Here is a 51,461-nt window from a genome sequence, read left to right as displayed (position 1 = left end):
CCGAGCGGATCGACGAAATTTATGAATACCTCAAAAGCCTCGACCTGCACCATCAGTTCAATCCGGCCTACACCCGCATGGTACCCGCGCACTATGTGGTGAAGCTTCAGGTGGTGGGCTGCCCCGATCCGAACCCCGATTACAGCCGCTACTTTGTGCCCGAGCGGGAAACCCTGCCTGCCGACCTCGATGAAATCGGGCGGGCGTATGTGGGGGCTATGGCCAATGAGTGTCATAAATGGTTGGAGTCCATCGATGAAAAAGAGCCGGTCGGCGTGTTGTTTTCGGGCGGCATCGACAGCGGCTCGGTTTTTCTGGTGCTGTACCACACCATGCTCAGGCTCGGGATGTCGCCGGCGCGGCTCAAAGCCTTCACGCTTTCAGTGGAAGACGGCCCCGATGCCCGGCAGGCACGCTCCTTCCTCAAAGCGCTGAAGCTGGACATGTTCCATGAAGTGCTGGAAGGCAGCCTGGCCGACCTCGACTACAAGGCGGCGATCCGCGTAATTGAGGACTACAAAATGCGGGATGTGGAAGCCGCAACCACAACCCTGGCGCTCTGCAAACTGCTGCGTGAGCGCTACCCCGACTGGAAATACCTGGCCGACGGCGACGGCGGCGACGAAAACCTCAAAGCCTACCCCATCGAAGAAAATCCCGAACTCACCATCCGCAGCGTGCTGGGTAACACCGTGCTGTATCATGAGGGTTGGGGCGTGGATAAAATCAAGCATTCGCTCACCTACAGCGGCGGTCAGAGCCGTGGAGCGGTCCGCACCTGGGCACCGGCACGGCATTTTGGCTTCACCGGCTTCAGCCCGTATGCGCTGCCTGATGTGATACAGGTTTCTGAGGGCATCCCCTTTATCGAGCTCACCAACTGGGAGCACGACCGGCTGTATCAGCTCAAAGGTGAAGTCGTGCGGCGGGGTGTGAAAGCTATAACCGGCATCGACATGCCGGTGAACCCCAAGCGCCGGATGCAGGAAGGCACCGTAGGCAGCGACCGTTTCGCGGATGTTTTCGCCGATAACGAAATGACCTACCGCCTCTACTTTCAGTCGCTCTATGCCAAATAACCGCGAAATTGTTGCGGCACGGCCGGAAAAGGTCAACGGACTCGACCCTTTCCGGCCGTATCATTTTCTGCACGAGCAGGAGCCCGGCCCTGACGGCCGCCTGCGCCGGGTCAACACCGTTTTCCTCACCAACCGGGAGTGCCCGTTTAAGTGCGTGTTCTGCGACCTTTGGAAGCACACCCTCGACGAACCCACGCCTGAAGGGGCCATCCCGGCGCAAATCCGGTACGCGCTGGATCGCTTGCCGGAAGCAGAGGTCCTCAAGCTGTACAACAACGGCAATTTTTTCGACCTCAAAGCCATCCCCCGATCGGACTACCCCGAAATCGCGGCGCTCTGCACCGGCTACGAGCGGGTGATTGCCGAAAATCATCCCAAAATTACAGGTCCGCAAATCGCGCAGTTTCAGGAGCTGCTTGATGCAGAGCTGGAAATAGCGATCGGCATCGAAAGCATTCATCCGGAAGTGCTGCCCCGGCTCAACAAGCAAATCAGCGGGGATGATATTGAGCACGCTGCCCGAAAACTGCGCGAAACCGGCATTTCACTGCGGGGCTTCATCCTGCTAAACCCGCCCTGGCTCACCGATCCGGCGGAAACCCGGCAGTCCTGCCTCGATACCATCCGCTTTGCCTTTGATGCGGGTTTCGAAACCGTGAGCATCATCCCCGTACGTACCGGCAACGGCTACATGGAAAAGCTCGAAGCAGATGGTGCCTACATCCCCCCGGACCTGCACATGCTTGAATCGGTCGTTCGGGAAGCCCTCAGCTGGCAGCGGGGGCGCGTTTTTGCGGACCTGTGGGATGTGCGGCCGTTTTGGCCGGGCAGCAGTGAAAGCTATGAGAAATGGGAGTCAGCCATGAACAAACTGAACCTGCATCAGCTGAATCAGGATTAAAAAAAACTAACTTCACCGCATCTTTTAATTATTTGTTTAAACAAGCTTATAGATACACACCTCTTTTAACAAACAGCTATTTCAGGTTTTAGGATATTGATTGCATTATCAATACACACATATTAAAATACTTTCCTCATCATTTTTTAGTTAGGGAAGATGAGACCTACTGTTCCAACTTTTGCAAAAATGCCGGCTCACGCGGAAATCATAATTGCGGGTGCAGGTTTTGGGGGCACATTACTTGCCCTCATCTTAAAAAAAATGGGTCATGATGTTTGGCTGCTCGAGCGCAGTTCGCATCCGCGCTTTGCCATTGGCGAAAGCTCAACGCCCATCGCCGACATGGTACTGCGCGACCTGGCCAAAACCTACGGCCTGAGCTGGCTTACGCCGCTTTCCCGCTACGGAAGCTGGAAGCAGGCTCACCCGGAGCTGCGTGTTGGTCTGAAGCGCGGTTTCAGCTACTACTTTCATCAGGCCGGGAAGCCCTTCACCGACGACCAAACGCACCGCAACAGCCTGCTTATAGCTGCAAGCAGCAGCGATGAAGCCTCCGACACGCAGTGGTACCGCCCGCATTTCGACGAATTTATCGTACAGCAGGCCGTTGCAGCGGGTGTACCATACTTCGACCGTACGGAAATCGTAAGGGCTGCTCAAAACGGTCCAAACGGCCAGTGGTACCTGAGCCTGAAAAACGGCAAGTCAACGCATGAGATCTCAGCCGGCTTCATCATTGATGCTACGGGATCCGAACAGCTTAGCAGCATGATGGGCGTGAAGCCTTCGGCCTATCGCTTTCAGACCAGCTCCGTGGCTTTTTACTCCCATTTCCGCGGGGTGCCCGAATGGAAAGCGCAGCTGGAACAAAGCGGCATCCCGACAAAAGCCTACCCATTTCACCCCGATCATGCAGCCCTGCATCACCTGCTCGATGAAGGCTGGTTGTGGATGCTTCGTTTCTCCGACGGACTCCTAAGCGCCGGTTTTATGCTCTCCTACGAAGATCAGAAGCAGCTCTGCCGAAGCAGTAATGAAAAACTTTGGCCGTACCTGCTGGGCCGCTACCCCTCTCTGAAAACCCTCTTCGGGGATGCCGTAATTGCTGACCCTCCCGCCGCCATGATCAAAAGCAAACCGCTGCAGCGGCTTACCGCAAGTGCCACCGGGCCCCGCAGTGCCGCACTGCCGCACTCAGCCGGATTTGTGGACCCCATGCACAGCACGGGTATCGCGATTACACTTGCTGCAGTAGAAAAGCTCGCGGCCATTTTCGCTGACACCAAACCCGGCCATCAGCCGGGGCACTACGTACTGGAAAGCTACAGCCTCAGCGTGATGCGCGAAATACAGCTCATCGACCTGCTTGTAGCAGGCTGCTACAAAACCCGGCGGCACCCCGATCTGTTCGAGGCCTGGCTAAGCTGCTACTTCTGCTGTTCCATTAGCTACGAGCAGGCCCGTCTGCGCGGTGAGCGGCCGGCTTCCTTCCTCAACGCCCTCCAGTCTCCGCTCACAGGCATGGTGCGGGCGGCCTGGGATGATTTACTTCGGCTCGAATCAGCCGGCTTCCCCGAAGATGAATCCCGCCGCTTCACCGAAACCATGCGCAATCGCATCAAACCCTGGAACATCGCCGGCCTGCTTACCCCCGGGCAGAAAATGTATGCGCACACGGCGGTGGAGATTACGTGATTTAGAATCGCAAATACACCATTAGATTGGCTCAATTTCCTTTCAACACTTTCCCAAACCGCTCAATTAGCCTATGTCTGGAGAACCGATAAGACTGACCTCGTTTATCCCGGTAAAATCCTTAGTGTTGAACGTCGCAATGTTCATTACCCCATGGGCAATCCCAATGGCAACAATCTCAAAATCATGTATTATTGCGCCTTTGGGACTGTATTTGCGAATTAACTCAGACAAAATCGTTGAAGAAGTTTTGTTCGGATATAGTACCTCCAAATTGTGTGTTATGTCCTCCAAAATATCTGAGGCTATATCAGTATTCAATCCATAACCTGAATTTTTGGTAGCTACAACCATAAACTCAGTAAGATTCTTTGAAGTAGTATATAGTTCATATTTTCCAGCTTCAAGGATATCCCTCGCATCTTGAAAAAATACTGATTTTTGATCAATTGCATAAATCAGTACATTCGTATCAATAAGAACCTTAATCATATGCAAGACTGCGAATATTTTTTCCGTCGAGTTTACCTTTTAAATCAAAAGAGGGTATCGTTTTTTTAACTGTAGATTTAGTCTTTATTTTCTCTATATACAGATACACTTTTTTAGCATCAGCCTCGGATAAAGTGTCAAGCTGATTTTTTATTTTTTCTTTAGTTTCCATACCAGCAAGATGGGTTTAAGTATTATCATTTTGACGAAGTAACCTGAGTATCATAAATCTCAAAGTATAAGTAGAAGGGTTGCGAAAAACTATATGACGATTTTCAAAAATAACTCTCTGAGCCTAAGAAGCAAAGTATAATCATCTTATGGGACTTCAGATTCTCGTTCAGTACCAAGTAAAGGTTCCGGGTTCCGACACCCCGCTTTTAAAACCGCTAAGTGGCACCATTCCTAAATTAGTAAACTTGAAGTTGAATTTTGTCCGCCTCACTCCACCCCAAAAATCAAAACCTCATCATCATAGCGCGCGGCTATCACGCGCAGACTTCCGTCTGAGGTGCGTACCACGCGCAGCTGCCGCAGCTGACCAAACACATCGAAGCCCGTAGCATCGGCGGGGTAAGCCAGCAGCTGATCGCGCTCCGCATCAAAGCGCAGCACCGTGCCCCGCAGCGCGTCGTAGGGACCCTGCTGCGGACGCACCTCGAACAGGTTTCCCCCCAGCAAAATCTCTGAGCGCCCGTCGCCCGTAAGGTCCGCCGCTGCCAGCCCGAACACCGGCCCGAACTGCGCCCGAAGCGGAAGCCGCTCCGCCCGGAAACCCGCCTCCCCTTCGTTTCGGAAAAGCACACTCCCCAGCTCCGCTGCCTCCAGCAAAATGGCCGCATCCAGCTGATCACGGGTAAAAATGTCGGTCACCTGCTGTCCGCCGAAGCTCGCATAATCCGGATACTTCGCCGCCAGTCCCGGCACCTCATCCAGCAGATCGTGCCGCAAAATAAGCGGAAACACCCCATCCGGCTGATTGATAGCCAGAATCTGATTCACAATTCCATCCTGCTCAAAATCGCCCACCCACATCCGCTGCGGGCGCTCCGGCGTGCCGCGCAGCAGGCTGTTGAGGCCGTGATTCCCGCCCACAATATCCAGGCGGCCGTTGCCGGTTACATCCGCCAGCAGCACGCTGTACCAGATGCCAGTGTACGCCTGCAGCCCCAGCTCGCCGCTGATGTCCGTCCAGGCCGCCCCGCGCCGCGCAAACACCCGCGGATGCATGTACTCGCCCACCACTACCAGCTCCGGCCTGCCGTCGCCGGTCACATCTCCGAGGGCCGCATCCGTCACCATGCCGATGGCCGTAAGCCCCGGCATCACATCCGCCGTCACGTCGCGGAACTGCCCGGTGCCGTCGCCCTCAAGCAGGTACGAATCGGCTGGTACGCCTATCGCAAAAGGCCGAAGCCGCGTGCCCACAAACAAATCGGCATGGCCATTGCCCGTAAAATCGGCAGACACGGCCACCGAGCCAGACACCGGCCGCGCGGGCAGCGGCAGCGGCTGACCGCTGTGCACCAGCTCACCGTTACCGCGGTTCAGGTAAAGCCGGTCGAGCAGCGCCGCCGAGGCCGAGCCATGGCTGTTCCCCCCGCTTACCACGTACAAATCCATCAGTCCGTTGCCTGTCGCATCAAAAAACAAACAGGCGATATCTTCGGAGCTTGCATGCGCCGAAAAATCCGTGCCCGAGGCCTCAAAACGCCCGTCGCCCCCCTGCAAAAAAAGCTGCCCGGCCTGATTTCGTGCCCCGCCCGCATACACATCATCCAGCCCGTTGCCGGTCACATCGCCCGTACACATCGCCGGCCCCTCCGTCGAGCGCATCTGATACAGCATCCGGTCCCGCTGAAAATCCGAGTAAGGATGCCGCAGATGCCTGAACGAAAGCCCGGTATTTTCCAGCTTTTCGAATTTTTTGGGGGGAACTTCGTGCGCATCACGGTCAACTATGGCAGGCCCCGGCAGCGGTTCCCCACGGCTTTCTCCTTGCTTTTGGGAGAGCGAAATCCGGGCCGGTACGTCGATATCCTGCATGCGGCTTGTCCGCCCGTCCGGCCAGCGTACTACGAGGGAGTCGATGCGGTTCAGCTCACCCAGCCCCACAAAAAAGCCAGGCTCCACGCTCGACTGAAACCCGCGCTGCAGGAAATGCTCCCGAAACCACTGCTGCCCCCCGCCCCACAGCTGAAGCTGCGCCCCGATGGCCTGCGTGTTGTGCCCCTCCCCTTCGAGATCAATCCGAAGCCAGCTTCGCTCCGGGTGCAGCTCATTCACGCGGTTGCGGTAAATCCGAGACGGCTGATTCACATTGCTGATTACCAGATCGAGGGCGCCGTTACCGTTCAGGTCGGCCCATGCCGCGCCGCTCGAAAAAGTCGGCTCCCCCAGCCCCCATGCCACGGTGATGTCCTCAAAATTAAGGCGGCCGTTGTTGGCAAACATCACATTGCGCACCTTCTGCGAGGGGATCATATCAATCAGCTGCTGAAAATCCACGCCCTCCTGCCGTATCACCGCCCGCATCGTTTCCTGATCAGAAATTTCACCCAGATAATCTACATTAGTGATGTCCTGCACCAGGCCGTTGGTTACCAGAATATCGTTGAAGCCATTGTGGTCGAAATCGGCCAGCAGCACCGCCCAGCTCCAGTCGGTCGCCTCCGTACCGGTAAGCCTGCTCACTTCCTTGTAATGCGTGCCGTTCTGATTCAGATGCAGCACATTCCGCGTAAACTGATGCCCGTAGCCCCATTCCACTTTTTCCCGGTAGCGGTCCCAGTCTTCGAAGAGCGTAACCGTTTTGATACGCTCATCCTTGAACGGCAGCATATCCGACACATAAATATCGGGCCAGCCGTTGTTGTTCAGGTCGGCGATATCGGAGCCCATGGAGGCTGCGCTCATGCTCCGGATCACGCGCTCATCCCCGCCAACTTCGGTAAAGGTGCCGTCGCCGTTGTTCATGTAAATGTAGTCGCGCTCGAAGAAATCGTTGGCCACAAAAATATCCGGCAGGCCGTTCCGGTTCAGGTCCGACACCGCAGCGCTCAGCGCAAAGCCGATGATGCTGCTCAGGATGCCGGCTTCCTCCGTTACATCCCTAAAAAAGCCGCCTTCATTACGAAACAGGCGGTCGCCGCCAGGAAAGTCCCGCTCGTAGCGCTGCAAGTTGCTCAGATCGAAAGAAGAAATGGCCTGATCTTCGTTATTTATCAGAAACATATCGGGCAGGCCGTCGCCGTCATAATCGAAGAAATAGGCCTGAATCCCAAAGCCGGGGTCGTCCAGACCGAATTCCGCCGCGCGCTCGGTAAAAGTTCCGTCGCCATTGTTGATGAACAGCTCATTTGTTGCATCATCGAGCTTGCCCGAGTTGGTCACATAAATATCGAGCAGCCCGTTCCCGTTGATATCAACCAGCGCCGCCGCTGTTGACCACCGCCGGGTTCCGGCAACGCCCGCTTCGTCGGTCACATCCACAAAGCGGTAATCCCCCTGATTAAAATACAGCCGGTTGGGCCCCATATTGCTGATGAAATAGATATCCGGCAAACCGTTTCCGCTGAGATCGCCCACGGCCACCCCTCCGCCGTCATAAAAATTGCGGTAGGTGTAAATATTGAAGTTTGACAAATATTCGAGTCGATTTTCAAAATCAATACCGGTCACTTCCGGCGACAGCCATTCAAAAAGCGGATCAGGGGCAACATCCGGCTCAGCCTGCCGGGAGCAGGCCATAAAAATACACAAGGCTGCTACCTTGAGGAGAAAAGAAACTGAAATAAGGTGTGACTTGGATAGCATAGAAAAGGGAGTAAGGTGTGAGGGTCAACAAACTAAATGGCGACTTTTTTGTGGCGGCTGAACACCCGTTTTGTGCGGTTAAAAGATTTCCATAAATATTCCTGGCACCGTCATACCGTATCATTTTAAAAGTTTTCTGTTTTCAGCATCAAACAAAACTTTCATTTGATGTATAGCTATCTGATTGAGTTTTAACAGACGCTCTTCCTGGGGAATTTGTTCCTGAATAAATACAGCATTCAGGTTTTCCATATTAGCAAGGCAAATCAACTCGTTCATGCTTGCATAATCACGCAAGTTTCCTTTTTTGTCCGGATTTTCTTCCCGCCATTGTCTTGCTGTTTTTCCAAATAGTGCCATATTCAGCACATCCGCTTCAGAGGCATACACGAGGGAAACCTGAGCGGGGCTTAGTACCTTTGGAATGAGATTGTGCTTTATGGCATCTGTGTGGATATGGTAGTTAAGTTTTGCAAGTTCGCGTTTTGCACTCCAGCCCAGCAGCTTTTGTTCTTCTTCTTTCAGACGCTGGAATTCGTTAATCAGATAAATTTGAAATTCGGGGCTGAGCCACATGGCAAAGTGAAAAGCAATGTCTTTATGGGCGTATGTGCCTCCATATCTTCCGGCCTTTACAATTAGCCCGGTGGCACGTGTTCTTTCAGCCCACTGACCAACTGACATAATAAACCGGTTCACACCGGCTTCCTGTTCAATTACCCCGAATTCGGTGTAATTAAAATCGGGGTTATTCAATTGTTCCCAAATGCCCAGATACTCCAGTGTATTTTTGTTGGTAATCCATTTTCCGATCAGACCGCTTCCTTCTTTGAAACCTGCCGTCATGTCGGTGAGCGACATATAGTCAAGCTCATTTTTTTTCATCACAGCAATCGCTGTCCCTTTTACATGGATGCTTTTTTTCTGTGCCATAACCACTTACCCCCCAGCCGTTGTCTCCGGCTTTACGGTGAGATCGCGAAAAACGACCCGAACCAACATATCATCACGGCGCCATACGGAAATCGCGCGATTGCCCCTCACGCTTACCCAGCCGGACCGATTCGCTTCAGGGATATAGAGCCAGTGGAAATCCTGCCCATAAACCTCCGAAAAGTATGCGGCAATATCTACCGCGAGTGAATCCGAAAACCGGTCCTGATTCCACGGTGCCCAGTCGCGATAGTGCAGATCCATCGGAATCCGGTAGATAAGCCCGTCTTCAAAATCCGGAAAAAACTCGATGTAAGCTTCGAAGGGGAGCCAGTCACTGTTTACATACTCCACCTTTGTAAGACCGCTGATGAGTCCCCGGCGGTTCATTTCCCAGCTTGAAGTCTGAAAATCCTGCCGGCTCATTCCGAAATAATATCCAAGAAACAGGCTGTCGTGCCGCTCACCTGACTGAAGCCCTTCCTCCACAAGCGATTCGAAAGTGACAGGCTTTGGTTCTGTGCACGCAGTAAAAGCGATCAGAAAAAAAAGCACACAACTAAAAAGAAAGCTGGTAACAGGTAGTTTTTGCATCAGATTAAGATCGAAATAAAGGTTTATAAATGCTAAGGGTAGGTAGTATCAGTGCGCCGGAAAAGCAGTGGTTTTTCGCCCCATCTTGTGATGAGCAAACCCGGGGCGGAAGTGTCATCACGGGCCGGAAACAGCCTTATCCCGCGGACTTCGCCCCCGGCTTCTACGCCGGCTTTGTGCGCGGGCAGGCTTTGGAGGCAGCCGCAGTCAGGTTCATAAAATAGAATGACCGGGCTAAGGGCATCATATTTCCCGGTTTGTGGCTTCACATCGAACAGGTTTCCGCCGAGCAGCAGTTCAGTACGGCCGCTGCCGGTAAAGTCGCCAGAGGCAATGCCGTAAACGGGACCAAGCTGTGCGGCTGCAGGAAGCGGAACGGCCTCAAAGCCGCTGCCGGTGTTTCGGAACCAGACCGAAGCAAGCATTTCCGCCTTATGGCGCAGCTGCCGGTCGTCGGGGACATCACGGAGTAGGGCCTCGAGATTTGCAGCCGCAAAGGCGGCGTGTGTCGGGTAGCGCTCCCGAAAACCCGGCGCCGCCTGCATGAATTCCGGGCGGAGCACGAGCGGGTAAAAGTTGCCGCCTGCATCCGGCATAGCGATGAGGTGATCGAGCAGTCCGTTGTTGTCGAGGTCCGTAACCACCATCTGCACCGGCCGCTCAGCAGAGGCACGGAACACGCTGTTAAGCCCGTGATTTCCGCCGATAATGTCAGGGCGGCCGTCGCCATCCAAATCTGCAATATAGAGGGATGTCCACCAGCCGGAAGTTTCATAAAGCCCCAGCTCAGCAGTGATTTCCGTGAAGCTGCTGCCGGTATTCTGAAATACACGCACCGGCATCCATTCGCCGGCGACGATCAGCTCGTGCTGCCCGTTTCCGGTGAGGTCAGCCCATTCCGCAGCTGTCACCATGCCGGCGGTGCGCAGCTGCGGCAGCCATGCTTCAGTAACATCCCGAAAGCGGCCATCACCTATATTTTCAAGCAGATAGGATGATGCAGCCATGCCGTAAGCAAAAAGCCGGTAGCGCGTACCCACGAACAAGTCGTTGCGGCCGTTTCCGGTAAAGTCATGAGCCTTTACAACCGAGCCTGATTCAAAGCGCGCTGACGACGGCAGCATTTGGTTAGTCAGCGCAAAATTTCCGGTGCCGTCGTTCAGGTAGAGGCGGTCCCGCAGTGCCGATGAGGTTGCCGAAAAAGAGGCGCCGCCGCTCACCACGTAAAGATCGTCTGCACCATTGCCGGTAGCATCAAAAAAGAGGCAGTCAGTATCCTCCGAGAGCTGATTTTGAGCGAACAGCTCCTGCTGCTCATTCCGAAAGGTGCCGTCGGTCTGCTCCGCAAGCAGGAGCCCGGGCTGATTACGTGCCCCGCCGAGATATACAACCAAGGGGCCATCCGGCGTCAGTTGCCCCGTACATGCGGCAATGCCTTCAGTTGAGCGCATTTTAAACAGCAGCTGCTCCCGCTCAAAATCATTGTAAGAAAACGGCTGATGGGGCTGCTCAAAATCTTCACCTGCTTTCACAGTTTCCCAGGTAGCGGAACCGGCAAGCACTGCCTGACCGGGCATACGGGCTTCGGCGGGTGCGGGCGGGTCGAGGCTGCTGCTATCTGACTGCCGCAACACGATGCGTGCAGGGAGCGTGACATCCCGCAGCCGGCTCGTGCGGCCGTCGGGCCAGCGCAACACAAGGGAATCAGCCCGTACCGCATCACCCGTGCCCACAAACAAACCCGGCTCTACCGACGACTGAAATCCCCGCTGAAGGGTATGCTCGCGGTACCAGTAATCATCCCCCGCATAAACATGCAACTGTGCCCCGAGGGCCTGCGTGTTGGGCGTATCACCCCTTAAATCAATCCGCAAAAACGTACGCTCCGGGTGCAGCTCGCGTACCCTGTTTCGGTAAATCATAGGAGGCCCGTTCACATTACTGACAACCAGATCCAGGGCCCCGTCACCGTTCAGATCGGCCCAGGCTGCGCCGGTCGAAAAGGCCGGGTGATTCAGCCCCCATTCACGACTTACTTCCTCAAAATTCAGATTGCCGGAATTGGAAAACATCATGTTGCTGACCGGCACCGAGCTCATATCGCCGAGCAGATTCAGGATTACATTCTCCTGACCGCTTCTGATCATTTCGCGGATGCGGGCGGGGTTTGCAACAAGTTCGATGTAATCCTGATCGAGCAGGTCGTTGTAAATGCCGTTGGCCACAAAAAGGTCGTTGAAGCCGTTCAGGCTGAAGTCTGCCATGAGCGTTGCCCAGCTCCATTCGGTGGCCTCGGTACCGGTGAAACGTCCGATCTCGGCAAAACGATCGCCGCCAAGATTGAGCTGCAGCGTATTTCGGGTGTATTTATGATGGAAACCGCGCTCCAAATTACGCAGGTATTCTTCCCGGGTTTCGATCGTCATTTTTGAGCGGAGGCGCTCCTGCCCGACCGGCCGCATATCCGTAACATAAATTTCGGGCCATCCGTCGTTGTTGAGGTCGGCAATGTCGGTACCCATTGAACTGTAGCTGATGGAAGGCAGCAGCTGTTCCAGACTCTCCGTGAAGGTACCGTCGCCGTTGTTGAGATAGAGGTAGTCCCGCTCGAAAAAATCGTTAGCTACGTACAGATCCGGCAGCCCGTTCCGGTTGATGTCAGCCGCGACCGCACTCAGGCCAAAGCCGATGGCACTGCTATAAATACCGGCTTCATTCGTAACATCCCGGAAAAAACCGCCCTCGTTGCGGTAAAGCTTAGAAGCCCCAAGCGGATCGGGAACCGAACGTGCTTCTGCTGTTACGCCCGCAAAGCTTTCAAGATTATGGAAGGAATTACTTACGAGATACAGATCGGGAAGGCCGTCGCCGTCGTAGTCAAAAAAAACAGCATGGGTTGAGAGCCCGGTATCGGCTATGCCCCACTCCGCGGCCTGCTCGGTGAAGGTGAGGTCGCCGTTATTGATGTAGAGCCGGTTCGGCCGCTTCTCCCCGCCTTCCGGTCCTGAGCGGGCTACAAAGATATCGAGGAGGCCGTTGCCGTTTACATCGGCAAAACTTACGCCGGTACTCCAGTAGCCGTCGGAAAGCAGCCCAGCCTGTTCGGTTACATCCTCAAACACAAAATCTCCGTGATTGAGGTAAAGACGATTGGAAACCATGTTTCCGGTGAAGAATAAATCAGGCAGCCCGTTGCCGGAAAGATCGCCCGCAGCTACCCCTCCTCCGTTATAAAAATTACGAAAGATGTACATGTTGAAATCTTCGGTAGGAAACAGCTGATTGTCAAAGCGAATGCCAACAGATTCGTTATCCATCTTCTCAAATAAAAAATCCGTCTCCGGAGCGCTTTGGCAGGCGTACCCGAGAAGCAGCAGGAGGCTCAGCAATAAACCGAAAAAACCTGGTCGTGTTTCCTTCATAACCTAAACAAAAAAAACCTTTGCGTAATCAGCATCAAAAGTGATTTCGCAGGATGAATAGTAGATTCAACTTTTAGCCATTATAACAAACCCTTCACAAAAAAGAGAAAGGAAACGCAGTAAAAAACCGCGCTTCCTTTCTGTGATTTTGAATTAACGGCAGCATCAAAAAAATGCTTCCGTCAGATATCCGGGGATTATTAGTATCCCGGGTTCTGAGTCAGGTTTGAGTTGGCCTGAATCTGATTGAACGGGATCGGGAATACGTTTCTGAAAGACTGAGAAACGCCTTTTTCCCACCATGAATCATTGAAACGGGTAGCACCTTCGTTACCTGCAAAACGAATCTGATCCTGACGTCTCCAGATTTCAGTGTAAAGCTCACGGCCACGCTCAGCGAGGAGGTTGTCGTCGTTGAGGGTGGAAAACGGAGCAACACCAGCACGCTCACGAATCATATTAACATTCATGAGGGCCTCTGAAGTCTTACCCTGACGGTACTGAGCTTCTGCGAGTGAGAGAATAGCATCAGCAAAACGGAAGACCGGGAAATCGTTAGCCAGGTCAGGCGTTGCACCGATTGCGTACTCAAACTTATTGAAGCGTGCACCCTGCTGACGGGAAAGTGCAGAAGTCATGCGAATGGCCTGAATCTCAGGTGTAAGCGTGAGATGGTGGCCCGGAGCGATCTCATTGTCGATCAGGGGGTTACCGCCAATGTCAAACTGGGGACCTGAAAGAAACCCCTGCCGGCGAACATCATCATCTTCGAACGACTCATAAAATGCAGCCAGCGTAGTGTACCCGTTCCAGGGCTGTTCCTGGAAGTTAAAGGTTTGCTGGTGTGCATAGTGAAGCGTCATCTGATGCATATTAAACCCTGGCAGGAAAACAGAGTCGTAAGGAATCGCAAAAATGGTTTCAGTTGAACCAGAGTTGTTGGTGGCAAAATTATCAAAGAAATTCGCCATCAGCGCAAACTGACCACTATCAACAACTTGGCTAAACTGCGCCTCAGCATCGGCCCATCGGGCTGTGCCGGTATAGACCTGCGCATTCAGATACAGCTTGCCAAGCAGAAAGTGTGCCGCATACTTATTGAAGCGACCGTAGCTGCCACGAGCATTGTCTGAAATCAGATTAACCGTAGCAAGAAGCTCGGATTCTACGAAATCAAATACCTGCTGACGGCCAGCCTGAAAATTAGGATTGTTGGCAGGCTGTGCGGGCGTATTCGCGAAGTCATCGATAATGGGCACATTGCCGAAATTATCGAGCAGGAAGTAGTAGTAAAATGCCCGCATTGCACGGAGCTCAGCGATAAAAGCTTCCGCAATTGTGGGATCAGCTGTTCCGGCTTCTACGGCACTTTCAAACTGGAAAATCAAGCGGTTGGTATTGCTCACGCCTGAGAACAGAAAGTTCCAGGAACCGTTTGTTGGTCCGTGCTCACTGTCAACAGTGTGCTGATGAGCCTGTACCCAGATACCGCCGTCATCCCAGTCAGCCCCTTTTACAGGGATAGCCGCTTCATCGGATGAGACGATATTAAGAGAAAACAGACCACCATGATTTTGCCATGCTGCAAGCGTCGTGTACGCATCACCAAGAGCCGCAATAAACTCTTCTTCCGTTTGGAAGAAGGTTTCGTCTGTGAGCTCACTTGGGATATTTTCAGTAAGGTCTGTACAGGCAAATCCAAACCAGACTGCCAGCAGGCTTATCGAAAATGTTTTGAGAAATGATGATTTATTCATAGTGATATAACTTCTTTATGATGTTTAGAATCCAAGACTTACGCCGAATACAAATGACCTTTGTGTAAACCACTGATCGCGGCGTTCAATTCCCGGTGCCAGCGGATTAGGTGCACCGGCACGACCGGCGTTGTCGGTGTTACCTGTGTCAGCAAAACGTACGTCAGGGTCGATACCGGAGTAACCCGTGAGCGTCAGCAGATTGTTGGCAGATGCGTAAACGCGAAGGCTTCTGAATACAGACTCAGGTGATGTAGCTACAGTGTATCCGATAGTTACATTCTCCAAACGGAAGAAGGAAGCATCTTCAACCTGGAAACTTGAGAACTGAGGCGACTCAATAAGCTCAGGGATATCAAGTGTGCTTCTCATTACATTACGTGACGTAATAAAGAAGGGGTTCCGGTGGAAAATATCGAAGCTGTTGACCATATCGTGGCCAAAAGCACCGCGCCAGAACATACTGAAATCCCAATTTTGGTAACGGACGTTGTTGGTCCAGCTGAGTTCAAAATCAGGCAGACCGTTTCCGATTACCTGACGGGAAGCATCACCAAGGGCGCGCATGCCGTCTGTATTCAGCTCTTCACCGTCTGGAGTTACGAACAGCCATTCGCCATTATCACCGATACGGGAGAATTTCCAGCCCCAGATATCACCAATTTTACGGCCTTCATCTACCCGAATCATCGGCGTATCATTCAGACCAGGCGCACCTACGTTAGCGATGGTCTGACGACCAGCAGCATAACGCTCAAGTGTAGAGGTGTTTGTCGCAAAGGTGATACCTGTTGTCCAGGTAAGATCTCTGCTACGGATTGCATCGTAACTAATGGCCGCTTCGAAACCGTTGTTGGAAACTTCAGCTGCGTTAATCCAGGTTGTTGGGGCCTGATTTGGCGGCACAGGTACGTTAATCTCCAGCAGGAGGTCATCGGTGCTGCTCAGGTAGAAGTCAAGAGAACCGCGCAGGCGGGATTCCATCATTGCGAAGTCAACTCCAACGTTGAGCTCGCGCTTTACTTCCCACTTAAGATCCGGGTTAGCGTTCGTAACCGGGCCGATAGACGGAACAAAATTACCATCAACCAGGAAAGCTGAACCGGAGCTGAAGCGCTGCTGAGAAAGACCGTTAAACGGCGCATCGGTACCGGTTTCACCGTAGCTTACGCGTGCCTTGAGCTGATCTATTCCCTGAATAGAAATCAGGTTTGTTATTTCAAGACCCCCGCTTACAGCAAAGAAGGTACCCCATTTGTTGTCAACACCAAATCGGGAAGAACCCTCACGGCGTACTGCAGCAGAAAGGAAGTAGGTATCATTAATTACAAAATTGGTACGACCGAAGAAACCAATCAAACGGTTTTCATTGCGGAATGTACGAACTGTACCTTCACCACGACCAAATTCACGGGCTTCAAAAATGTTGTTCCAGCCGAAGCTGTCATTGATGAAATCACCGCCTTCAGCAAAGAACAGGTCATCCTGAAAATCCTGCCATGAATAACCACCGGTGGCTTCAAAACGAACGTTACCGAATGAACGGTCGAAGTTCAGAACACCCTCAAAAAGGTCATTTCTTGAATCAAACGACTCGCGGATTGCAAGACCATTACGACCAGCACCGCGGAAAAGGGCTGTTTTTTCATAGTACTCGCCATACAAACGGCTGAATGACTGACGGGCATAGAAAACAGAACCTGAAAGGCCCGGAATGTAATCATCAAACATGTACTCAGCACGGAAGCCAACATTCATTCTGGAAGATTCGGCTTCGAGAGTTGACTGCTCGTTGATAGCTACCGGATTAAAGTAGTCAAAGAAAGTCTGCTGGAAATAGGAACCGTTTGAATTCCGCACAGGTGCTGTTGGATTGAAGAGCGCTGCATAGCGGAAAACTTCGCCAAGACCGATCTTCTCATCACGATCTGTAATAGCAACAGTAGTATTCAGACGCAGACGGTCATTCAAAGCACGATGCGTCAGATTGAGGCGGGTGTTCAGTTGCTGCCTGCCTGAGCCAATCTGAATAGACTGAATATCGCGATAGGTTCCGGAAACTGAATAGGTAGTTGTGCGGTTACCGCCGGAAATATTCAGGCTGTGTGAGTGGGTAATACCGGTTTGCGTTACTTCATCAAACCAATTGGTTTCCTGACCAAGGTCGTTTGGAAGCGCATCGGGGTCAGCAGAACGGAAATTTCGGTACTGCTCAGCAGAGAGTACATCAAGCTTATTGGCAACCGTTGAAATGGATACCTGCCCATTGTACTGAACACTGATAGGCTGATCACCAACACCGGCGCGTGTAGTTACAATGATTACACCGTTAGCGCCGCGTGTTCCGTAAATAGCAGCAGCAGACGCATCCTTGAGTACAGTCATTGATTCGATATCATTCGGGTCAACCGTATTCAAGTCCGCACCGGCAATGCCGTCAATTACAATAAGCGGGGACTGATTGGCACCAAGGGTGGACAGACCGCGCAGGCGAATATTGAAATCAGCGTTAGGATCACCACCGGGCCGGGATACAGAAAGACCTGCAACTTTACCCTGAAGAAGCTGCTGTGCATCGTTAATGTTACCACTTTGAAAGTCGGCGGCAGTAATAGTTGCTACAGAACTTGTAATCTCAGATTCGCGCTGTGTACCATAACCCACAACCACGACATTATCAAGCTCACGAACATCGGCATTCATAGCAACATCAACCCGGGTTCTGCCATCAATATTTACGGATAGTGTCTGATATCCTACTGATGAAAAAATCAGCGTGTTGAGATCTGCGGGTACGTTCAGTGTGTACTCGCCATCGATATTAGTTGATGTTCCGATTGTTGTGCCTGTTGCTTCGAGAGACCCCTGCACAATTACAGTAACACCAATAAGCGCTTCACCGCTTGAGGCATCGGTTACAACACCTGACACCTGCACTCTTTGTTGTGCTTCTGCAGCTGGTACCTGGAAGGCAAACAACAGAAACATCACAGCAAGAAACGCAGTCGTAATGCCGGTAAAACTCAGCCATTTTCGATTACTCTTACGAGCTGACGAAAATGAACACTGAAAGCCGGCAACTTGTAGCTTTTCTTTGTTCATAGGTATATGATCCATACAATTAGTTCACATTTATCATGATAACGTTACTTCCCTCAAACAGTCATTTTTCAAAAAATGGAGTTCATAACGCATTGTTAAGCCGTTGTGACCTTTACAAAGGCTCAGAGCAAATATATAAAAGCGCTTCCTATTAGTAAAAATTTTTTTTAATAAATAAGTCGCACAATAATGCCTTTGACGAAGCTGAAAACCAGGGAAACACCCCACATATAGCAATAATTAAATTAAACAATATCAAATATTTAATTCGATAACACAAGCTTATTATTGCATTATGCATATTCTAATATGAAAGATAAATGTAAGCGCTTTTATAAACACTCGTGATCTTTCATAATCTCACTGCGGTATTAAAATACTGATTACTGTTTTACGAATGAGAATTACAAGCGAAGCCGCTAATCCTCACACCCAAAAGTTAAACTGAAATACTACTTCCGAACCCCGGTTTATGGAAACCTGTGTTTGATAATATTCCGCCCCGTTAACCTGAAATTCAGACATAACTATGCCACAGTTTTATTAACTGGAGTTATATTTGCTTTACCACAAATTTTTTTCAGTCAGTAATCCAAACTACTTATTCAAGTGCATCAGACCTTTTCTTCTTTTTTTCATTAATCAAATCCTCCACAATAAGCGCAATAGGACCGATGATGAATAATGCATAAAATGGTGCATAAACGGCTTCATTTAGCCGAAATACCATTTCCAGTGCTGCAATCAGAAAAGCAACGAGCATTCTTCCGTTTCTTGTTGAAAGAGTTGTCCTCGGATCTGTCATCATAAACAACACAAACAACTGATACATGGGGCCCGTCATCGGTGCTATTTCAGCAACCCAGCTGTGCCCGGTATAGAGACTCCGGATATATCCGAATACCAAAAAAGACGCCATATACACAAATGTGATGTGAAAGCGCTTGATCTTCCAAAGCGTAGCCAGGCCCACTACCCAGATTACAACCATTGCCCACATGTTGCTTCCCCACTGAATGCTGAGAACCGCCGCACTGTCTGAGGCAATGAGCAGTAAAATCACAATTCCGAAGTTAGTCGGGTTCCAGATGTGCCGGCCTTTGTACCGGAATACGTATTTCGAAGCAATCGAGATCGCAGCACAAAGGGCAAACGGCCAGAACAAGGGCGACCTTACCAGAATCCCGGCACTTATTCCCGAAACATAGGCGCTCGTCATATCCCTTGTTTTGCCAAACATAGCATAGTGCAGTACGGCCTCCGTAAGAAAACTAAAGCCTATCGCCATGAGCAGTTTTTGCCAGGAGTCCAGAATTCCGAACGACAAATGCGCGGCCAGCAGGATTCCGGTTATAAGCAGCGGGCCGACATAAACTTTGGGAAGGGTGAAGCCCTGTTGCGGTAAGGGTAGTGCGGTGTTGCTCATATTTTAAAGTACGTCAGGTTCCGTGATGTTGTGAGTTATGTTTAGTTCAGGATTATCAAGTATTTGAACTACACCTGAAGGCCAGATAATTTCGGCTCTTTCAATTTTTTCTGCTGTGCCGATTCCAAAATGCAGCGGACGCTGACTCTGAGAACTGAAAGCATCTCCGGCATTGACGGTTTTCAGGTGCCGGCCACCCTCCCACTCGATTGTAATTTGCGCGCCGATTGCACTGCGGTTACTTGCCGAGCCTGCAAGACTGAACGCGACCCAGTTATGTTCCCGGTTTACGTGATTCTTAAAAATGCGCACCGGTCCGTTCTGACTCGCCACTATGAGATCCAGCGAGCCCGTTCCGAACAGGTCAGCATAAGCAACGGAGCGGCTGTCGAGCTGAAGCTGCCCTCCCACCGCTGCGGCTACTTCCCGGAAGCGGCCTGCCCCGTCGTTCATCCAGATTTTGTTGAACTGATAGCCCGAAAAAGTGCGGCCTTCCATCGCCGGCCAGTTATTCGCATCCATAATGATGGCGCGGTTGCCCCCGACCACTTTGGCGTAGTCGTACCAGTAATCGGTGTCAGGCGTATCGGAAACGTAGCCGTTTGCCACGTACAAATCCACAAATCCGTTGTTGTTGAGATCCACGAAGCGTCCGCCGTAGCCCCACTCGCCGATTTCAACGCCCATGTTACTTGCAAGGTTGCGGAAGCGCAGCCGCTCCCCGCTTGAGCGCCGCGAAGGCACCCACAAATTGTTGCCCTGCATCAGCACTCCGGCTTCTGAAATATTGGTGATGTAAATTGCCAGCTGACCCTGATTCAGCACGTCTCCAAAGCCGACACTCATGCCGCTTTTGGGGATGAAGCCCAGCCCTGCCGTTTCGCCTGCATTCACAAATCCGGTGCCGTCGTTGTTCAGAAACAGCTCATCAACGCCGTAGTCGTTGGCCAGCATCAGGTCCGGGAAACCGGACCGGTTCAGATCCGCTGAGGCAGCGGCTAGTGTCCAGCGCCGGGAAATCAGCAGACCGGCCTGCTCGGTCACATCAATAAATGTGCCGTCTCCCTGATTTTCAAACAGATAATTCCGGCCGCCGTTGGTCGCGTACTCGTAACTGTCCGGCATAATGCGGGTATGTTCCAGATTCCAGAAATTGACGTCTTCATGGAAATAACCGCCTACAAATAAGTCAAGAAATCCGTTGCCGTTGTAGTCGAGCCAAACGGCCGTGTTTGCATTCATCCAGCCGGACTGTGCCAGACCCGACTCCGCGGTCACATCCGTAAAACCCAGGCCGTTCTCATTCCGGAAAAGCTGCAGCCGGCCCCATTTGTAAATCAGCAGGTCTTCGTAGCCCGAGTTGTTGAAATCTCCCCAAACCGATCCCATCGAAACGCCGTTTTCCTCATTATTTACAAAGGCAACGCCCATTTCTTCGGCCACATCGGTGAAGGAGCCGTCGCCGTTGTTGCGGTAAAGGGCGTTGGGTGAACCGAACAGGCTGTTGGTAAGGTAGAAATCCGGAAGTCCGTTGTTGTTGAAGTCAGCCACTGCTACCGATGCCCCGACCGAAGAAATCTGCGGCAGGATGTGCTCAAGCCTTGCATCAAGACCCGGACGCTGATGCACAAAATTCACCCCGATCTGCTCAGTCACGTCCTCAAGAAAAAATCCGTAGCGCGCTATCGCATCTTCTTTGTTTTCAAATATTTCCGGACCGCGGTCGAGCTGACGCATCCCCATGGGGACCATCAGCAGGCCAACGAATAAAACGGTAATTCCGATTTGGGCAATTTTTTGTCGGTTCATCTTATACCATCAGTTGTTTTCGCGTCGGGTATCGGAGTTGAGCAGCAGGGCTGCCCGGAAAGCTTCCGGGGTGATGTAGCGGGTGTGGAAGTTCACCCAGTCTTCGGGGAAGCGCTGAAAAACGGGGTCGTCCTGCAGGCGGCCGCCGCGGTTGTACTCGTAATCGGCCTGCCCGTGATACGGCAGGGGCAGCACCGTCATGCCGGCCTCGGTGTTGAAATCGCCGTCCTTCACCCAGCCGGTATTCACCAGAATGAAGCTGCGCTGCATGCCGGCCTCCGGAACGCCGGGTGATGCAAATTCAATCACCATTTCATCGCCTGCGTTCATAATTACGTAGCGGTCGTCGGTTTCAGCCAGCAGCTCGCTTACGTCGCCGAAGCGGGTGTAGAAGCCTTCGAGGTCGCGCCAGCGCTGATTCGTACTCGTAATTTCGGCATAGTTAGGCATGTTCGGCAGCAGGCTGTCGGCGTGATTCCAGCGGGAGAAGCCGCGGTAACGCAGTTCCATGCGCTCAGCCGTGAGTTCGCGCTTCGCCATTTGCGCATCCGGCAAACGCGCCGCTTTGCGGATCGCATCCCAGTAAATTTCAGAGGTCGTGTGCATGCGCAGCCTGCGGTCGCTTTCATCGGGGAAAGCTCCCGTGAGGTCAAGCAGGATGCTTTTTTGCTTGCCCGCCGGTATGCCGTAGTTTTCGTGCAGGGTCTGCCAGCCGCCGCGGCCGTCAGCGACTTCAATACGGAGGCCGGTCGGGGGCGCAATGCTGCTTTGGCTGAGCATCAGGTTGATGGAGCTGTCGGTCGGCCGAAGCCATCCCTGCAGCACAAGCCACTCCCCTTCGCCCCGATCAACGGATTCGCCCAACTCGATTTCGATGTAGTGCGGCTGTACGAGTCCCTGAAATTTGGTTTTGCGGAAGGGCGCGATGTGCTGTCCGTCCTGCTGCGAAACCGTCTCGCTCAGGTCGCGTCCGTTCATATCGCGCACCGCCGCTACCGGTACCGGCACGGTGAGCAGGCGTTCGGTCAGATCGGGGGCGGGAAAGACAAAGCGCTCATCAATAAAGAGCTCCGAGCCCGCCGGGTGATCGACCGCAATCAGGCTGATGTAATCGAAATAGTGCGTTTCCCAGAGCTCAGCGGTGATGCGGATGTCGTACACCCCGTCCACTTCCTGAAGCAGACCCGCCGGGATCCGGACCCGGTCTTCAGTCTGAATCACGCCCGCGGTTTCCATGGCGTTGATGCGCAGCCCGAGGGGCGAGCGCCAGATGAGGTCGGTGATGAAATGAATCTCCTCCCCGTCGTTGGTGAACAGCCACGGGCAGGACCCCTTGAGCACCTGCTCGTTGAAAATGGTGGAGCCGAGCCCAAGTTCGGCGAACTCCGCCTGCACCGAGCCGTTCGGCCAGATGATCCGCAGCATTTCCGCTTCCTCGTAAGTCCCCAGACCAAAATGCACAATGGGCGAGCTGATGAGCTGCTTCTGATACAGCAGCCCGGAGCGGATTTCCATCTCGCCGCCAATCCCGAAAGTGTTGATGCGCGCATCCCCCTCAAGCCCCGAGGCGCGGGCCCGCAGCGAGTAGGCGTTATAATTTTTTGTACCCCTGTTCATCCACTCAACCGCTTCACCCGAAGCCGTTGCCCCGATCAGATCAAGCCGCTCGTTGCCGTCCACATCGTAAACAGAGGTCACCCAGCCAAAATCCGGCAGCTCGAGCGCCGTGAAGGCAAAATCGGAGTCGCTGAGTAGCACCCGCGTGTTTTCGGGCGTCGAAAGCACCACATCAAGGCTTCCGTTGTTGTCGATGTCCGCCACAAAAAGCGTGGTTCGCGCGGGGGTGTAGGGGGATGTGTTTCCGGGCGCATCAAACAGCCGGATTCGGTTCCAGCGGTCGTAGCGGGGCTCGTACCGAAGGGCTTCGACGGCACCGTTCTGCGTTGCAAACACAATTTCGAAGTAGCTGTTGGCATTGAGGTCACCCACGGCGATGGCCGCCGCATCCTCAACCAGCGGGAAGCCTTCGGGCATCACAAATTCGTTGCCCGTGAGGTTCCTGTACATCACCAGGCGCCCGTCATCCTGAAGAAAAACGCCGTCGGCAGCGCCGTCTCCGTTGAAATCGGCCCAGCGCACATCCCGCACGTTCTGCGCCTGCGGGAAAAGATTCAGCCGGCCGAAGGTGCCGTCTGACTGATTAATAAGCGCGAAAGCCGCGCCATTTTTAGGCGCGAGGATGAGATCCAGATCGCCGTCAAGGTCCACATCAGCGGGCCAGACACCGTGATAGCTCCCGCTGCGCACCGCAGCCGGAAGCCCGAGCGTGACTGTTACATCGGTGAAACTTCGGTCCTCTTCCTGCCGGTACAGCCGGAAGCCGCCCTCAGCGGCCAGCGCAATATCGTTTCGGAAATTGTAGTTAAAATCAATTTCAGCCATTACAGCAGGATGCAGCAGTCCGTCGGTGCTGCCGGGAAACGGCAGGCGGGTTTCGGCATCAAGCACGAGCTCGCCGCCGGTAATGTGCACGGTGAAGGGCGGAAATTCTTCGAGCAGGGTCGCGGCCTTCAGCAGGCTTGCCTGCGAGAAGCTTTCGGGCGTCTGCGGATGAAAACGAACGCCAAGGTCCGGCGCGGCAACCTGAAAAACGGGGCGCGGCAGCCAGATAAACTCCGTGATAAGGAAACCGACTTCGGTAGGCGGAAACTGAATCCGAAGCACATCATCCTGAAATACAGGCGTCGGTTCAATCATGCTGCGCAGGAAGACCAGTTCGAAGGTGATTTCCGAAAAATCGCCTTCCGCTGCAAAACCTGAGAGCATTTCCAGCTGTGCGCGGGCGTCATCATCCCAGCCCTGCTGCAGTTCGCCGAGCCGGCTGAGCGCTTCTGAAAGCTCTGCCTGCAGTCGGTTGCGGTTGGCGATCCGGGCCGACTCGTACCAAACGGCCTGATTGCCGGGCTCCAGCTGCTTGAGCTGCGCCAGCACCTGCATGATTTCTTCGGAATTGGCGGTGTCGTCCTGCCGTTCGAGCTCGGTGAACAGCGAGAACCAGATGCGCGGGTTTTCGGGGGAAGCCTCAGCCGCCTCACGGAAGTAGGTGATGGCCTGTGCCACATCCCCGCGCCTGCTGTAATACATGCCCGAAAGCCACAAAATATCCGGGTGCCCCGGTGCCGCTTCGCGCGCCTGCTCCATGCGCTGACCCGCAAGATCGAAGTTGCCCTGCCGCATCGCATACACGCCCAAATTGGCCCATGCCGCGGCTTCCTGCGGCCAGGCACGTGCCACATCGTTCATTTTATTGAAGGCGAAGCGCGCTTCGTCGGTTTGGGCGGCAGCAAGACTCACAAAAAAATCGGAGACAGCACGCAGGTACGCGTCTGACTCTGGTCCGGGACGTTCCGGTTCCTGACTGCCGCAGGCCGCGAGCAGGCTCAGCATCAAAAAAACAACCGCGCTGATTCGTAGCAAATGCATCAATAATCGGGTCTTTTAGGAAGTGTGATGAATCTCATTAAAAATCTAATTCAGGTCGAACAGCAGGGCGCTGTCGTTGTTGCGTACTGCTATGAGGCGTTTCCGGTTTTGAGCGGCGTTCACGAAACTGAGGTGTCGCGTTTCGCCGCGCACGAAGAAGCCGCTTTCCTGAAGGGTGAGCACTTCGAAGCCGTTTTCGGCATCATAAACCAGATGCAGACCCTGACCCGCACCCTGCTTGCCGCCGGTTCCGGGTTTCACCGCGTGCAGGTTGCCGGCCAGCAGCACGTTTGTGCGGCCGCTTTCATCGGCCCAAACGGCTGAGCTGAATACCGGGAAAGCCTGCGCTTCAATCGGGAAGGCCTGCCAGCTGAAGCGGCCGTTTCCGTCATTGAGCCAGGCACCCGACTCGAGGCGGTGCACGCTTTTCCGCTTGGCCTGCTGCACCTGCGTACGGCCCAGCAGATGAAACAAATCACGGGTTGAAAAATCGCGGTAGCTGCTCACCCGCTGATTCAGAAACGGGAATTCGAGCAGCAGTTCCTCCAGCCGGTCGAAGGGATAAAGTGAGTTGTTGCGCTCAATCGCCATCACCGCTGATTCCCGACCGTCGTCGCCAAATTCATTGATAAGCAGGTGGAAGGGCCGCTCCGGAGAAGCCTCCATCCTGCTGTTGGTACCGAAATTCCCGAGCAGGATGTCCGGCGCGCCGTTTCCGGTGAGGTCCGCTATCCGCACATGCTGCCAGAGCCCGCCAAAGCCGCCGAGGCCCAGCTCCGCCGTGATGTCGGCCATGCGTCCGTCCTGCGGGCTGAGCACTTTCACGGACATCCACTCGCCGGTGATAATGAGCTCAGGGCGTCCGTTTCCGGTGAGGTCGGCCCAGGCCGCATCCGTCACCATGCCGATATCCGGCAGATCGGGGTACCAGCTGTCGGTTACGTTGCTGAAATTCCCCTGCCCGTCGTTGGCCAGCAGGTAGCTGCCGGGCGAAAATCCGTAGGCCCAGGGCACCGAGCGGCTGCCGATAAACAAATCCGGAGCGCCGTTTCCGGTGAAATCGGCGGCCTTCACAACGCCTCCGTTCAGGAACATGAGCGGGAGCCGGTCAGGCTCATAGGTAAAACGACCGTTGCCCTGATTGATGTAGAGCCGGTCGGTGAGGACCTCCTCATTATCCACAAACTGCCCGCCGCCGGTCATCACGTAGAGGTCGGGCAGGCCGTTTCCTGTTGCATCAAAAAACAGAGCGCTGATGTCTTCACCCAGCGCATTCTGATCAAAAAGTTCGGTCTGTGAGGCCACAAAGCGTCCGTCGGACTGCTGCAGGAAAAGGCGGCCCGGCTGCCGAAAAGCGCCGCCGATGTAGAGGTCGTCGAGTCCGTTGCCGGTAACGTCGGCTACGGCAAGCGCCGGACCCTGCGTTGAGAGCTTGTAGGGCATCAGCGGCTCCCGGTTGAAATCGTTAAAGCGGTTTTCTTCATGCACAAAACCCGGCTGCCGTGAAGCGGGGGCCGGGCGCAGGCGGGCGTCGTCAAAACTGCGGTGCAGACGGCTGAAATCGAACTGTCCGGCGGCTTCGTTTTGGTGTAGGGTGATGTGCGCATTGCCCTGAACCCCGCGCAGGGTCTGATAGCGCCAGTCGGGCCACACCACGAGCACGGAGTCAATTTCGGTGAGGCTGCCCAAACCAAAGTGCAGGCGATGATCGACCGAGCTCTGAAAGCCGCGGGTCGGCATCTGCTCCTGATAGAAAATCTGTCCGCCGCCATATAAAATTACTTTGCTGCCGATACCGCCGGTGTTGGGCGCTTCGCCGCGCAGGCTCACGCGCAGAAAGTTCGCGCTGCTGTCCACCACAGTTGTATTGCGGTAAATCCGGGCGGGTTCGTTGATGTTGCTAACAATCAGATCGAGGCGGCCGCTGTTGTTTAGATCGGCGTATGCTGCGCCATTAGAAACCACGGCATGACCAAAACCCCATTCGCGACTCACATCCTCAAACTGAAGCCCGCCGTAATTCCGGTACATGTAGTTGGGCACCACCACCGGAGGCATCATGCTGATGGCTTCAAACTCGAGCCGGTCGATATCTCCCGGATTCGCCTGTTGCCGCAGCACGCGCAGCCGGGCAACAAAGTCGAGGTCGTTCGGGCGGTGCGGCATGCCGTTGGTTACGAACACATCCTTAAAACCGCTGTTGTCAAAGTCGGCCAGCAGCGCAGCCCAGCTCCACTCGGTACGTGCCAGGCCCAGGGAAAAGGCCATCTCGCTGAAAACCGGCATCCCGTCGGCATCATTGCCGCGGTTGATTTGCAGGGTGTTGCGCGCGTTTTTGGAGCCGAAGCCAAAATCCCGCTTGGTCTGTGCAATCGGCCACAGGTCGGGACCGCCGGAGGTCATGTACACTTCATACTCTTCAGACATCATGTCGAGAGAAAACACGTCCGGAAAACCGTTGTTGGTGAGGTCGGCAATATCGTTGCCCATGCTCGAGCGGCTCGTATGTGCGAAAACCGAGTACAGCATTTCGGTGAAAGTGCCGTCGCCATTGTTGATGTAGAGGTAATCATCCTCATGGAAATCGTTGCCCACATAAATATCGGGCCAGCCGTTCAGGTTGATGTCCGTTACCGCAACTCCAAGCCCGTAGCCCAGCGCGCTGCTGATGATGCCGGCTTCCTGCGATACGTCGGTGAAGCGGTCGCCGTCGTTGCGGAACAGGCGATCGCCCGCTTTGGGGTCAAAAACCTGCCGCAGCCGCTCGGCCTGACCGTGCGTGCGGTCGCTGTGGAAAGAATGGTTGAGCAGGAACATATCGAGCCGGCCGTTGCGGTTGTAATCAAAAAAGACGGCCTGTGTGGAGTAGCCTTCAAAATCGAGGCCGTAATCGGCCGCCATTTCGGTGAAGGTCATGTCGCCGTTATTGATGAACAGCTGATTGCGGCCGGATTTTACCAAATAGTTCGAATGGCTCACATAAATATCGAGGTAGCCGTTGCCGGTTATGTCGGCCATAGTTACGCCGGTTGACCACGAGCCCGGCTGATGAATAATGCCGGCCTGCTCGGTGATGTCCTCAAAGCGGTAATCTCCGAGATTTTGGAACAGGCGGTTGGGTCCGTCGTTGGCCGTGAGGAAAATATCGGGCAGCCCGTTATTGTTGAGGTCGCCCACCGCTACGCCGCCGCCGTCATAAAAATAGAGGTAATTCAGGATGTGAAATTCCGGGGTGCCAATTACCTCATTTGTGAAATTCAGGTTGGTTTGCTGCGGATCGAGCCGCTCAAAGCGGAAATCTCCGGGCTCTTCAGGTGAGGAGCAGGAAAACAGAACCGCTGTAAGCGCTGCCAGAAACAGGGGCAAAAGAGAATTAACAGCGGATTTTTTACCTGATGAGTAGTTCATGAGAGATGAGTCCGGAATTCAGGTCAGCAAACAATCCTGACATAAAACCTGATGGGTTGATGTAATGAGAAAACAGTCGGAAACGAAACGTTTAAGTTTTGCAAAAATAACAGCTGAAGCCTACGCCTGCAAGTAAAATCGGCTCGTGAGGCAAATTAGAGCAGGATTCATCAGCTGTTTGTTTCTTAACGCTTTGTGCAGCAAGCTTCCGTTTCTTAACACCGTTTTTAATTTTATGAATATTGTGATTACGAAGGGAGCCTTTCCTCAATCCAGGTCCGGTACGCGCGGTTATCTTTGTAGCTCATCCAGCCGATGTAAAGCTTGTATTCCGCACCGGCGCCCTGTATCTGCAGCTGATTCGCTTTCCATTCGTAACTGCTTATTTCGTGATACCGGATTTCAGCAGTATGAAAGGGCGTAAAGTGAATCGTGAGCTTTTCATCATCACCGCTTGCAAGCAGTGCGGTGTGCTGCGCTATAAAAAAATAATAAAGCAGCACGGTCAGGCTCACGAGAAGTACTGCGGTTAACAGGAGCATCGCCGTGCTGCCGCTCGTTGTGAGCAGCCAGCCCGCATAAAGGGTGAAATAGATAAAGGAAGCCGCCTGAAACCAAAACATCTGTTTTTGTTTCCGGAGGAGCTTCGCGAACTCGGGTTCCGTTCTGATTGCTGCATCTGCGGTTTTCGCTGCTGTCATTGCTTTCAACTTTCATTTAAGTGATATCGGGTAAGCTTTCAGCTTAAGGCATAGCTTCACCAAATTCAAGTAATTCTCCTTCATACTTCCTGCTTCGGCTGCTGAGCTCAAAGCCGCTGCAGCCACATGAGCTGATAAGGTTCGAGATCCAGGTGTCCGATTTCCGGGTATTCGCGGCCGGTGATGAGGTCTCTGTGCGGCATGAGGCTGTCACCGTTGGGCAGGTGCGCAATTACCGGATGTTCACAAAAGTTGGCAACGACGCACAGCTTGCCGCGGCTGTTGCTTTTCTCAAAGGCCAGCACGGAGGCGTGGTGCGTCTGCAGCAGTCGCACCCCATTTTCCGCAAACTGCGGGGTTTCGGCCCGCAGCCCCAGCAATTTTTTAAGCCCTCTGAAAAGCCGGCCCCGCGGCCCCTTTTCTTCACGGATCTGCTCGAGGAGCTGCCAGTCGAAAGCCGGCCGATGTACCCAGCGGTTGTCGCCTTTTTTGCCGGGGTCGCTGCTGTAACTGTAATCGTTGAGCGTGCCGGTTTCATCGCCCAGGTACAGCAGGGGGATGCCGCCAATGCTCATGCACAGCCCGTACATCAGCAGGATACGGCCGACCGCATCGGCTGCCCAGGCCTCGTTTTCCATCTCAAGCCCGCGCTCCAGACCCGCGAGCGAGGCCGTTGTGCCGCACACGCGCATGTCGCCGTTGGAAGGGTTGTACTGAAATTTCACCCCTTTGGAAAACGTGCCGGGGAAATCGCCGCAGTAAAACTGATTCAGGAAATTGCGGTGATCAAAGCCGTTAATGCCGAGGGTTGCGGCGTCTTCATCTGCGAAGCTCCAGCCGATGTCGTCGTGGCTGCGCACGTAGTTGATCCAGGCCGTGCCCTCGGGCAGGGTAAAGCGGTATTTGAGCGATTCCCGAAGCAGACGCACCTCCCGTGTAGCCAGGCTTTCCCACAGCAGCGCCATCACCGTCGGGTTGTAGGAAACCTGACACTTGTCGGGGGCAACGTAGGCAATTACGTCGTCGGGGTGCACGATGGCCTCCGACTTAAACAGCAGACCCGGCGCGGCGATGCGTGCACAGGCGTTCAGTGCGCGGATGATATCATGGGCCTGCGGCAGGTTTTCGCAGACCGTACCCTGCACTTTCCAGGTAAAGGGCACTGCATCGAGCCGCAGGAAGTCCACACCGAGATTGGCGAGGAAAAGCATCTCCCGAACCATCGCCACAAAAACGGCCGGGTTGCGGTAGTTGAGGTCCCACTGATAGTTGTGGAAGGTCGTCCAAATCCACTTTCCGGGCGGCTCGTGCCAGCTGTAGTTGCCGCGGCGCACTTCGGGGAAAATCTCGCGCAGGTTGGGCTCAAAAGCATCCGGAATCCGGCGGTCGTCGAAAATGTAGTAGTAGTCCTGAAACTCTGCCTCGCCTTTTTTGGCGCGCTCAGCCCACTCGTGCTCATCTGAGGTGTGGTTGTTGATGAAATCGAGTACCAGCGAAATGCCGTTGGCAGCCAGTTTTGTGGCAAGCTTTTCGAGCTGTTTCACCGTGCCCAGTGCGGGATTTACCTCGCGGTAGCTGCTCACGGCATATCCGCCGTCGTTTTCCTGTTCGGGCGATTTAAACAGCGGCATCAGGTGCAGGTAGGTGATGCCCAGTTCCAGCAGGTAAGGAATTTTGGCTTCCACCCCTTTGAGGTCGCCGGCGAACAAATCCACGTAGCACACCGCGCCGGCCATTTTGTGCGAGCGGAACCATTCAGAATTTTCGAGGCGGGCTTCGTCGGTTTCGCGTAGTTTTTTGGGGCGGCTTTTCCAGGCCTCGCACAGCACGTCGGTGAGCGCGCTCAGGTGCAGACCGAAATCGTACTGATCGTGGTAAAGGCCGTGCAGCTGATCAATGAGGCGCGGTGCGAAGACATCGAAGCGCGAGAGCAGCGCTTCCCGCTCGGCTTTCGGGCGGCCTTTAAAATTGGAAAGCGCCCGCTCGCGGCAGCTGCGCAGCAGGCGTTCTCTGGATTTTGCGGAAAAGTAGGCTTCCATCAGCGGATTTCGTTTAGATGTGTTTCTTCAATAGGTACCATCGCGCCCTGCTGTGCGGCCACAAGGCCGGCGTAGCGGTTGGCCCGGCGCATGGTTTCGTCCATCGGGCTGCCTTTGAGCAGGTGATGAATCACGCAGGCGATGAAGGCATCCCCTACCCCGACCGAGTCGCCGCTGCTCGTATCAATCGGCTGTGTGGGGTAGTGCGCGTCGGTATCGGCGGTTACGCAGCGGCTGCCGTTTTTGCCCAGGGTGATGATCAGCAGCTTCAGCCCGAATTCGTGCAGCAGCAACCCGCGAAGGTCGCCCCTGCCGAGCAGGGCTTCAATTTCGGCGTATTCGTGCTCGTTCACTTTCACCACATCGGCCAGCTGAAACGAGCTTTCGATCAGGGCCCGGCTGAAAAACGGCGGACGCAGATTTACGTCGAGCACGCGCAAACAGCCCGAGGGCACGCTTTGCAGGAAGCGCTCAATGGTGGCCGCAGAGGTTGCCGCGCGCTGCGAAAGCGTAGAAAAGCAGACGGCATCAGTTCGGGCGGCCAGCTCCTGAAGGCCGGGATTCCAGCGGATGTCGTCCCAGGCCACATCTTCGGTGATGGCGTAGCTCGCTTCGGAGCCGTTGAAGGTGACCTTCACCGTGCCGGAGGGTTTTCCGGACTCCTGCACATAGCGGGTGTCGAGGCCGTTTTGGGTGAGGAAGCTCCGGAGCATGCGCCCGGTTTGATCCTGCCCCACGGCGCTCACGAGCAGGGCTTCGTTGCCGAGCTGCGCCAGGTTGTACACCACATTGGCCGGCGCCCCGCCCGGCTTCTCATACTCCGGAAACTGATCGGTGAGCACTTCTCCGAGGCCGACGATTGTTTTGGGCATGGCTAAAAAGGTTTTGTTTTGTTTTGTTTTTATCGATGGATGGGCTTCCGGGTCGGATCCGGTGGCTGTTGCGTCCTTCGGGAGGTGCTGCCGGCCGGATGCCTGTTGCGGCCGGAACCGGCAACAGGCTCTGCTGCCTGAAAAGGCCCGGGGCGGGAGATGCGCCCGTGAGCACATCCCCCGTTACCCCCACAAAATGCGGGAACGGCCTAAAAAATGACGAGCAGGGCTACAATCAGCACCAGCAGGGCCACGGCCTGATACCGGTAGTTGTAGTAAAACGGAAGGTCGCTGAGCGATTCGGTTTCGGCGTGGAAGAATTTGGGCGTCCAGATGAGGACTTCCCAGTCTTTATCCGGGTCGGGACCTGTAAGCAGGCTTACGCCCACCAGAATGAGCGAGCACAGAATAAAGATGAAGCCCGCCAGATACAGGTAGTGCGGCAGCGCATTTTCGGCGCCGGTGATATTGATGTAGAACTGATAGCCGATGCTGAGCGCGCTGAGGGTGACCCCCGTTACAATGGAGGCGTTTGCGCCCCGTGTGTTGATGCGCTTCGAGAACAGGCCGAAAGCGAACAGGGCCACAATGGGCGGACAAATGAACGAGAGCACCATTTGCAGGTAATCCCAGAAGGACTCAAATTTGATGATCTGCGGGGCCCAGAGCGCGGAAATAACCATGAGCACCATGATGGTGATTTTGGCCACGCGCATGGCGTCATCCTGCGTGGAATTTGGGCGGAATTTCTTGTAGAAATCGAAGGTGAAGAGGGTCGAGGCGGCGTTGAGACCGCTATCCACGCTGCTCATGAGGGCTGCGATGAAGCCGGCGAGGGTGATACCGAGCAGACCGACCGGAAGGAGATCAAAGATCAGGGCGGGGTAGGCGTTCACGGCTTCGATGCTGTCGCCGTAGAGGATGAGGGCCATCACGCCGGGCAGCACCATAATGAAGAGGGTTGAGAGCTTGAGGAAACCTGCGAAGAGCGCACCCCACTGCCCCTGACGCGTATCTTTGGCGGCCAGCGCCCGTTGTGCGATAAACTGATTCGTGATCCAGAAGTAGAAGCCCAGCAGGAACACCCCGGAGAACAAACCGGGCCAGGGCAGATCGGGATCGTCGATACCGCGCACGATACTGAGGTGATCGGCACTCACGCCCGCAGCTGCAACGCCAGCCGTAATTTCCTCCCAGCCGCCGATCATGTTCCAGGCGGCCACGGTTACGAAGATGGAGCTGACAATCAGCAGCACGGCCTGAACCGTATCGGAATACACCACCGAAGCGAGACCGCCCAGCAGCGTATAAAAGGCCGCGAAAATGGAAATTCCCCACACGATGGTAACGATTGAAAGCTCAGGGAAGGCCATTTTTACCACAACGGCACCGGCGTAGAGGCCGGCGGCGATATCCACGAAAACATTGAGAGTCATGGTAACGCCCGAAAAATAGTAGCGGGCAAAGCTGCCGTAGCGGCGCTCGAGAAACTCGGGCACGGTGTAGATTTTGTTGCGCAGGTAGTACGGCAGGAAAAACACGGCAAACAAAATGAGCACGAAGGTTGCCATCCACTCATAGCTGAAGTTGGCAAAGCCTGTACGGTAGCCGCTTTCGGCCAGGCCCACGAGACTGATGCTGCCCATATTGCTGGCAAAAAGCGAAAACCCGATGATGGGCCAGGTGAGCGAGCGCCCTGCAAGAAAGTAGTCGTCCTGATTCTTGTTTTTGTCCTTGAAATACAGTCCCAGCCAGATGATGAACACAAAATAGAGTGCGATGATCACATAATCGATCCACGCAATGCTGACGTCAAATTCCATGGGCTTGCCTCATTAGTTGATTCAGAAACCGCCGCCGGCAAGGCTTGTTTGCGGTTTCAGGTAGCAGATTAGGTCGTGTTAGCATACAGCTTCCACCCTTGTGAAAGCGCTTTTAATTTATCTGCATGAAGGCTGTGATGGAAATAATTTCATGCAAACGTTTGCATTAGGGAAAAACGGGACTTCGGGCTATTTTCAGGGGGGGAAACTTACCAACAAAAATCAAGTTTTATGGGCAACTCATGAGCCGGGCAACGATCAAAGACATTGCGCGGGAAGCCGGCGTTTCGCCCTCCACGGTGTCGCGGGCGCTTGCCGACCACAGTGCCATCAGCGGGGCCACGAAATCCCGCATAGAAGCCATTGCGCGGCGCCTGCATTACCGGCCCAACCTGCAGGCCAAATCCCTCCGGACCCACTCCACCAAAACCATCGCGCTCATCCTGCCGGAAATCAACTCTTTCTTTGTACCGGAGATGATGTACGGCATCAACTCGGCCGCAGCCGAGCGGGGTTTTTCGGTGATGATGTTTCAGTCCGACAATCAGCTCGAGCGGGAGAAGGCGCTGCTGTGGTACGCAACGGAGCTCAGCGCCGACGGCATCCTGCTGAGCCTGAGCGAGGAAAGCGAGAACCTCGATCATGTGCAGCAGCTTGTGCAGAGCGGCACCCCCGTGCTGCTGCTCGACAAAACCGGCGGCGCCGAGGAATTACCGGGCATCACTATTGACGGTGCCGGCACGACGGCGCGGGCCGTTGCGCATCTGCTCGAAAAGGGGCATCGGCGCTTTGGGGGCGTATTTGGGCACCCGGCGCTGAGCATCACCCAAAACCGAAGAAACGGCTATCTGCATGCCCTCGATCAGGCCGGCCTCAGCGAGCTCGATTGCCCCACCCTGGAGGTAACCCAAATTCTTGAAATCTCCCAAAACCTGCGGCGCTTTCTTGCAGCTTTCCCCGACCTTACCGCCCTCTTCCTGATGTCGGATGAGCTGATGGTGCACACCCACCACGAGCTCTGCGCCATGGGCATCCGCATCCCGGAGCAGCTCTCCCTCATCGGCATCAGCGATGGCATCGCACCCTATTACCTGCACCCCAACATCACCCATCTGCACCACTCCGGCTTCGAAATGGGCTATCAGGCCGCCCGCACGCTCACCGATGCCATCAAAGCACAAAAGAACGACGGCACCCGGCTGAAGTCAGCCGTGCTCGAAACTAAACTGTGCGTGCTCGATTCGGTGCGGCAACACTTGCAGCTATGATTGAAGCCCCTTCTAAGACGCAGTAACACTTCAATAATATTCAGAAAGAAATGCGGGGCTACCGGAAAATCAGATTAAAAAAACCGCGCAAATCCGGCCTGACCCGCCCAATCCGTGCGCCATCCTAAGCATTCACCATTTTTTCGGCCATAGCCCTGAGGCGGCTGCGGCGTTCGGCGGACTGAGCGAGGTCGTTGTGAAGGCGTTCGCTTATTTTGGCAAGATGCGCATCCTGATAGGAAAAGGCGATGTTTTTGACCTGATTGTAGCGGGCTTCGGTGGCTTCGTGTGTGAGTTCGCCGGCCGTAAGGGCCCGGGCCGCGCCCCAGTCGATATGGATCATCAGCGGGATGCCGGGCATGAGCGGATTTGGTTTATCGGACACAACGATGAAGTTGGCCGCGTGCCAGTCGCCGTTTTCGACCCCCATCACCTCACACACCTGCTGATGCAGCTGAATGAATTCATACACTTCCGGACTCAGGCGGTCATGCTGCTCGAGCACGTACTCCTGCAGGGTCGGGCCGGTAACAAAGGGCTCGGTGATGTAGCCAAGCAGGGAACAAAGCTCCACCTTATGATGAAACAGATGGTTGAGCCGCTCGATGAGGCCCTCCTCCAAAATCAGGCGGATGCGACCGGCGGAGGTAACAAGGGCGCCGTCCTGCGTGAGGCGCGGCCGGTTTTCGGGCTTGCCGTTGTGCGTTGCCGCCGCGAGGTGCGCTTCGTGAAAAGGCTCCGGGCCCGGCTGCTTTACCACACAACCCAGCTCCGGGGCGATCATTACCGCGCTGCAGCGGCCGCGGCCCATGATGTATTCGGCCTTAAGGATGAGCATAAGGCCGGTTTCGCGCAGGAGCTCATCCTGCCAGTTTTTCAGGGCTGAGGCCGTTTCGGCATCCATCTCAAAGAGCGCGGTACGGCGGCGCTCCTCAATGCGGGCGAGCTGACCCAGCAGCTCATCCAACAGAACTACCCGCGGCACGCCCGGTTTTTTGCCGTCGGGGCGGGTGAGCGGGCCTTCATCACGGATATCTTCGTAGAGGCTGAGGGCGCAGGCTGTCATGTTTTCGGTCGTGCTGTTGAAGCCCCGTGTTTCGCGCCACTCCAGCATACGCAGCACCGCAGCGCAGACTTCCTCCGGAGTTTCGAAGCCGGTCTCCTGACCGAGGCGGGCGGCGACCAGGGCCGGGTCAGCGCCCAGCCAGTTTACGGCCTGCCCGTACTCCGTGAGGGTAATCGCGTACCGAAGCAGCGGATCGGAAGCTGCCTCCGACCATTTGGCGGCCATCACCCCAAACCAGACCGGCGACCAGCCCCCGAGGTTGCGGGTCAGGAAGGTGTCATCCCCGGTGAGGTGCTCAACCGGCACGAGGCGGTCGGTCGTGAGCTGCTGCACGAACCCATGCGGGTTATCCCGCATTAGCAGCGCAGCCATCCCGGGCTGCTCTTTCAGCATTTTGGCCCAAAGGGCTTCGGCATCAGCGGAGGCCCGCTGCTTAATGATGCCGGCCTTAGCGCCTGTTTTGCCGGCCGGAGCCGGGAGTAAAAAATCCACAATATCATCCCGGTTCAGGGGGATGTTCACTACACGAAAGGCCGAATCAGCTTGCATTTTTTTCGAAATTTTAATCCGCATTGGTAATTCAGCCCATAAATAAAAAGAAAGTCCCTGCAACGCAAACCGCGCCGCCGCTTTACAGGGCACATATTTTCAGGGTGATGCGCACCGCAGCAGCAGAGACCTGTCCGGCAGCTGTGCGGTTTTTGTTTGTAAAAGACCCGGACCGTACCTGCATCCAAGCCGCAGAATGCTTAGTTTAAGGATTGTTGGTTAATCGAAGCGACCATCACCCAAACCACTGAATAACAATATTTTAACAACTCACTCTTTTTGCCGACCGGCATCAACTCAGCATATTCATGAACAGATTTTCCCACCTGCACTGCCATACCCAATTCAGCCTGCTCGACGGGGCTGCGAGTATCAAAGACCTGGTAAAAAAAGCCAAAGAGCAGGAGATGCCCGCTATGGCCATCACCGATCACGGCAATATGTTCGGGGTCCCTTCCTTCGTGCGGGAAGCCAAAGGGGCAGGCGTTAAACCGATAATCGGCTCTGAGTTTTACATCACGCCGGCGGGTATGGGCGACCGGGAGAACCGCACCCGCTACCATCAGGTGCTGCTGGCCAAAAACATGACCGGCTATAAAAATCTGGTTAAACTCTGCTCTCTCGGCTATGTGGATGGCCTGTACTACAAGCCGCGCATCGACAAGGAAATCCTGGAAAAATATTCCGAAGGGCTTATAGCAACGACCTGCTGCATCGCGAGCGAGGTCAACAAAACCATAGTCGAAAAAGGCGAAGACGAAGGCCGGAAGGTTTTTGAATGGTACCTCAATCTTTTTGGAGAGGATTACTACATCGAAATTCAGCGGCACAACCTGCGCGATCAGGATACCTGTAACGCCGTGCTGCTCAGGTGGGCGAAGGAATACAATGTGAAGGTGATCGCCACCAACGACAGCCATTACGTGAACCGCGAAGACTCCGAAGCCCACGACATTCTGCTTGCGCTGCAGACCAACGCCGACCTCAACGACCCGAACCGTTTCCGGTTTACAGACGACCACAATAACCTGAACCCGGAGTTCTACCTCAAAACACCCGAGGAAATGCTTGAGCTCTTCCGGGATGTGCCGGAAAGCATCGACAATACCGCTGAAATTGCGGACAAAGTGGAGAACTTCGAGCTGAAGTCGGAGCTCCTCCTCCCCCACTACCCCGTGCCTGAGCCGTTCAAAAATATGGACGACTTCCTGCGCCACAAAAGCTACGAAGGGGCAAAAATCCGCTACAAAGAACTCACAGCGGAGGTAACCGAGCGTATTGAAACCGAGCTCAAAATCATTGAAAAAATGGGCTTTGCGGGCTACTTCCTTATTGTGGAGAGCTTCACAACCGAGGCCCGGAGGCGGGGCGTTTACGTAGGGCCGGGCCGGGGTTCTGCCGCCGGCAGCATCGTGGCCTACTGCATCGGCATCATCAACATAGACCCCCTCAAATACGACCTGCTTTTTGAGCGCTTCCTGAACCCCGAGCGCGTGAGTCCGCCGGATATCGATATCGATTTCGACGATCACGGCCGGCAGCAGGTGATTGATTACGTGGTTGAGCAGTACGGCCGGCAAAACGTGGCTCAGATTGTGACCTACGGCACCATGAAGGCGAAAACAGCCATCCGGGATGTAGGCCGCGTGCTTCGGGTTCCGCTGCCGGAAGTAATGGCGATTTCGAAACTCTTCCCCGAAAAACCAGGCCTTGATACCTTCGCGAAAGTACTCGACCCGGAGAAAAACCCGGATTCTGCAGAGGAAATCCGGAACCTGTTCAATCACCCCGACGAGCAGATCCGCAAGATGATGAAGTACGCGAAGGTGCTCGAAGGCTGTGCACGGCAGACCGGCATCCACGCGGCGGGCGTAATTATCGCACCCGGAGAGGTGTCGAATTACGTGCCGGTAGCCTTATCGAAGGATAAGGACGTCATCACACAGTACGACGGCCCGAGTGCGGAAGATTGCGGCCTGCTGAAGATGGACTTCCTCGGGCTGAAGACGCTCTCCATCCTCAAAACAGCCATCGCAAACGTGAAGGAATCGTTCGGGAAGGAATACGACCTCGATGACATCCCCCTTGATGATGAAAAAACCTACGAGCTGTATCAGCGGGGCGAAACCGTGGGCACCTTTCAGTTTGAGAGCGACGGCATGCGCAAATACCTGCGCGAGCTGAAACCCACCGTAATGGACGACCTCATCGCCATGAACGCGCTGTACCGGCCGGGCCCGATGCAGTTCATTCCGCAGTACATCAACCGGAAGCACGGAAAAGAAAAGGTCGATTATCCGCATGATGACCTGCGGAGCATCCTTGAGCCGACCTACGGTATCATGATTTATCAGGAGCAGATCATGAAAGTGGCCCAGAAAATGGGCGGCTACTCGCTGGGCGAAGCCGACATTTTGCGCCGGATTATGGGCAAGAAGAAGCCCGAGCTGATGGTACTTGAAGAGGAAAAGTTCATTTCACAGGCCATCGGGCTGGGCTACGACAAGAAAGTTGCCAAAGAAGTTTTCGACAAAATGTCGTTGTTTGCGGGCTACGGCTTCAACAAATCGCACTCCGCGGCCTACTCCGTACTTGCCTATCAGACGGCCTACTTCAAGGCGCATTATCCCGCGGAGTTCATGGCGGCGGTGCTCACGCACAACATGGGTGATATCAAAAAAGTATCGCACTTTATTGAGGAAGCGAGCGCAATCGGGCTCACGGTTGATGTGCCGAACATCAACACCGGTGCGGGTAAATTTGTGGTGAAAGACGGCCGCATTCAGTACGGTATGGAAGCCATCAAGGGTGTAGGCGGAAACGCAGTCGTGGCGATTGTGGAAGCCCGCAAAGAAGAAGGCCCGTTCAAATCGCTCTTTGACTTCACCTATCGCGTCGATCTGAAATCGTGTAACCGAAAAACCATCGAAAGCCTGATTCAGGCCGGGGCGCTGGACGATTTCACCAAAAACCGGGCGCAGCTGCTCGAAAGCCTGGATGATGCCATCACCTACGCCGTGCGCAAGCAGGAGGAAAAAAACCGGAATCAGTTCAGCCTATTCGGCGACGGCACTGCCGGCGGCGGCGACATGGCCGAGCCGCGGCTGCGCGAAGGCGTGGCATGGACCAACATGGAGCGCCTCAAGCGCGAACGTGAGCACATCGGCTTTTTCCTCAGCAGTCATCCGCTGGATAAATTCCGGGAGGATATCCGGCTGTTCAGCTCGCACACCCTTCACCCCGATTCCATCAAAAACTGCAAAGACCGCGATACCATACGGCTTGCGGGCATCATCACAAGCTCGCGGATTGTACGCGACAAGAAAGGCCGGCCCATGGCTTTCTGCCAGCTCGAAGATGAAAACGGCACCATCGAAACCATTGCCTTTTCCGAAGCCTACGACAAGTACCTGAACCTGCTCAGCACCGATACCATCGTGATGGTTGAAGGAAACGTGGACACGCGCCGAGGCGAACCGCAGATTGTAGTACGCACGGTTGACCGCATTGAGAACGTACGGGAAAAGAATCAGGGGCGTATCAAACTGAACCTCACCCTCGACACGAGATTTGTAACCGAAGATGATATTCAGCACCTCATCGGCATTTTACAGCAGCACAAGGGCCATACAAGCCTGGGGCTACGCATCACCAACGACCAGATTCGAAATCTGCCTATGAATTCCCGCAAGTTTGTGGTTGACCCGTCCGATGAACTCATTAAAGAAATCCGAAAAGTTCTGGGCAGGGATATGGTTGACCTGAGCCTGAAAGAATATGGCACCCCTAACTGATTGCGGCACAGTTCTTGCTAATTTCAACCTATCAATAACAAAAGAAACCGGAACGAACTCACCCTTCACCGCGTTTTCAAAATCAAACACAAAACCAATAAAATCATGGCATCAGAAACGACATTAGAACTCACCGACACCAACTTTGACGAGCTTGTACTCCAAGCCGAGCATCCCGTACTTGTGGATTTCTGGGCAGAGTGGTGCGGCCCCTGCCGCCGGGTTGGCCCGCTGGTTGATGAGCTTTCCAAAGAATACGAAGGCAAAGCTGTAATCGGCAAAGTTGATGTTGACAGCAACCCGCAGGTTTCCATGAAATATCAGATTCGCAGCATCCCTGCCCTTCTGATTTTCAAAAACGGCGAAGTTGTAGATCAGATCATTGGCGCAGTGCCGAAGTCAGTTCTCAAAAAGCAGCTCGACGCACAGCTGTAAGATTCTCTAATCGATACATAAACCCCCTAAAAAAGGCAGAGTCTGACAACTCTGCCTTTTGTTTTTAAAGGAATTGCACCCACAGCTGTTCGGCGAATGAGCGCCATCCCCTGCTGTTTCACAGATTATTTTGGGATTTTTAACGCGGCACGTGTCCGCGGCTGAGCTGCAATTTTCGTACCTTGGCGGAAATCAAAATTAACCAAAGCTTATGTTTCGCGTCGATCACGTTTACCTGTCTGATGATATTGCAACCGCTCAGTTTGCCTGTAACCTTACGGCCTGCAAAGGCACCTGCTGTGTGCGGGGTGATGCAGGAGCACCAGTACGCAGGCAGGAAACGGCTGTACTCCGGAAAGCATGGGAGCTGCTGAAAGATGAGCTCCGGCCACGGGCGCGCGAAGTTGTAGCCGAAAAAGGCCTGATTTGGGGAGAAGGCACCGATATGGAGCTTGCCTGCACAGACGGCGCAGAGTGCGTTTTCGTACAATACGACGATGCCGGGATCGCCCTCTGCGGCATTCACAAAGCAGCGATGGAAGGCCGCATTGGCTGGCCCAAGCCCGTAAGCTGCCACTTGTTCCCACTGCGCATTATTGAAAGCGGCGCCATCGATTATGTCAATTTCGAGTACATCCCCGAAATGTGCTCACCTGCCTGCGACCATGCAAAAGCCAACGGTATTTTTCTGGCTGAGTACCTGAAAGACGCGCTGGTACGGCGGTACGGGGAAATCTGGTACGATACATTTCTCGAAATCTGCCACACCATCCGGCAAGAGAAAGGGATACCAGTATGATTTCACAAAAACAGCGACAGGGGCAGTTTCAGAAGCAGGTACAGACACAGCAGCAAAAGCTTTCACCCCAGCAGATACAGTACATCAAAATGCTGCAGATGTCAACGCAGCATATCGAGCAGCGTATTAAGGAAGAAATGGAGACCAATCCGGCGATTGAGGATATCGACTCCGGTACGGATGTTTATGATACCGACGGCGGCTCAGAGTACGAAAAGATAGATGCCGCTGACCCGGATATACCCGAAAGCGACAGTCCGGCTGTTGATGATGATCTTGATGTGGACTGGGATGCCTTTCATTCCGATAACTCTGAAGGCTACAGTTCCTCAACGACCTGGAACCCGGATGCACCCGACTGGATGGATATCCCCGCGCCCTACCGGGAAACACAACTGGAAAAACTGGAACAGCAGGTACTCATGCTCGACCTCACAGAAAAGGAAATGCTGATTGCCGATCAGATTTTGGGCTCTATTGATGATGACGGCTATTTCCGGCGGGAGATTTCGTCCGTGGCAGACGGCATTGCTTTTCAGCATGGGATGCCCGTTTCGACGGATGAGGTGCTTCACGTATTGCAGCTCATTCAGCGGCTTGATCCGCCGGGAATTGCCGCACGCAACCTTCAGGAATGTCTTGACATTCAGCTTAGTATGCTCCGGAGTGACACACCCGGACTTCATGAAGCAAAAAAAATCATCACTGATCACTGGGAGGAATTCGAGAAAAAGCACTTTGAAAAAATCATTCGCAGAATGGGCATCACGGAAGATGCTTTCCATGATGCGTATGACTGCCTGCGCATGCTCGATCCCAAACCCGGCTCCTTCGAAACTGCGGCTGCTGATGCAGGAAACTTCATCACACCTGACTTTGAGGTGTACTACGAACCTTCAGCCGATGATGAGCAGCAGGGCGAGTTTGTGATTACCCTGAACCGCCGGAATATGCCCGATCTGATTGTTTCCAAAAGCTACGAGCAGATGATTGCAGACATGGCCCGCCGGAAGGAAAAAAATAAAGAGCAGAAAGAGGCACAGCTGTTTTTAAAAAGCAAGATTGAATCAGCAAAGTGGTTTATTGAGATGCTCTATCAGCGGCAGCAGACCCTGCTTGCCGTAATGCAGACGATTGTGAACATACAGGAGAGCTTCTTCAAAAGCGGCAAAAACGTGAAACCGATGATTCTCAAAGATGTTGCTGATATCGTAAGCCTTGATGTTTCAACCATTTCCCGCGTGGTGAACGGGAAATATGTTCAGACCGCATTCGGGGTTTACGAGCTGCGCTATTTTTTCAATGAAGGGATCACAACTGAATCAGGTGAAGAAGTTTCGAATCTTGAAGTAAAGAATATTCTCGCTGAAATGATTGAGCTGGAGCCGAAAGATCAGCCCTTCAGCGATCAGAAGCTGACAGACATACTCAAAGAAAAAGGCTTCCGTGTAGCCCGGCGAACGGTTACCAAGTACCGCGAACAATTGCGAATCCCTACAGCAAGACTTAGAAAATCAATTATTTAACCAAAAAGCCAGCTGCATAATACCATAAACGGTACTGTTTCGCACAAACAGCATAGCAAGCAGACTCAAAAGACTAAGGTACAATAAAAAAGTTACTCCAAGATGCGCTGCAGGCCGTAGGGTTGGCTGCCTGCCAAAAGCTGCAGCAGCTACCAGAAAACTACCCAGCTGAACCAAGACAAATACCCCACCGGCAGCAAGCACAGCCACAGATCCGGCAGATGAGCCGGAAAGGGTTAGCAGAACCAGCAGCAGAAATAACCCGAGATGCATAGGCCAGAACAACAGGGTAGCCGACATGCTTACCACATCACGTCGGAAACAGCTTATAATAAGCCATGCCCATAGCAGACCGTTAAACAAGGCCCCAAAAACCAAACCTATAGTAAAGAGAAACCAATCATTTGCTGCTACCGGGAAGTACCAGCTGAGTGCCTGCATTCCGGCCTCTCCCAGAAACGAAGTAATAAAAGTGAGGGAGAACAAACCCCACATTACGGCTGCCTGCAGAAAAACGACAAGCACACTTCCCGAAAGCAGGATATGCCGCCTGAGGATGTCCTCAACCAAAAAAGAATGGTTAAAAAAGTAGCGGCCAACCGTTCTGCTGTAGTTGGGGTTAAACCGCATATGTATGGCAAAAGACAACCATAACCCTATCAAAATGAGCACCCCGTAATTAACTGAACCGGGGTATTGTTCGGCAGCAGGCAGCGGAATGGCAGGATTAGGACTCCTCTGAAATCCGCTTATTATCTGAGCCAGACCACTGAAATCGTCGTCAAGGTAAATCTGAAGGTTATCATAATCTGTGAGAAAAACCTGGTACCCAAGCCTGATACCTTCACGTAAAGTTTGTACAAAAAAGTGATGTTCGTCGGCAGCAGGCCCGGGCGGAAGCAGTAAAGGGGCGCCTTTAAACGGAGCGGTCGGTAAAGAAAGGCCTGCATCGGGTACAGGCCGCAGCATTGGGGACGGCACATCATCCCCCTTAGTGATTAAGTAGAGTGGCTGAGCAGGGAACGCCTCTCTTAGCTGTTCACTTAAACCTGCGAGATGTCTGGACGTACGCGCAGAGTTCAGATCAGCATGCCAGCCAGCAATAATGCTGTTAAAACCGGGAACTGCTTCAAACCTGCGGAGCCACCTGATCTGTTGGGCTGCATCAGTGGCCTGTGCTGTACGAATGAGAAACCTTTGGGGCAAGACCGGCCAGATCTCAAAGTTTAGCCCGTTTAAGAAATCAAATATTTCAGGCGCGAAATGCCCCTCAGGCGCCAGAATAGTAAAACCAAGCCTCTGATAAGTTTCAATTTCCTGCTGTGTTAGGGTTTGGCTTTGCTCCTGACTCAGGATAAGCCCAAAGCGTACCTGGGCAAGGGACACATCCCCAAAAAACAAAAAAAACAGAAACAGAAAACGACAAAAAAAGCCGGAATTTAGCTTAGGTGTTTTCTTCCCTGAGGGGAATTTCGCGGGTTTCTTTGAATGTAGAGAGAACAATATTGGAACGTGTTTTTTTAACACCCGGCATAGTCTGAATTTTGGAAAGAAGCTTCTCCAGAGATTCCGTATTCCGGGTACGAATTTTCAGAAAGTGTGACCCGTCACCGGTTATGGAGTGGCACTCAAGAACTTCGGCTTCATCCTGTGCCGCTTCCACAAAAGCAGGATAAAAAGATGAATTATCGACCTGAACAAAAATAAAGGCCGTAATGTCGTAATCAAATAGCCGCGGGTTCAGCACAGCAAAATACCCGTCTATGAGTTTTTTTTCTTCCAGTTTTTTCATTCGCTCAGAAACCGACGGCACAGACAGCCCTACGATTTCAGCCAGTTTATTGCGTCGGGCACGACCATTCTTTTGAAGCTCCCTCAGAATTTTGATATCCGTAAGGTCGAGTTGATGCGACATAAGTTACATTTTTGGTTGATTTACTCACTTTGAATTAAGCTGGGAATATAGACTAATAAATTAAGGCATACAAGCATTTAGCCTAATTTTATTTTGCCAGCCACTATATCTAACAGTTCACTTAAAATCATAGCTGTAGCCCCCCACAGAGGTGTAGGGGTCACGGTCCAGTATGGCACCGTCATTGGGATATCGCCGAAAGTCCAGATTTCGTGTACAAGGTTTTCGGGCTTTGTAAGAGAAATAAGCTCTGGTGTGAAGATACGGCTCACCTCCCTCGGGTCGGGTATGAGTTTACCCGGCTGTTCAACAAAACTGATATGCGGATAGATGAGATTGTTTGTAACCGGTATGTACAGACTACTCAGCTCTCCGAGCCAATGGAGCCGTGAAGGCCTGAGGCCGACCTCTTCTTCGGTCTCACGAAGTGCGGCTTCGAAGGTAGTCTCGCCGGGCTGCATTCGGCCGCCAGGACAACTTACTTCACCCGCATGGCTCGGCATTTTAGAAGAGCGCTCAGTAAGGATAAGCCGGTAGGCTCCGGTTTGCTCATCTCTGTACAGAAGAACCATCACAGCATTGCGCTTACAGTCATGCGGGGGGGTTATGTCGTGCATGAAGCTGCCGTCGTGGCGCACAGGACCCATCCTTCGCTGTGCTGTGAAACCCGGCAGCGGCTGCTGTAGCCGGTGTTTGAGATAATCCGCTAACTCATTCATTTGAATATAGTTTATGCAATATGATCGGAATGAACGCAGGTACCTGTTTCCGGTATTCGGCATAACTATCTCCAAAGCGGGCAAGAAGCCGGCGCTCCTCAAAACGGGATCCGATCACAAAGTAAAGAATACAGCAGAGCGTAAACAGCGCCCATTTGAGTGTCATTATAGGGTGGGCTATCAGCAGAATGATACTGAATACATACAACGGGTGCCGCATATAGCGAAACGGTCCTGAAATGGCGATTTGAGCGGATGCAGGCTCATCGAGGTCGTAGTTTGTTTCTGAGCGTCGGGCGTCACGGAGCTGCACAAGGCCCAGAAAAGCAGAACTGCCGGCATGGCGAAGGCTTAGCCAAAGGCCGGCCAGCGCTCCCAGCTGAATGAGGTGCATCAGCCACTGCCCGGGCGGTTCAATATGGTACAGGAGCTGATGCTCAACCGGTGCCAAAAACCAGACCAGCCCGAACGTAACCAAAGCAAGCATGTTGTAAAGCAGGCGGTAATACCAGCGCATAAAAGGCAGGGCCCCGATTACCCGGGACTTCACCGCACGGCTTGCCAGCAAACTGTGCAGCACCGCAAAGGCCAGAAATGCCACAGCAAAGATCATAAATTCAGCCAGTCAAGAATAAGCGCCTTATACTCTTGCAGCGCATTAAAGCCTTTGTTAGTGAGGGCCACATTGGTCTGTTTGCGGCTGATCTGCACACTTCTGTTGATAGCGATATAACCTGCCTCTTCCAGCTTCTTCAGCTGAATACTCAGGTTTCCGTCGGTTGTTTTTACGGCATTTTTAAGGCTCATAAAATCGACTTCTTCGGAATGAGCCACTGCAGAAAGAATGGCAAGCCTGAGGCGGTTGTGTATCAGCGAGTCAAGCTGACGGTGGGTAAAATTTTTGTAGTACGTCTTCAAATCGATATTTTTTTGTTTAACTACTAATATAGGAAGGATTGGGGGCGTGAGTAAGGCATAGTTTAATGGCTTTATTTCAATTTTCTTTTTTTAGCTGTACGCAGAGGTTTTATAACCGGCCTGATGCTTTCCTTTTAGCTTTTAACCGCAGTATTTCATGCGTACCTTACGGCGGCTCTAAAATGGGCTTAATTTATTATTATTAGGACTTAAATCCGGCCGGTTTGTGTTATCCGGTTTTTCCATTTCAACCATTCAAAATCATTATGAGCATTCTTGTTGTTGGTTCTGTTGCCTATGACGGCATAGAAACACCGTTCGGAAAAGTTGACCGTATTCTCGGCGGATCGGCCACTTTCATTTCCATCACCGCCAGTTATTTTCACAGCCCGCTTCAGCTTGTGGGCGTAGTCGGGCACGATTTCGCCGAAGAAGACCTCAACAAGCTAAAAGCCCGTGATATCGATCTGGAAGGTCTTCAAATCGACAACAGTGGCAGAACATTTTTCTGGAGCGGTCGCTATCACTTTGACCTTAACAACCGCGACACCCTCGATACGCAGCTCAATGTGTTTGAAAAATTCGATCCGGTTATTCCGGCTTCCTACCAGAATGCAAAAGTCGTTTGTCTGGGCAACATCGCACCGGCTCTTCAGAACAAGGTTCTTGATCAGATTGAAACGCCCGACCTCGTAATTCTGGATACGATGAATTTCTGGATTGAAGGTGCCCGCAAAGACCTCGAAGTAACCCTGAACCGCGTTGATGTACTAATCATTAATGATTCCGAAGCGCGTGAGCTATCCGGTGAACCCAACCTGGTGAAAGCCGCTGATAAAATCCGGAGTATGGGGCCAGATACCCTTATCATAAAAAAAGGGGAACACGGTGCACTGTTGTTCACCAACGGCAGTATCTTTTCTGCACCCGCCTACCCTATTGTTGACATTTTCGACCCAACCGGTGCCGGCGATACATTTCTTGGCGGCTTTGCCGGCTGGCTTGCCCGCTCAGGCGACTTCTCTGATGAAAACTTCCGCCGTGCGGTTATCTACGGCTCTGCCATGGCAAGCTTCTGCGTAGAGAAATTTGGTCCAGAGCGTCTGCTAAGCCTAACGGCTGCTGAAATCAATGAACGCTACACCGAGTTCCGCACCCTTTCGGAAATTCCCGTACAGCGGGAAGATACTTTCTGATAACCAGCCAAAATAAAATGACTAAAGACCCCGAACTAAAGCCGGATTTCGCAAAACCCGATACCATTGTGCTGGCTTCTGCCAACAAGCATAAAGTTAAGGAACTTCGTGAAATCCTCGCCGGAATTGGTATCAGGCTTCTTTCAACAGAAGATTTTCCGGGCTTACGGGAGGTAATTGAAGATGCCGATACCCTGCAGGGCAACGCCTGGAAAAAGGCCGACTACCTTTACCAAACTACGGGCCTGCCTGCCCTCGCTGATGATACCGGCCTCGAAGTTGATTTCCTCAACGGAGCACCGGGCGTGTATTCGGCCCGGTACGCCGGCGAGCAGGCAAGCTACGAAGACAATGTAAACAAGCTCCTTCGTGAACTGGGCAGCACAGATAAACGCTCGGCAAGGTTCCGTACCGTTATAGCTTACAAGTCGGAATCAGGCACTTTTTTCTTTAACTGGCTTTGTGAGGGGGTAATCACAAAAACACCAATCGGAGATAACGGCTTTGGCTACGACCCCGTTTTTATGCCTGAAGGATACCAGCTCACCTTCGCCGAACTTATGGCTGAAGTAAAGAACAACATCAGCCACCGCGGAAGAGCCGTCCAAAAATTCATGCAGTTTTTGGAACAAATGGGGAAAGCATAAAACCGGAGTAGTAACAATACCATAGTTTCAGGAATGAAAAAAAATATTGGAGGGCCTTGAAATACCTCGAACAAATGATTACATTGAAATCAACGAAACCAATAGAATCAAACCGGCAGAACTATGGCCAGCGTAACCATCCGAAACCTCGACGAAGAAACCAAGCTCAGGCTCAAAGTGAGAGCCGCACAAAATAACCGCTCTCTTGAAGAAGAACTGCGCATAAGCCTGCGCATGATTGCCGAAGACGAAACGCTGCTGTCGCCTGAAACCGAAAACGTTGCAGGCGAGGATGTACCGTTTTTCGCCGTTAACGACGATCTGAGCACAAACGATTTCCCCTACATCCCAAACAAAGAAATCATGTTCACCGAATTCATAAAAATAGACCCCGCTGTGCGCTTCGGGCGCCCCTGCATAAAAGGTACGCGCATCTCCGTCTATGATGTGCTTGGGTACCTCGCCGCCGGCATGAGCATCACCGAAATCATCGAAGATTTCCCCGAGCTAAGCCCCGCCGCCATACATGCCTGCCTGCATTTTGCCGCCTCCCGCGAGCGCCGCATTTCTATGGTATAAAGGCCCGCCCGATGCAGCTGTTTTTCGACCAGAATATCTCCTTCCGAATTCTGTCCAAAATTGAGGAAGCCTTCCCCGATTCACGGCATGTGAAGACCGATAACCTCATTGATGCCACCGATCACCGGCTATGGCACCATTGCAGGGATAACGGCTACTGCGTCGTCACTTTTGATGCTGATTTCATAGACCTGCTGAACCTGCACGGGCCTCCGCCGCCGGTAATCCGAATCCGGAGTGCCGGTATCAGCACCAGAAACCTTGCGGCGCTGCTCCTGCAAAAACAGGATGTTATCAGAGGATTTCTTTCCGGTGAGAGCGGAATGCCGCCAGAGGTACTGGAAATTTTCGGGTAGGCCGGCGCAGCTGAAAGGGTGAAGAGGAAGCCTAAAGCAAAACCTGATTGAGGGCAGGGACCCATCACCCTAAAAAAACCAAACGCATCAGATCTGCACGATGCCTTCGAGCCAGGCCTTGCCGATTACGCAGGCAAAAAGCCCCGCAGTATCGAGCTGCGCGAGGTCTTCATTGGAAGAAACGCCCCCGCTCGCGATGAAATTGAGATCGGGAAAGCGTTTTTGGAGACCGGCATACATGGGCAGGTTCGGGCCGGTCATCATGCCGTCGCGGGCGATATCGGTGCAAAGCACTTCGGTGAGTCCGTAGCTGAGCATGGGGCCGAGCAGCTCTTCGAGGGTGCGGTTGTCGGTTTCGAGCCAGCCGCCAACAGCGACCTTGCCGTCTTTGAGGTCCATGCCGAAAATACAGCGGCCGGGCCCGAATTCTTCAAGTGCCCGAAGCCACTCTTCCGGCCGGTTCACGGCCATGGAGCTCGACACCACCCGATGCACGCCCGCCAGAAGCAGGCGTTCAACATCCTCAAAGCGCCGGATGCCGCCGCCCATCTGAACCTGCAGCGGAGTTTGCTTCACGATGGCTTCAACAAGGCTGAGGTTCTCAAAACGGCCGTCGCGGGCACCGTTGAGGTCCACGATGTGCAGGCGCGGCAAATCTTCGCGCTCGCTCAGTCGCTCCGCAAAGGAGACCGGATCGTCGGCATAAACGGTTACCTCGTCGTAGCTGCCCTGTCTGAGGCGCACAATTTTTCCGTCATAGAGGTCGATAGCGGGTATTCGGATCATAGGTTTGTTTGTGGTTTGTAACCGCGGTCAGCGGGTGAACTTGATGAAGTTTGCCAATAGCCGGGCGCCGGCATCACCCGATTTTTCCGGGTGAAACTGTACCCCCATTTTGTTGCCTTCAGCGGCTACTGAGGTGAAGGTAACCCCGGCATAGCTGCAGCTGCCTATGGTTTGGGCAGCCGGGGGGGCATAAAAACTGTGCACATAATAAAAGTAATCGTCGCGGGTGATGCCCTGCATCAGCGGATGATCCGCCTCAATTTCGTTAAAGGTGTTCCAGCCCATGTGCGGCACCTTGGCGCTTTGGTCGTCGAAGCGCAGCAGTTTGCCCGGAAACAGACCGAGGCAGTCGGTATCGCCTTCAACGCTGTGCTCGAACAGCAGCTGCATACCGAGACAGATACCCAGCACGGGCAGCGGCGTTTCGCGCAGCCAGTCGTCAAGTCCATTCTCTTTCAGCGCCTTCATCGCTGCCTGAGCATGACCGACGCCGGGGAAAATGATGCCAGATGAAGCTTCGAGCTCCTCAATGCTGTTGGTAATCCGGAAGTCAGCCCCCAGCCTTTTCAGCGCATTGGAGACCGAAGCTGTGTTGCCGGCCCGGTAATCGACGATGCTGATCATTACAGAACTCCTTTGCTGCTTGGTATTTCGAGGCTGCCGGTACGTTTCACCGACTGCTTCAGCACGATTGCAAAGCCCTTAAACATGGCCTCTATTTTGTGATGATCGTTCTCGCCGCTCACTTCAAAATGCAGGGTGCTCTTGGTGTTCATGGCAAGGGAGTAAAAAAAATGTTTCACCATTTCGGTGGGGAAATCGCCCACTTTGTCGCGGGTGAAGCTTACGTCAAACACAAGATACGGCCGGCCGGAAAGGTCGAGCGCGGTCATGGCGCGGGTTTCGTCCATCGGCAGTACGGAGGCGTAGCGGGTGATGCCCCGCTTATCGCCCAGGGCCGCGGAGATGGCATCGCCCAGAGCGAGTGCGGTGTCTTCGATGGTGTGGTGTTCGTCGATGTGCAGGTCGCCTTTGCACCTTACCTTCAGATCTACGCCCCCGTGCCGTGCGATCTGCTCCAGCATGTGATCGAAAAAGCCGAGACCCGTGCTGATTTCGTGCTTCCCGCTGCCGTCGAGCCTGATTTCAACTTCGATGTCGGTTTCGCGGGTGGTGCGGCGGATGCGTCCGATACGGGGCGGGAACAACAGCTGTTCGAGCAGCACCTGCCAGTCGGCGGCGGTTTGCGGCTCAGCCGCAATTCCGGCAGTGGTGATAACGAGACCATCGCCTGAGGCACCGATACGGCGGACATCCCCAGCACTTTCCAGATCAACTGCTTCAGCCGGTTTCAGCTCAAATTGCAGCGCATCCCGGCGCAGGCGTTCGGTAATGACGGCCGGAACCCCGGCATCAAGGATCAGTACTGCACCGGCCTCCTGCAGCCGGATGAGGGCACGGAATGCGAACGGCCGCAGCTCCTCCCCTTCACACAAAGCCTCAGCGGCTATAAAAAAAAGGGACATATTTTTTAGGATGATGGATGTTGAATT

At 53.6% G+C, this 51,461-nt stretch carries 37 protein-coding genes; 12 read left to right on the top strand and 25 right to left on the bottom strand.

Annotated elements, in window-relative coordinates; genetic code table 11:
- From LAT75_RS04845 to LAT75_RS04835, 3 genes are all read left to right on the top strand, one after another.
- On the top strand, positions 1-1,079 hold a 1,079-nt coding region (locus tag LAT75_RS04845; protein WP_291481502.1), incomplete at its 5' end, for an asparagine synthase-related protein.
- The gene (locus LAT75_RS04840; RefSeq protein ID WP_291481501.1) at positions 1,069-1,980 is read left to right on the top strand and encodes a radical SAM protein; all 912 of its coding nucleotides are present in this window, start codon (positions 1,069-1,071) and stop codon (positions 1,978-1,980) included. The genes LAT75_RS04845 and LAT75_RS04840, both read left to right, overlap by 11 nt.
- Positions 1,981-2,139: 159 nt before the next feature.
- The gene (locus LAT75_RS04835; RefSeq protein ID WP_291481500.1) at positions 2,140-3,678 is read left to right on the top strand and encodes a tryptophan 7-halogenase; all 1,539 of its coding nucleotides are present in this window, start codon (positions 2,140-2,142) and stop codon (positions 3,676-3,678) included.
- 66 nt (positions 3,679-3,744) lie between these two features.
- Here LAT75_RS04835 and LAT75_RS04830 read toward each other — a convergent pair whose 3' ends face one another.
- From LAT75_RS04830 to LAT75_RS04755, 16 genes are all read right to left on the bottom strand, one after another.
- Positions 3,745-4,170, bottom strand: coding sequence for a type II toxin-antitoxin system VapC family toxin (locus LAT75_RS04830; protein ID WP_291481499.1), 426 nt, complete (start codon positions 4,168-4,170; stop codon positions 3,745-3,747).
- Positions 4,163-4,342, bottom strand: a complete 180-nt coding sequence (locus tag LAT75_RS04825; RefSeq protein ID WP_291481498.1) for a hypothetical protein — start codon at positions 4,340-4,342, stop codon at positions 4,163-4,165. Before LAT75_RS04825 ends, LAT75_RS04830 begins: the two co-directional genes overlap by 8 nt.
- A 269-nt stretch (positions 4,343-4,611) precedes the next feature.
- A complete protein-coding gene (locus LAT75_RS04820; protein ID WP_291481497.1) occupies positions 4,612-7,986 on the bottom strand; it encodes a VCBS repeat-containing protein in 3,375 nt (1,124 codons plus the stop codon).
- Positions 7,987-8,106: 120 nt separating this feature from the next.
- On the bottom strand, positions 8,107-8,919 hold the full coding sequence (locus LAT75_RS04815; RefSeq protein ID WP_291481496.1) for a KilA-N domain-containing protein: 813 nt from the start codon (positions 8,917-8,919) through the stop codon (positions 8,107-8,109).
- Between the two features lie 6 nt (positions 8,920-8,925).
- Complete coding sequence (locus LAT75_RS04810; RefSeq protein ID WP_291481495.1) at positions 8,926-9,513, bottom strand: hypothetical protein; 588 nt, start codon at positions 9,511-9,513, stop codon at positions 8,926-8,928.
- Between the two features lie 32 nt (positions 9,514-9,545).
- Positions 9,546-12,830 carry a VCBS repeat-containing protein gene (locus LAT75_RS04805; protein WP_291481494.1) on the bottom strand — a complete coding sequence of 1,095 codons (3,285 nt, stop codon included), beginning with the start codon at positions 12,828-12,830 and terminating at the stop codon, positions 9,546-9,548.
- Between the two features lie 305 nt (positions 12,831-13,135).
- Complete coding sequence (locus tag LAT75_RS04800; RefSeq protein WP_291481493.1) at positions 13,136-14,692, bottom strand: RagB/SusD family nutrient uptake outer membrane protein; 1,557 nt, start codon at positions 14,690-14,692, stop codon at positions 13,136-13,138.
- A gap of 24 nt (positions 14,693-14,716) precedes the next feature.
- Positions 14,717-17,680 carry a SusC/RagA family TonB-linked outer membrane protein gene (locus LAT75_RS04795; protein WP_291481492.1) on the bottom strand — a complete coding sequence of 988 codons (2,964 nt, stop codon included), beginning with the start codon at positions 17,678-17,680 and terminating at the stop codon, positions 14,717-14,719.
- A 715-nt stretch (positions 17,681-18,395) separates the two neighbouring features.
- Entirely contained in the window at positions 18,396-19,220 is an 825-nt protein-coding gene (locus LAT75_RS04790; protein WP_291481491.1) for a hypothetical protein, read from the bottom strand.
- Positions 19,221-19,223: 3 nt separating this feature from the next.
- Complete coding sequence (locus tag LAT75_RS04785; protein WP_291481490.1) at positions 19,224-21,029, bottom strand: CRTAC1 family protein; 1,806 nt, start codon at positions 21,027-21,029, stop codon at positions 19,224-19,226.
- Positions 21,030-21,038: 9 nt separating this feature from the next.
- The gene (locus tag LAT75_RS04780) at positions 21,039-24,512 is read right to left on the bottom strand and encodes an FG-GAP-like repeat-containing protein (RefSeq protein ID WP_291481489.1); all 3,474 of its coding nucleotides are present in this window, start codon (positions 24,510-24,512) and stop codon (positions 21,039-21,041) included.
- Positions 24,513-24,557: 45 nt separating this feature from the next.
- Positions 24,558-27,920: a VCBS repeat-containing protein gene (locus LAT75_RS04775; RefSeq protein ID WP_291481488.1), complete on the bottom strand. Its 3,363-nt coding sequence runs from the start codon at positions 27,918-27,920 to the stop codon at positions 24,558-24,560.
- Positions 27,921-28,168: 248 nt separating this feature from the next.
- A complete protein-coding gene (locus LAT75_RS04770) occupies positions 28,169-28,543 on the bottom strand; it encodes a hypothetical protein (protein WP_291481487.1) in 375 nt (124 codons plus the stop codon).
- A gap of 185 nt (positions 28,544-28,728) precedes the next feature.
- Positions 28,729-30,660, bottom strand: coding sequence for an alpha-amylase family protein (locus LAT75_RS04765; RefSeq protein ID WP_291481486.1), 1,932 nt, complete (start codon positions 30,658-30,660; stop codon positions 28,729-28,731).
- A complete protein-coding gene (locus LAT75_RS04760) occupies positions 30,660-31,532 on the bottom strand; it encodes a carbohydrate kinase (RefSeq protein WP_291481485.1) in 873 nt (290 codons plus the stop codon). Before LAT75_RS04760 ends, LAT75_RS04765 begins: the two co-directional genes overlap by 1 nt.
- 209 nt (positions 31,533-31,741) lie before the next feature.
- Positions 31,742-33,355, bottom strand: a complete 1,614-nt coding sequence (locus LAT75_RS04755; RefSeq protein WP_291481484.1) for a sodium:solute symporter — start codon at positions 33,353-33,355, stop codon at positions 31,742-31,744.
- 242 nt (positions 33,356-33,597) lie between these two features.
- Here LAT75_RS04755 and LAT75_RS04750 point away from each other — a divergent pair, with 242 nt between their 5' ends.
- Entirely contained in the window at positions 33,598-34,623 is a 1,026-nt protein-coding gene (locus tag LAT75_RS04750; protein WP_291481483.1) for a LacI family DNA-binding transcriptional regulator, read from the top strand.
- A gap of 124 nt (positions 34,624-34,747) precedes the next feature.
- Here LAT75_RS04750 and LAT75_RS04745 read toward each other — a convergent pair whose 3' ends face one another.
- Entirely contained in the window at positions 34,748-36,238 is a 1,491-nt protein-coding gene (locus LAT75_RS04745; protein WP_291481482.1) for a hypothetical protein, read from the bottom strand.
- Between the two features lie 308 nt (positions 36,239-36,546).
- Here LAT75_RS04745 and dnaE point away from each other — a divergent pair, with 308 nt between their 5' ends.
- The 4 genes from dnaE to rpoN all read left to right on the top strand — a co-directional run bounded on the left by dnaE (position 36,547) and on the right by rpoN (position 42,792).
- On the top strand, positions 36,547-40,032 hold the full coding sequence (gene dnaE, locus LAT75_RS04740) for a DNA polymerase III subunit alpha (protein WP_291481481.1): 3,486 nt from the start codon (positions 36,547-36,549) through the stop codon (positions 40,030-40,032).
- 105 nt (positions 40,033-40,137) lie between these two features.
- On the top strand, positions 40,138-40,467 hold the full coding sequence (gene trxA, locus LAT75_RS04735; RefSeq protein ID WP_291481480.1) for a thioredoxin: 330 nt from the start codon (positions 40,138-40,140) through the stop codon (positions 40,465-40,467).
- Positions 40,468-40,678: 211 nt separating this feature from the next.
- Positions 40,679-41,266 (top strand): DUF3109 family protein, encoded by a 588-nt coding sequence (locus tag LAT75_RS04730; protein WP_291481479.1) that lies wholly within the window; start codon positions 40,679-40,681, stop codon positions 41,264-41,266.
- A complete protein-coding gene (rpoN, locus tag LAT75_RS04725) occupies positions 41,263-42,792 on the top strand; it encodes an RNA polymerase factor sigma-54 (RefSeq protein ID WP_291481478.1) in 1,530 nt (509 codons plus the stop codon). The genes LAT75_RS04730 and rpoN overlap by 4 nt, the downstream gene beginning before the upstream one ends.
- Here rpoN and LAT75_RS04720 read toward each other — a convergent pair.
- From LAT75_RS04720 to LAT75_RS04700, 5 genes are all read right to left on the bottom strand, one after another.
- Positions 42,781-44,178: a hypothetical protein gene (locus tag LAT75_RS04720; RefSeq protein WP_291481477.1), complete on the bottom strand. Its 1,398-nt coding sequence runs from the start codon at positions 44,176-44,178 to the stop codon at positions 42,781-42,783. The genes rpoN and LAT75_RS04720 overlap by 12 nt on opposite strands.
- Before the next feature lie 58 nt (positions 44,179-44,236).
- On the bottom strand, positions 44,237-44,707 hold the full coding sequence (locus tag LAT75_RS04715; protein ID WP_291481476.1) for an Lrp/AsnC family transcriptional regulator: 471 nt from the start codon (positions 44,705-44,707) through the stop codon (positions 44,237-44,239).
- 77 nt (positions 44,708-44,784) lie between these two features.
- Positions 44,785-45,426 carry a CoA pyrophosphatase gene (locus LAT75_RS04710; protein ID WP_291481475.1) on the bottom strand — a complete coding sequence of 214 codons (642 nt, stop codon included), beginning with the start codon at positions 45,424-45,426 and terminating at the stop codon, positions 44,785-44,787.
- The gene (locus LAT75_RS04705; RefSeq protein WP_291481474.1) at positions 45,419-46,039 is read right to left on the bottom strand and encodes an isoprenylcysteine carboxylmethyltransferase family protein; all 621 of its coding nucleotides are present in this window, start codon (positions 46,037-46,039) and stop codon (positions 45,419-45,421) included. The genes LAT75_RS04710 and LAT75_RS04705 overlap by 8 nt, the downstream gene beginning before the upstream one ends.
- Positions 46,036-46,344 (bottom strand): transcriptional regulator, encoded by a 309-nt coding sequence (locus LAT75_RS04700; protein ID WP_291481473.1) that lies wholly within the window; start codon positions 46,342-46,344, stop codon positions 46,036-46,038. Before LAT75_RS04700 ends, LAT75_RS04705 begins: the two co-directional genes overlap by 4 nt.
- A gap of 266 nt (positions 46,345-46,610) precedes the next feature.
- On the opposite strand from LAT75_RS04700, the gene LAT75_RS04695 reads away from it, so the two are divergent.
- The 4 genes from LAT75_RS04695 to LAT75_RS04680 all read left to right on the top strand — a co-directional run bounded on the left by LAT75_RS04695 (position 46,611) and on the right by LAT75_RS04680 (position 49,122).
- Positions 46,611-47,540, top strand: a complete 930-nt coding sequence (locus LAT75_RS04695) for a PfkB family carbohydrate kinase (protein WP_291481472.1) — start codon at positions 46,611-46,613, stop codon at positions 47,538-47,540.
- A 17-nt stretch (positions 47,541-47,557) separates the two neighbouring features.
- Positions 47,558-48,187 (top strand): RdgB/HAM1 family non-canonical purine NTP pyrophosphatase, encoded by a 630-nt coding sequence (gene rdgB / locus LAT75_RS04690; protein ID WP_291481471.1) that lies wholly within the window; start codon positions 47,558-47,560, stop codon positions 48,185-48,187.
- A gap of 123 nt (positions 48,188-48,310) precedes the next feature.
- Positions 48,311-48,766 (top strand): DUF433 domain-containing protein, encoded by a 456-nt coding sequence (locus LAT75_RS04685; RefSeq protein ID WP_291481470.1) that lies wholly within the window; start codon positions 48,311-48,313, stop codon positions 48,764-48,766.
- A gap of 11 nt (positions 48,767-48,777) precedes the next feature.
- Positions 48,778-49,122 carry a DUF5615 family PIN-like protein gene (locus LAT75_RS04680; protein WP_291481469.1) on the top strand — a complete coding sequence of 115 codons (345 nt, stop codon included), beginning with the start codon at positions 48,778-48,780 and terminating at the stop codon, positions 49,120-49,122.
- Positions 49,123-49,209: 87 nt separating this feature from the next.
- Here LAT75_RS04680 and LAT75_RS04675 read toward each other — a convergent pair whose 3' ends face one another.
- From LAT75_RS04675 to hisB, 3 genes are read right to left on the bottom strand one after another with little or no spacing between them, the layout of a single operon-like run.
- Entirely contained in the window at positions 49,210-49,908 is a 699-nt protein-coding gene (locus LAT75_RS04675; protein ID WP_291481468.1) for a 1-(5-phosphoribosyl)-5-[(5-phosphoribosylamino)methylideneamino] imidazole-4-carboxamide isomerase, read from the bottom strand.
- 27 nt (positions 49,909-49,935) lie between these two features.
- Positions 49,936-50,532, bottom strand: coding sequence for an imidazole glycerol phosphate synthase subunit HisH (gene hisH / locus LAT75_RS04670; RefSeq protein ID WP_291481467.1), 597 nt, complete (start codon positions 50,530-50,532; stop codon positions 49,936-49,938).
- Positions 50,532-51,434, bottom strand: a complete 903-nt coding sequence (hisB, locus tag LAT75_RS04665; protein ID WP_291481466.1) for an imidazoleglycerol-phosphate dehydratase HisB — start codon at positions 51,432-51,434, stop codon at positions 50,532-50,534. Before hisB ends, hisH begins: the two co-directional genes overlap by 1 nt.
- Positions 51,435-51,461 lie beyond the last annotated feature (27 nt).

Origin of the sequence: Cyclonatronum sp. (genome assembly GCF_022565315.1) — a bacterium.
Classification (GTDB): Bacteria; Bacteroidota; Rhodothermia; order Balneolales; family Cyclonatronaceae; genus Cyclonatronum.
Note: the sequence above shows the minus strand (reverse complement) of the source record. Positions and strands in the feature narration are given on the sequence as shown.

Coding starts and splice junctions, on each gene's coding strand:
- LAT75_RS04840 (WP_291481501.1), top strand. CDS start 1,069: ATGCCAAATAACCGCGAAATTGTTGCGGCACGGCCGGAAAAGGTCAAC.
- LAT75_RS04835 (WP_291481500.1), top strand. CDS start 2,140: ATGAGACCTACTGTTCCAACTTTTGCAAAAATGCCGGCTCACGCGGAA.
- LAT75_RS04830 (WP_291481499.1), bottom strand. CDS start 4,170: ATGATTAAGGTTCTTATTGATACGAATGTACTGATTTATGCAATTGAT.
- LAT75_RS04825 (WP_291481498.1), bottom strand. CDS start 4,342: ATGGAAACTAAAGAAAAAATAAAAAATCAGCTTGACACTTTATCCGAG.
- LAT75_RS04820 (WP_291481497.1), bottom strand. CDS start 7,986: ATGCTATCCAAGTCACACCTTATTTCAGTTTCTTTTCTCCTCAAGGTA.
- LAT75_RS04815 (WP_291481496.1), bottom strand. CDS start 8,919: ATGGCACAGAAAAAAAGCATCCATGTAAAAGGGACAGCGATTGCTGTG.
- LAT75_RS04810 (WP_291481495.1), bottom strand. CDS start 9,513: ATGCAAAAACTACCTGTTACCAGCTTTCTTTTTAGTTGTGTGCTTTTT.
- LAT75_RS04805 (WP_291481494.1), bottom strand. CDS start 12,830: ATGGATAACGAATCTGTTGGCATTCGCTTTGACAATCAGCTGTTTCCT.
- LAT75_RS04800 (WP_291481493.1), bottom strand. CDS start 14,692: ATGAATAAATCATCATTTCTCAAAACATTTTCGATAAGCCTGCTGGCA.
- LAT75_RS04795 (WP_291481492.1), bottom strand. CDS start 17,680: ATGTTTCTGTTGTTTGCCTTCCAGGTACCAGCTGCAGAAGCACAACAA.
- LAT75_RS04790 (WP_291481491.1), bottom strand. CDS start 19,220: ATGAGCAACACCGCACTACCCTTACCGCAACAGGGCTTCACCCTTCCC.
- LAT75_RS04785 (WP_291481490.1), bottom strand. CDS start 21,029: ATGAACCGACAAAAAATTGCCCAAATCGGAATTACCGTTTTATTCGTT.
- LAT75_RS04780 (WP_291481489.1), bottom strand. CDS start 24,512: ATGCATTTGCTACGAATCAGCGCGGTTGTTTTTTTGATGCTGAGCCTG.
- LAT75_RS04775 (WP_291481488.1), bottom strand. CDS start 27,920: ATGAACTACTCATCAGGTAAAAAATCCGCTGTTAATTCTCTTTTGCCC.
- LAT75_RS04770 (WP_291481487.1), bottom strand. CDS start 28,543: ATGTTTTGGTTTCAGGCGGCTTCCTTTATCTATTTCACCCTTTATGCG.
- LAT75_RS04765 (WP_291481486.1), bottom strand. CDS start 30,660: ATGGAAGCCTACTTTTCCGCAAAATCCAGAGAACGCCTGCTGCGCAGC.
- LAT75_RS04760 (WP_291481485.1), bottom strand. CDS start 31,532: ATGCCCAAAACAATCGTCGGCCTCGGAGAAGTGCTCACCGATCAGTTT.
- LAT75_RS04755 (WP_291481484.1), bottom strand. CDS start 33,355: ATGGAATTTGACGTCAGCATTGCGTGGATCGATTATGTGATCATCGCA.
- LAT75_RS04750 (WP_291481483.1), top strand. CDS start 33,598: ATGAGCCGGGCAACGATCAAAGACATTGCGCGGGAAGCCGGCGTTTCG.
- LAT75_RS04745 (WP_291481482.1), bottom strand. CDS start 36,238: ATGCAAGCTGATTCGGCCTTTCGTGTAGTGAACATCCCCCTGAACCGG.
- dnaE (WP_291481481.1), top strand. CDS start 36,547: ATGAACAGATTTTCCCACCTGCACTGCCATACCCAATTCAGCCTGCTC.
- trxA (WP_291481480.1), top strand. CDS start 40,138: ATGGCATCAGAAACGACATTAGAACTCACCGACACCAACTTTGACGAG.
- LAT75_RS04730 (WP_291481479.1), top strand. CDS start 40,679: ATGTTTCGCGTCGATCACGTTTACCTGTCTGATGATATTGCAACCGCT.
- rpoN (WP_291481478.1), top strand. CDS start 41,263: ATGATTTCACAAAAACAGCGACAGGGGCAGTTTCAGAAGCAGGTACAG.
- LAT75_RS04715 (WP_291481476.1), bottom strand. CDS start 44,707: ATGTCGCATCAACTCGACCTTACGGATATCAAAATTCTGAGGGAGCTT.
- LAT75_RS04710 (WP_291481475.1), bottom strand. CDS start 45,426: ATGAATGAGTTAGCGGATTATCTCAAACACCGGCTACAGCAGCCGCTG.
- LAT75_RS04705 (WP_291481474.1), bottom strand. CDS start 46,039: ATGATCTTTGCTGTGGCATTTCTGGCCTTTGCGGTGCTGCACAGTTTG.
- LAT75_RS04695 (WP_291481472.1), top strand. CDS start 46,611: ATGAGCATTCTTGTTGTTGGTTCTGTTGCCTATGACGGCATAGAAACA.
- rdgB (WP_291481471.1), top strand. CDS start 47,558: ATGACTAAAGACCCCGAACTAAAGCCGGATTTCGCAAAACCCGATACC.
- LAT75_RS04685 (WP_291481470.1), top strand. CDS start 48,311: ATGGCCAGCGTAACCATCCGAAACCTCGACGAAGAAACCAAGCTCAGG.
- LAT75_RS04680 (WP_291481469.1), top strand. CDS start 48,778: ATGCAGCTGTTTTTCGACCAGAATATCTCCTTCCGAATTCTGTCCAAA.
- LAT75_RS04675 (WP_291481468.1), bottom strand. CDS start 49,908: ATGATCCGAATACCCGCTATCGACCTCTATGACGGAAAAATTGTGCGC.
- hisH (WP_291481467.1), bottom strand. CDS start 50,532: ATGATCAGCATCGTCGATTACCGGGCCGGCAACACAGCTTCGGTCTCC.
- hisB (WP_291481466.1), bottom strand. CDS start 51,434: ATGTCCCTTTTTTTTATAGCCGCTGAGGCTTTGTGTGAAGGGGAGGAG.